The organism is Nocardia arizonensis (genome assembly GCF_001310275.1).
GTDB classification, from domain to species: domain Bacteria; phylum Actinomycetota; class Actinomycetes; order Mycobacteriales; family Mycobacteriaceae; genus Nocardia; species Nocardia arizonensis.
This window is the reverse complement of the sequence record NZ_LGYZ01000048.1, coordinates 113,546-169,233: the sequence shown is the minus strand read 5'-3', so window position 1 is coordinate 169,233 and position 55,688 is coordinate 113,546. Positions and strand designations below refer to the sequence as shown.

Here is a 55,688-nt window from a genome sequence, read left to right as displayed (position 1 = left end):
GGCGGCACCACCACTCGCCAGTGCAGACTGCCCGGCAGTACCGTCGGCTCCACGCTCGCGGTGATCGAGATGGCGCGCATGCGGTCGGTGCGGTCGTGCAGCAGCAACTCGGCCTCGGCGACGGTGATATCGGCGCGCATGTGACCCGCGCGCCCTTCCTTGACCGCGAACAGATCCACGAAATCGGCCTCGACGTGCAGTTCGAGGGCGACCGCGGTGGGTTCGCGGCCCATGTTCTCCAAGGTGATCCGCTCGTGCATGCCGTCGGCGACGAGCCGTTCGCGCAGCACCAGCAGGGTCGAGTCGGCGCGGCCGGACTGCGGGGGCCTGCGCAGCACGAAGCGTGCGGCGAAGGCCTCCGGCGACAGCACCGACAGCGACTCAGCGGGTTTGCCGTCCACGAGCAATTCCCACCGCGACAGCACGCGCGCGTCGCGGAAGAACAGTCCGTGTGGACGCCCCGGCTCGACATCGCCGAGCCGGTCCGACAGGCAGAAGGTGCCGCCGTCGACGAGGGTCACCGAACCTCCGCAGCCGCCGAGCGCGGTCGGCTCACCGGAATTGAGCGGCGCGGGGTCGGGTGGGCTCCCGGCGTCGACACTCATACGGGCTCGCTCGCCACGGTTCGAATCGGCACCGTCTCGTCCATGCGTGCGGTGCGAGTGCGGTTGTGGCCGCGCAGCAGTCGGGAATAGACCTGCTCGTAGCCGCGGCCGAGGGTGTCGGCGCCGAAATTGGCCTCCACGTGCGCGCGGCACGCGGCCGGGTCCATGGCGCGGACCTGCTCGATCGCGGCGGGCAGTTCGGCCGGGTCCTCGCAGATGCGCCCGGTCACACCGTCGACGACCACTTCCGACACCGCGCCGCCGCGTAGCGCGACAACCGGTGTGCCGCAGACCATCGCTTCGATCATCACCATGCCGAACGGTTCCTCCCAGCGGATCGGGAACAGCAGACACCGTGCACCGGCCAGCAGTTTGCGCTTGGCCGTCGCGTCGGCGAGCCCGAACACGTAGTCGTCCGAGGTGAGCAGCGGTCGCACCTTCTCCTCGAAGTACGCCTTCTCCGGTGCCTCGCTGCACTTGCCCGCCAGTACGAGAGGAATCTTAGCGGCGTGCGCGGCTTCCAGGGCCAGATGCGGCGCTTTGTCCTCGTTGAACCGGCCGAGGAACAGCGCGTAGTCGTCCTTGTCCACCTGATACGGGAAGCTGTCCACCCGCAGCGCGTTGTGCACGCGCCCATGCCAATTCAAGTCCGGGGCCAGTTCGCGCTGGCGGTCGCTGATGGCGACGAGCGAGACCTCGGCCCCCAATTCGCGGTAATAGGTGTAGCAGTCGTCCTGGACCGGGCCGTGCACGGTCAGCACCGTCGGCAGTCCGAGCCCGGAGTACGCCGGGGCGTTGAGCGGTCCGGCGAAGGTGTGATCGTGCACCAGGTCGATACCGGAAGTGGCGGCGAGGTGTTCGACCGCCTTGCGCACCTTCAGCGCGTGCACGACCTCGGGGAAGGGTTCGCCGAGTCGTTCCGGCAGCGCGCGATCCCACACGGGAACGAAGTTGGCCGAGGTGCCCGGTTCGCCCGCCCCGATGAGACTGACATCGTGGCCGCGAACGACGAGGGCGTCGACCAGATCCGCCACCACGGCCTCTACCCCGCCGTACGCCTTCGGCGGTACGTCGAAATACGGGGGGACGACCATCGCGATGCGGAAGCGTTCGCCGACATGATCGATCGACAGCAAATCCGAAGAGGCGATATGCGCCGAGAACGGCGTGGATAGACCAGCGCTCATGACCTTCCTTCCAACCGTCAACACATCCACCCAGCACTCGGTGCGCTGGGCGCCGAACGTGGTGGCCGCCTCGGCGGAGGTGAAGACCGAGCCTGCACCGCCGTCCATAGGGCTTGGTTGGCCTGATCGCTCCAATGTGATCAGGGGGGCCGTGAAAAACGTACCTCCAAACGAATGTCCGAAACCAGACACAGCGTCGCGAAATTTGCTGCGACTCGAACGCGGCACCCGGTTATGGGCGCGTTGTCATCGAAATGTGATCGTATTTCGGCGTGTTGTCGTCACGAATTTTTCCGCGCCGAGACCCGACTCGGCCCGTGTGCGGGCGAACTGCGCGCACAGGACGCGCAACGGTGGCGCGACGGCCGAGCGGCCTTCACTGCCGATAGCTGTCGGTTGACACGCGCTCGGGCGTGTCGGAAATCCGGTGCGGAAACCGGCTTCTCGGACAGGCGTGTCCCGCCGGTGGTCTTTCGGTCGACGGACCGGTCGGTGCGCGCAAGTGGTGACGTCTCGGGACTGGTAGGTGACAGCGGTGCGGTCGCCGACTGTCCCCCGCGGGGGTGTGCGCCGCGACATCACCGGATGACGCCCCGGCGCACGTCCCCCGATGAACGCGAGAAATTTGCTGTTAGCGGTCTGTCCCCGGGGTCGCGGCGACAGCGCGTGGTCGCCGATCGCTGCCGGTGCTGCCACACGGTCGTCCACGCGCAGACCGTGCGCGATCGCGAGAAACAAGAAATCCCATGACGGAACGAGCGAGAGAAACACTCCGGCGGATTTCGATCGGACCCGCACGGCATATCGACGACAGGACCGCCGCGACGGTGCCGAGGAAATTCGGGAACCCCGCCGACCCGACCCGCTTCCGGTCGACCGAGTTCTGAATCAAGTCTCCGGCATCCGGCTTCCACCGATCTTCGGCGACAATATGATTCGACTTCTCCGCGACTTCCGCGGGCCGCTTGTCGCGGAATATCCCCGTACGGTCCGGGACATACACCCGACAGAGTATGTATATCGAGGCCGTGGACGTGTAATCATGTGGCCGAACCGCGCCCGGAATTCCGGGCGCGGTCGGCGTTCTCCCGGCGTGCCGAAAGATATTGACGCGCCGATATTTCCGCAGCTCGAGATCGGTCGCACCGGACATGGCGCCCGACCGACCCCGGTGGTCCGCGACGACGCGGGCACCCCGAGCCCTCCACGACAGAACATCCAGGAGCACAATGAGATCCCTCGACGAAGCGAGTGCGGTCGACCACACCGGCGGCGCGCGCGTGCTGGTCCGAGCACCCGGACGCATCGCCCACCGCCGCACCGCCGCACGCGCACTCGCCCCCGTGGTGACCGCCGCACGTGATTCCACCGACCCGCAACGCCGCGCCCAATTGTGGTTCACCGCGGTCGAATTGCACGAGCTCGCCGGACACGCCGATCCCGCCGCGGCGGCGGTGGACCGCGCCGCCATGTTCGAGGCACTGTGCGAGCTGGCCGGTGTCTGCGCCCACGACGCCACCGGACGCGCTGTCCGCGACCGAGCCATCGACCTCGCGGGCGAGGACCCCGATCTGCTCCTGCGCGCCCTCACCTGCCTACGCGCGCCGCTGATCTGGTCCGATCTCGGCGGCGGTCCCCGCTCGACCCGCGTGCGCGATCACCTCGAGGCCGCCCTCGCCCGCACCTATCCGGCCGTCCCGCGCGCCCGGCTGCTCATCGCGACCGTTTTCGAATCCGGCGGCGGCGCCGCGGTCGCCCTGCGCTACCGTCGCGCATGCGAAGCGCTCGACCTCGCATATTCCGTCGGCGAACCGGAACTGATCTGCGCCGCACTCAACGCCGTCGCCGTGACCCTCACCGGACCGGCCATGCTCACCGGCTGGCGGGCCGTCGCCGAAGAACTCACCCGCGTGGCCGAGTCGCTCGGCGCCGAGCACTACCGTGCCCTCGCCCACTACCTGCATTTCCGCGCCGCCTGCCGTGACACCGACCTGCCCGCCGCCGCCCACCACGCCGACCGCGCGCTCGCGCTCGCCCGGGGCGGCACGCTGCGCACCCAACTCGACACCCTTGTCGCCTTCGGAGCGGTGGTCGAACTGCTGCGCGGCGACACCGACGCCGCCGAACGCGACTACCGCGAATTCGCCGACCGCATGGTCGAATCCGGTGTCGCGCCGGATCGGTCGATCGCGATCATCGGCGACTGCGCACTCGCCTGGGCGCGCGGCGAATTCGCCGGACTGCGCGGCCGACTGGCCGCCGTCTACGCCACCGAACCCGACCGCGTCGCCCAACCGTATGTCGTGGCACTACTGCGTAGCGGCGATCGCACCGAGGCGCGGCGGCTGTTCCAGCGCCACGCCGACGTCTCCCGGCACTATTTCTGGTCGATCATGACCGGCTTCCGCGCCCACGCCGCCATCGCCCTGCGCGATATCGAAGCCGCGGCCGAACTGTTCGACGCGCTGCTGCCGTATTCGGGCACCATCCTCGGATTCGACACCGGCCTCGCCGTTTTCGGCCCGGCCGACGACCTGCTCGCCGACCTCGCGACCGTACTCGGTGACGAGGAGTCCGCCGGGATCCTGCGCGGCCGCGCCGAAACCGTCCGCAACCGAATCCACTCCACCCTCGACAACGCCGTCGCCCCGAACTGAGGACGCGAGCGGCCCGTACCGGGCGATGACGGGCGCGGGGGAGTCGGTTCCCGCCACGGACGATCCAGCCGGACCTGGCAAGCGCCGTCGCCCGGCGGCACCGGATGCGCCGGCGCGCTTTCGGCCGATACCCATCCGAGGTGCGGTTCCCGTCGAACACTCGATGACATCCACTCATCGAGAGAGGCGGGTCGTGCGAGCCAGTGCGCTGAGAGGTTTCATACCGATGCCCGCGATCCCCCGTACGCGCATATCGGCGCCGCCGTCCGTCCCGATCGGGGTCCGACTGCGGCGATGCGGCGCCGCGGCGATCTCGACGCTCGCCACGGTACTACTGATCGGTGTCGGCGCGGTCTCGCCCGCCCGCGCCCAGCCCGCCACCGGTCTCTACACGATCCGCCCGTTCGCCCACCTCGACCGGGTCCTCACCGTGGACCCGACGTCGAAGGCGGCGATATGCGAACCCGATGCCGACGATCCGGCGCAGTCGATACGCTTGCGACCGGTCCGCGGCAGATACACATTTCTCGATCAGAGGATCATCGAATACCTCGACTATGCCGCCGATGGCCGAGCCGTCTGGACCGACCGGATCACCATGTGGGACGTGATTCCGGCCAGTGGATTCGGCAGCGATGTCTTCATGATTCGCCGGTCCGACACCGGTGGCGCACCCGATGAGGTCCTGACCTGTTCCGAGGGCGACGACTGCGGAGTGATCCAGCTGGGACCGACCGGCGACGGCGCGCCCGAGAGCCGGTTGTGGAAGTTCGAACTCGCGTCGGGAGCGCACTCCGGTGTCGCCATTCGGGTCGGTCTCGGTGAAACCGGGCCCCACCGCGTTTGATCCGCATATTCGGGAATGCCTTCGCGTGTCGGTGTCGGCGGATTCACGGCCTCGGTCCCGATGGCGGGTGGTCATGTCCGCGGACTTCCGGTGCGGCGGGCGACGGTTGGAGGACGAAGACCGTTCGCGCGCCGCCGCGGTCGTGGAACTTCTCGTACGCGGGCCAGATCCGCACCAGTTCGGGCCAGTACCGCTCGAGTTCCGGCGTGGACGCGCCGCGCGCGGTGACATCGAACCGGTCCCGTCCGACCTGGACCTGCGCGTGCGGTTGCGCCCGCAGGTTGAGCGTCCAGGGATTGGTCCGCTCGAAACCGGGATCGACATTGCATACGACCAGGCAATCCCCATCACGCACATAGAACAGCGGCACCGTCCGCCTCTTCCCGGTGCGGCGCCCGACCGTCGTCAACAGCAGAATCGGAGACCGGCCCGCGAAGTTCACGCGCCCGCCGGTGCACCGGTACAGACGTTTCTGCGCCGGTGAGACGATCGCGCCGATAATGAGCACCCCGAGGCGGGTAGCGCCGAATTCGCTCACCATCGCGGTCAGAACACGCCAGATCCGTCCACTCGACACAGCCCCATCCTCCGGGTCCCGAGGATGCCCGCACCAGGGAAGAACGACCCGCGGCCAGGGCCCGTAGGGCACCTCGCGTCACCATGACCGGGCGGGTCAGAGGGAGGCGATCCAGCGTTGCAGGCGGCGGCCCTCGGTGGCCATCAGCTCGGGCTCGCGGAATGTGTTGGTCAGCACCGAGATCCCCTGGTAGGCCGCGACCAGCGCGACGGCAAGCTCGCGCGCGTCGTGCCGGTGTCCCATCTCCAGGAACTGCCGTTCGGCCCAGTCGACGAGGCCGCGCATGTGCTCGGCCAGCTTCTGGTCGAGGCCGTCGCCGCGCTTGTCCAGTTCCGAGGCCAGCGTGCCGGTGGGGCACCCGTACCGCGCGGCGAGATCACGCTGATCGACCCAGCCGCGGACGAGGGCGTCGAGCCTCTGGCGTGGGGTGGGCAGCTCGTCGAGCTGGGCGAGCCATGCGCGCAGTGCGTCGCCGTGGGTACCTATGGCGGCCTCGACCAGCTCGTCCTTGGTTTTGAAGTAGTAGTAGACGTTTCCGACGGGCACGTCGGCCGCGCGCGCGATGTCGGCGAGCGTCGTCTTCTCGACCCCTTGCTCATGCAGGACGGTAGCCGCGGCGGTGGCGAGCCGCTCGCGCTTGCCCGGTTCTCGCGCAGTTGAGTGAGCCACCTGACTAAGTCTAGACAAGGCGGCGTGACCCGGCTAACGTCCATGAATAAGTCAGTCAACTAACTAAATTCGAGGAGTGACAGTGATCGCGGTAACGGGCGCGACCGGAAACGTCGGTGGCGAGCTGGTCCGTATCCTCACGGCTGCCGGCGAGGAGGTGGTCGCGGTGTCGCGCCGACCCGGGCCACTGCCGAACGGCGTGACACACCGAGCGGCCGATCTCGGTGACCCCGACGGCCTGCGGGACCATTTCGAAGGAGTCGACGCGCTGTTCCTGATCGTCGCCGGCGACGACCCGGATGCGATCCTCGGCATCGCCGAGGAGATGGGAGTCCGGCGGGTCGTGCTGATGTCGTCCCAGGGCGTCGGCACCCGACCGGCGGCATACAGGCACGCGGCGATGTTCGAGGCCGCGGTGCGCGACAGCGGGCTGGAGTGGACGATCCTGCGCTCCGGCGGTCTCGACTCCAACGCGTTCGCGTGGATCGATTCCATCCGCGCCGACCGCACCGCCGCCGCACCGTTCGGCGGCGTCGGGCTACCGAACGTCGACCCGGCCGACGTCGCGGCGGTCGCCGCGGTGGCACTGCGCGAAGACGGACATCTCGGCCGGACATACGAACTCACCGGCCCGGAGCCGGTGACCCCGCGTGAGCGGGCCGCGGCCATCGGCGCCGCGCTCGGCGTCCCGGTGCGCTACGTCGAACAGACCCGTGACGAGGCGCGGGCCCAGATGTCGGCATACATGCCCGAACCGGTCGTCGACGGCACTCTCGCCATCCTCGGCGACCCGTTGCCGACCGAACGACGCATCAGCCCCGACGTGGCCCATGTCCTCGGCCGTGCCCCGCGCACCTTCGCCGACTGGGCCGCCCGCACTGTCGCCGCCTTCCGATGAATCCCACCGTTCCTGGCCGAGCCGTGGATCGCGACCCTCACCACGATCCGCTCCGACGGCACGTCGCACCGGTGCGGTTCACCTGGGACGACGCGACGAGCACGGCCCGCGTCCCGACACTCGACCGCGTCCTCACCCTCAACCTCTGAAAGGACATCCGTGCCCGACACCCACGTACTCGACTCGACCATGCACCACCGCGAAATCGGCACCGGCGCGCCGATCGTGTTCCTGCACGGCAACCCGACCTCGTCGTACCTGTGGCGCAACATCCTGCCCGTCGTCGGCCCCGGCCGGTCGCTCGCCCCGGACCTGATCGGCATGGGGGACTCGGGCAAGCCGCCGATCGACTACACCTTCGCCGACCACGCGCGGTACCTGGATGCCTGGTTCGACGCGATGAGCTTGGACCGCGTGGTGCTCGTCGGCCACGACTGGGGCGGCGCGCTCGCGTTCGACTGGGCGGCCCGTCACCCGGACCGGGTACGCGGGGTCGCGTTCACCGAGGCCATAGTCAAACCGATGAGCTGGGAGGAGTTTCCCGAGGCCGGTCGAGACCTGTGGCGCGCCATACGGACCGACGGCGCCGGTGAGTCCCTCTTCCTGGACGAATCGTTCGTCCGGGACGGGCTACGTGCGATCTCGGACCGACTCGAGCCCGCCGACCTCGCGGTCTACCGGCGCCCGTACCCGACGCGCGACAGCCGGATTCCGCTGCTGCGCTGGGCACGTTCCATGCCGCTGGATGGGACACCGAGCGACGTCGTCGCGCGCGCCGAGGCGTACGACGAGTGGCTGGCCTCCAGCCCGGACGTGCCGAAGCTCATGGTGACCTTCACACCGGCGTACGGAACGATGACCGAGCCCGCGGTCATCGACTGGTGCGCGAGAACCATCTCCGCCCTCGACATCCAGCGGTACGACGAGGTCGCGGGCCACCACACGCCCGAGGACCAGCCGGACCTGCTCGCCTCCGCCATCTCCGACTGGCTCGACCGCAACGGTCTCCGCTGAGGCGCCGTGTCCGCATCGGTTTCAGAGACCCAGTTTGGTGACCGCGTTGTCCTCCAGAGGGTTCGCGGTACGGATATAGCCGTGAACGGTACGCGGATTGGACCAGCGACCCTGGCGCATGATCTCGCGATCGGCGGCCCCGCCGAGCGCGGCCTGGGTCGCGAAACCCGCGCGCAGGGAGTGACCGGAGAACAGGGCGGGGTCCAGACCAGCGCGGGCCGCGTAGCGTTTGACCAACTCGGCCACCGCGCGGCCCGACATGGGGGCGGAACCGATGGTGCCGTGCCGATCGATGGTGGGCAACAGTGGTCCGTCGGTGAGGACCGTGCCGGTGAAACCGTGACAGCGGTGTATGTCGGGATCGGGATTCGGCGACTGACACGACCACACGCGCACACCCGCGGTGCCGTGGGCGGTGTGCACTTCCAGCAGGCGAATCCAGTCGGCGAACATGCAGATCGGACAGGTGCGGGGACGGCGGCCGCGGGGGAGGGCGACGCGTTGTTCGGCCGCGCCGGTGGGGTCGGTCTTGGTGGTCGGCAGGTGGATCAGCAGGACCGGTTCGCCCGTGGCGTGGTCGACGGTGACCCGGACGTCATCGACGCGTAGCCCCGCGAGTTCGCTGCGTCGCAGCGCACCCGCGAAACCCACCAGCAGGGCCAGAGCGTCGCGTCGGCGCGCCGGCTCGGTGGGCCAGCCCGGATCGGGCAGCCCCGCCAACAGTTGGTCGAGGGTGTGCAGCAGGATCGGGTGCTTGCGGGTCGGCGGGGTGCGGCGAGTGCGGCGAATGCCGCGCAGGGTCAGGCGAACGACATCGGAACGGGTCGGCGACGCGAGTCCGTTGGCGGCGTGCACCGCGGCGATGGCCGCCGACTTGCGTTCCAGCGTCGCCGCGCTGAACGCCCATGCACCGTTGTCGCGGCGCGCATCGGCGGCCGCCGCCAGATACACCGCGACATCCAGCGCGTCCGCGGGCAGCGCACAACGTCCTTCGGACGCGCACCACCCCGCCCAAGCGATCCAGTCGGTCCGGTACGCGCGCAACGTGTTCGCCGACTGGGAGGCCTCGAGATACCGCCGCAGCGACCCCGCCTGCTCGTCATCGAAACGCTCGCGCACCAACCGCAACGCCGCCGCGTCCACCAGCACACTGCGCACCCCGCGCCGCAATTCGTTGCGCACCGACTCCGGCACCGCCACTACCGCTTCCCGCTCGCTCACCGCCGCACCTTCCCACCCACTCGACCGGTCGCATTCACCCTAGGCCCTCACGCACGACGAAGAAGCCCGTGAGCGACGAGGGCCATCAGGGTGTCGGCGCGTCGCGCCGGGTCGGCTGGCGATTCGGCGGCCAGGGATATGCCATTGGCGAGTTGTAGGACGTCCTCGACGGTCACGCTCGAATCGACCGAACCTTCGTCCTGGGCGCGGACGAGGAGTTGCTGTGCGGCACTGCGGATCATGGCGTGCGGTGAGAATGCCGGATCGGATTCGTATCCCGTCAGTGCGGGTCCGAGTCCTCGCGAGGTTGCCGCGTGCGCCACCACTTCGCGCAGCCAGGCCATCAAGGCGGCCCCCGCGCTCGGCGCTGTCAGCAGTTCCTGCGCCCGTGCGCACAATGCCCGCACGCGATCACGCAGCACCGCTTCCAGCAGTTCCGCGCGGCGGGGGAAATGCCGATGCAGGGTGGCCGATCCGACTCCGGCGCGGCGGGCGATCTCCTCCAGTGACGCCTCGGCGCCCGCCTCGGCGATCACCGCACTCGCCGCGGCCACGAGCTTGTCGCGGTTACGTCGCGCATCGGCCCGCCGCCGATCCGGCGAGCCGGAGTTCTCTCCCATCGGTCCGACACCTTCTTGCTAATTGGGGTGGGCACCCCATATCGTAGCCGACGATAAATGGGGTTACCCCTCCAATTATTGAGTGGGGACGTGAGGAGACGAAGAATGCACATTGGCGTAGCGGTCGGTGACGTACGCGGTCCCGCCACCTTGGACACGGTCATCGACCAGGTGCGAACGGCAGCCGACGCCGGAATGGCCACGGCGTGGTCGGCTCAGGCCCTGGGCTGGGACGCGCTGACCGCGATGGCGGTGGCCGGTGCGGCTGTCGCCGACATCGCGGTGGCTACGGCCGTGGTTCCCGTTCCCCAGCGGCACCCGATGGTGCTGGCCGCACAGGCGCTGACGGTGCAGGCCGCGGTGGCGGGACGGTTGACGCTGGGTGTGGGCACGGGTATCGGTGCGATGGTCTCGGGAATGTTCGGATTGCCCTCCGATCGGCCCGTGCAGCGCATGCGCGAGTATCTGACGGTGCTGTGTCCGCTGCTGCGCGGGGACAGCGTCGACCACCACGGGCCGACACTCACCGCCGTGGGGTCGGTCATGGTTCCCGCGGGTGTATCGGCGCCACCGGTGCTCGTCGCGGCGATGGGTCCTCGGATGGTGCGGTTGGCGGGAGAACTCGCCGACGGCGCCGTCACCTGGATGACGGGACCGAAAACCCTTGGCGAGCATATTGTTCCGGCTCTCACCGCGGCGGCCGCCGACGCCGGACGGCACGCGCCGCGAGTCGTCGCCGGCCTGCCCGTCTGCGTCACCGACGCCCCCGACGACGCCCGCGCCCGGATCGCCGACCAGTACGCGCTCGCCGCCCAGGTGCCCGAATACCGCGCCACCCTCGACCGGGAGGGCGCGGCCGGACCGCAGGACGTCGCGATCGTCGGCAACGAAATCGAAGTGGCGCGGTCACTGTCCCGATTCCGCGACGCCGGCGTCACCGAATTCATGGCCGCGCCTTACGGCACCGTCGACGAACAGGGCCGCACCCTCGACCTGCTCGCCGAGCTGGCACGCTGAACCCGAGAGGTCGGCGATGCCGAACCGAGAGGCCGGGCGGCGTTGTCGAGGAATGCGCGCTGCCCGTCAGTGCGCCGATGGGTTCGTGAACGTACACGCCGGTCGCCCCGGATTGGCGCCGCTTACGGGAACTCGCCGATGTCGGTAACCGCGCCGGCGTCCGATGACTTCGTCTGCCGCTGGTCCGGGGTCGAAAGGCCCTGTATATGCCGGCCGGCGAAGCGGAAGGTGGATCTCATAGCCGAGGGATCGAGCGCGGAGCGGCAGGGTCGGAAAACCGGAGGAACAAGGGAGCTCGACGATGGCGATGCGACCGAAACCGCATTCCGGTCCCGATGAGCCGGCCCATGTTCCGGTGGAAAGCACGGCCGAGCGCGGACACGGTCGTGGAGGCGTCGACACCGGCACCGACGAAAGCCGCACCGAGTTCGGCACGCCCCCGACACGCGCGAGGGCTCGGACCGCGCCCGCTACGACACAGGCCGTCACGGCGTCCAGCGGATCGCCGACATCCTCGGCGTCGAACGCGGCCCCGCCACGGACTCGAGGTGAGGTCCACATGACAACGACCGCACACACGACTCGACCGGTCGGCCCGGGTGCTCCCGCGCGGTTCGCGCGATCGGTAACGCGTGTTCTGATCGATTTCCGGTGGTACATACTGGCGTTCGCCGCGGTGGTCGCGTTCGGGCTGGGCTGCGTCGGATTCGTCGAGCACTTGGCCGATCCGACTCCGACGGATGTCGTGTTCCACAGTCTCAAGCTGTTCTTCTTCACCGCCCCGGACGCGACCCGGCTGCCGCCGACGCTGGACGTGGCCCGTTTCCTGGCACCGGTGGTGGCCAGTTTCGCCGGGCTGAGCGCGCTGGCGGCGCTGTTCCGGGATCGGGTGCTGCAGATGCGCATTCCGCTGATGCACGGCCATGTCGTGGTGTGCGGTGTCGGCTATGTCGGCGCCGAGTTCCTGCGCCATCTCCAGAAGGCCCACGTCGCGGCGGTGGTCATCGAGTCGGATCGGACCAATCCGCACATCGAGCTGTGCCGCCGGTTACGCATCCCGGTGATCGTGGGCGACGCGCAGCTGAACCGCAACCTGCGCGCGGCAGGTGTGCGCCGGGCCGATCGGCTGTTGGCGGTTTCCCCCAACGACGCGGTGAACACCGAGATCGTCGCTGTCGCGAGGCGTGCCGCATCGGGGCGGCCCGGCGGCGAGCTGAGATGCCTGGCCCGCATCGGTGACCCGCAGCTGTGCGGGATGTTGCGGGTTCAGGAGGCCAACCTGGCGGACGCCTCCGCACCGCTGGACTTCTTCAACCTCGACGAGGTGGGTGCGCGGCTGTTGCTCGATGACTTCCCCATCGACGAGGTCGGGCCGCACCGCCCGCATTTGCTGATCAGTGTTCTGGATGCCACCGGCGGGTGGCTGCTGGTCCATGCGGCACGCGACTGGCATGACCGGTGCCGAAAGCGCGGTCTGAACCCCGCGATCACCCCGTTGTGGGTCACGCTGCTCGACGCCCACGCCGAGCAGCGCCTCGGTTCGCTGGTCGGGCAGTATCCGGCCCTGGCGCAGGTGTGCCGGTTCATCTGCGCCGCGCCGTCGGTGTCGGATGTGCGGGATCTGGCGGCGCGCTACGCGCAAGACGGTGCGCCGCCGCTGACCCGCTGTTACGTGACGGCCTACTGCGACGAGGACGCGCTGGAAGCCGCCCTGATGCTGCGCCACGAAATCGATCCGACGGTGCCGGTCGTGGTGGTGCTGTCGCGCAGGCAAGGGGTGAGCCGGTTGATCGAAGAAGTGAACACCGGCAACGCGCCGATGAGACTGGACGTGTTCCCGACGCTGCAGCGCACCTGCACCACCGAACTGTTGCAGAGCGGATCGTTTCACGCGATCGCGGTGGCGATCCATCGCCGGTGGCGCGACGCGCAGCTGGCCGCCGGGAAGCCCGCCCCCTCCTGGGACGAGTTGGACGAATCACGCAAGCAGTCCAGCTGCGCGCAAGCCCGCGACATCGCGGTCAAGCTGGCCGACATCGGCTGCGCGATCGCGCCGTTGCGGGACTGGGCGGCCGCCGATTTCACCTTCAGCGATGCCGAGCTCGAAAGGCTGGCCGTGGCCGAGCACGACCGGTGGATCGATGAGCGCCTGGCGGAGGGCTGGCGGCCCGGCCCCAAAGACCCGCAGCGGAAAACGACCCCCTATTTGGTGCCCTTCGCCGACCTGCCACCCGACATCGCCGAATACGACCGCATCTTCGTACGCGATATCCCGGTCTTCCTGGCCGCGGCCGGGCTACAGGTCATTCGATTACCCAAAACCTGATCACACAGTCGATTGCTCGCGCCATCGCGGGAATTTCGCCCGACCCGTGGCATCTGCTGTTCGTGGATGTAGCCGAGACCGGTGATCGGGTGGGTCGTTACCGCGCGCCATCGGGCGGGATCGGCAGGCCGGGGCACACCGCCTTGTAGCCGATATCGGGTGATACCCAGTCGCGCCACTGTTGGTGGCTCATGTTATGCGGGAGTTTCGCGCATAGAATGTCCCGCCACAGTTGGGGCCCGGGCCACAGCCTTACGGTGTGGTCTCTGCTGCCGGAGATGATGTGCCGCCCGTCCGGACTGAAGGCCACGCTGTTCACCGCAAGGGTGTGGCCGGTGAGGGGTGCGCCGATGGGCTGACCGGTGTCGGCGTCCCACAGTCGTAGCGTCTTGTCGTCGCCGCCGGAAATGATGCGCCGCCCGTCCGGGCTGAAGGCCACGCTGTACACCGCAAGGGTGTGGCCGGTGAGAGGTTGGCCGACGGGTTGGCCGGTGTCCGCGTCCCATATCCGCAACGTCTTGTCCTCGCTGCCGGAGACGATGCGCCGCCCATCCGGGCTGAACGCCACGCTGTACACCTCGTCCACATCGTCGGTGAGGGGTTGTCCGACGAGCTGGCCGGTGTCTGCGTCCCATATCCGCAACGTCTTGTCCTCGCTGCCGGAGACGATGCGCCGCCCATCCGGACTGAACGCCACACTCGTCACTTCGGCTGTGTGGCCGGTGAGGGGCTGACCGATGGGACGGCCGGTGTCGGCGTCCCATAGTCGCACCATGTCGTCTTGGCCACCGGAGACGATGCGCCGCCCGTCCGGGCTGAACGCCACACTCGCCACCGGTTCGGAGTGTCCGGCGAGCGGTGCACCGATGGGTTCGCCGGTGTCGGCGTCCCACACCCGCACGGTGTGATCGCGACTGCCGGAGACGATGCGTCCCCCGTCCGGGCTGAACGCCACACTCGTTACCGTTCTTGTGTGGCCGATGAGGGGCTGGCCGACGGGGTGGCCGGTGTCGGCGTCCCACAGTCGCACCATGTCGTCTCGGCCGCCGGAGACGATGCGCCGCCCATCCGGGCTGAGCGCCACACCCTCCACCCCATTTGGGTGGAGGAGGGACTGGCCGACGGCTTGGCCGGTGTCCGCGTCCCATATCCGCACTGTCTTGTCCTCGCTGCCGGAGACGATGCGCCGCCCATCCGGGCTGAACGCCACACTCGCTACCGGTTTGGAATGTCCGGCGAGCGGTGCACCGATCGGTTGGCCGGTGTCGGCGTCCCACACCCGTACCGTGCGGTCCCAGCTGCCGGAGACGATGCGTCCCCCGTCCGGGCTGAACGCCACACTCGCCACCAGGTCCTCATGGCCTTTGAGGGGTTGGCCGACGGGTTGGCCGGTGTCTGCGTCCCATATCCGCACTGTCTTGTCGTCGCTGCCGGAGACGATGCGCCGCCCATCCGGGCTGAACGCCACACCCATCACCCAACCCTCGTGGCCTTTGAGGGGCTGGCCGACGGGACGGCCGGTGTCGGCGTCCCACAGTCGCACCATGTCGTCTTGGCCACCGGAGACGATGCGCCGCCCGTCCAGGCTGAACGCCACACCCATCACCGAATCCTTGTGGCCTTTGAGGGGTTGGCCGATGGGTTGGCCGGTGTCCGCGTCCCACACCCGCACGGTGTGATCCCAGCTGCCGGAGACAATGCGCCGCCCATCCGGGCTGAACGCCACGCTGTACACCTCGTCCACATCGTCGGTGAGGGGTTGTCCGATGAGCTGGCCGGTGGCCGCGTCCCACACCCGCACGGTGTGGTCCGAGCTGCCGGAAATGATGCGTTTTCCGTCCGGGCTGAACGCCACGCTCGTCACCGGTTCCGAATGTCCGAAGAGCGGGGCACCGACGGGCCGGCCGGTGGCCGTGTCCCACACCCGCACCGTCTTGTCGCGGCCGCCGGAGACGATGCGCTTTCCGTCCGGACTGAACGCCACACTGGTTACCTCGGTAGCCGCCTCGATGATCTCGAGTGTCAGGTGCCGGGCAGCGACGGCATCGAGCATCGGGCCATCATTCGGTTTCGCCCCGATCATCGGTGCGGCGAGGATTTGCTGCAAGGCGCGGATATCGCCACCGCTCTGACGACCCGCCAGCATTTCCCCGGCCTCGGATACCAGAAGCTGGACTATCTTCTGATCACGTTCCCGCACAGCGTTCTGTTTCTGCGCCACTGCCTCTCGTTGTTTCTCGAACGCGAGGACGGCTGAGGCCAGCGCGAGGACGGTCAGCACCGCCAACCCGACGATGGCGGCGTTGCGCAGCCGACGGAAGCGACGTAGCTCGCGCACGTCGTCGCTGGCCAGTTCGTATTTGGTCTTGCCGTGGATCGGGGCGGCCAGATCGGTGACCTTGTCCCGGAACAATGGGGTTCGCGGATCCCAGGGTGCGTCATCGGTGACGTCGATGTAGCGCGGTTCGGCGGGCAGTGCTCCCGGTACGGTCAGTACCGGCAGCGCGACGGTGGAGCGGTCGGGATCGAACCTCCCCCCGGTCTCGTCCCACACCAACCGCCCACCGGTCACCACCAGCATCAACTGATCCGGACCGCGCTGCTCGAGCCAGTGACCGACCTCTTTGTCCACCCAATGCGACGCAGCGGAATCGGGGGACAGCACCACGATCAGATACCGGGAGCGGTCCAACGCGCCGGCCACATTGCCCCACAGATCCGGGCTGGCAGACAGGTCGGTGGCGTCCCGGAACACTCGCAGCGCGTTCAGCCTGCCCAATGGCCTGCCGATTTGGTGCATGCCTTTCTGAATTCCGCTCGCAACGGCCCCGTCGTGGTGGGTGTAGGAAATGAACGCGTCGTAGGCGAAAGATCCATCCTGTTTCGGTTTCTTCTGTTGTGAATCCGGAACCTTCGCGTCGGCCTCGCTCATGTGCTCACCTCACTGGTCGTGGACGGCTAGCTCATTTCGTCATCGGCTACTTCCACGGGCGGCTCCCCCTCGGACATCCAGGACCGGGACCGGTCACATAACCTACCCATTCCCTGCGTCGATCTTCTGCATTTGCCTGCTGCCTGCGCCCTCTGCCGCGCTCAGCTGCCCCGTCGACCAGGACCGTCGTCTCATGTCGATAATGCTGTGGCGGGCATGCTATTCGCCACTGATTGGGATTCGACCGGCTGAAACGGTATCGGCGCTGCGATGCCGACGGTCGGGGCGGGTTGCCACGCCGAGCCGGTCTTCAACATGCCGCCGACACCCTGGATATCGGCGGCATCCCAGCTTTTCTGAACAGTGGCGCATGATAGGTGGAGGGGGCAATTCATTCGTGCGGGAGGCCCGTATGCGACAACTGTTCATCTCCTACGCGCGCGAGAACAGACCGGATGTCGAAGCGCTGGTCCGGGACCTCGACGTGTTGGGTTATCAGGCATGGGTCGATTCCTCGCTGCGCGGCGGGCAGACCTGGTGGGGCGAAATCCTACAGCGCATCGCACACTCCGACGTTTTCGTGGCGGTCGTGTCCGAGGAGACATTGAGTTCGGTGGCATGCAAGCGCGAACTGGAGTGGGCGATGGCGCTGGACAAACCTGTGTTGCCGCTGTCGGTAGGGCGCCTGCCCGACGCGCTTCCGCGCACGCTGGCGCTGTGGCAGATCATCGACTACTCCACTTCGGAGAAAACGGCGGCGCTCGCGCTGGCCGGCGCCCTGGGAAGCCTTCGGGCCGCACCGCCGCTGCCCGATCCGCTACCCGAGCCGCCACCGGCCCCGCTGTCGTACTTGTCCGAACTGGTCGAACAGGTCGATCAGCCCGACGAATTGTCCCATGAGCAGCAGCGCCAGGTGCTCGTCCAATTGGAGCCGGCGCTGCTTGCGGCCGATGCCGAGGAGCGCCAGGGCGGGCACTATGTGCTGGAGAAGTTCAGGAAGCGAAGGGACCTGTATGTCGATGTGGATCGCAGGCTTGCCGACCTGCTGGCATCGGCCGATTCGCCACCGCCGACGAAGCCCGTGGTCGCGCCCTTGCGCGGACAGGACTCGACGCCCTCGCGAACCGAACAACGGTCGAAACGCGCTGATACAGAACGCAATCCGACGCAGCACAGGGAGGTCCCGCCGCCGGGTTGGTATCCCGATCCATCGGGTGGACACGAATGGCGCTGGTTCGAGCGCGACTGGTCGGACCATGTGGCAGACGGCGGCGTCGAATCCATCGACCCCTAGCCTCGGCTAGTCGTGAAATAGCCCCTGACCTGCCATATCACCGACGAGATCATCATCGACGCCAGTGCGCGATGCCCGCGGGAGCGGCCGGTCATCTGGGCGAGGATCGAGGTGTCGTCCTGCCACGCCCACACGCCGAAACCCGCGACCACGGCCGGAACCACCGCGAGCGCTACCAGCGGCGTCGGGAGTGGATATCCGGAAGGCCCCATCGCGAGTCCTGGTGTAAGGGAGTTCGGCCCAGGGGTGCCACCCGGGCAGTGGCTGGTCGGCAGCATTCTTGGTCAACCGGTCCATGAACTCTGCGGTGACGTTGCCGGACTCGAGGTTATCGAGTAAAAACTCGAGTGACCGCCTGCCCCTCGCCCGAACCGAAGACGACGATGAGTCCAAGCAGACCGAGCACTATTCCGGCGATTCCGAAGATCAACGCCATCCGAGACGCCCTGGCCGCCCCCTCCGTATCGCCGACTCTATTTTTCTCCCCGACCTGGTAGGAAAAAAACAAGGCGATGGCGCCGATGATGCATGACATCAGAAACGAAATTATCGACAGGGGCCAGTAAGCGCTGGCGGAACCGGCGGGCGGTCCGTATTGCGGCTGCTGAGGTCCCGGCGGTTGATAGTTCGGCCGCGGCGGTGGGTACTGCGACTGCGGGGGTAGCGGCGGATACTGCGGCGGTGGATACTTCGGTGCGCGATCCTCCGGATCCTCGTTTCCAGGATTGCTGGGTACGGACATATGTACTCCTCCCGTTCCAGTGCGCCATTTCCCTTGCGGTCGGCGTCTCACATCGGCGCCTTTCCGATGCGGCCCGCGCCAACGTTAACGGAAGAACAGGCCGATACGGCGTAGCTCGCGGGCGTTTCGCTGACGGCGGGCACGGGCCCGGGTGAGTCGGAGATGGACAATCGGCCGCGCTGCGGTAACCCACTTCAAAGGAGTGTGTCGACATGAACAACATGTCGACGGGCGTGCTCGACCGGAACATCCGAAGTACGTGTTCCCGATAACTTGGAGGAATTCCAGAAGCCCGGCAGGGGAGGCGGCCGGATCGGAATCTTGGAAAAGTCTCAGTGATTTTCCGGGCCGCCATTCACGGTACGGGGACCGTTGCCGGATCCTTGATACCTATCGGTCCGACCGGCCGGCACAGGGTGCGTTCGGCGGTGGTCGTCAACCGCTCGACGGCCTGCTCGACGGTCAGGCCGCGTCCGGTGAGCAGGAGATCGAGACTCTCGAAGCTGGTCAGGGTCCACAGCACGTCGGTGGCCCACTCCACCGAGACGTCGTCACGGAGCAGCCCGCCGGCGTGTAGGCGCCGGGCCAGATGGGCGACGCCGCCGCGCCGATCGTCCTCCATGGCTCGTACCGCTTCCGCCGCCGAGGAGGGATCGAGCCGGTCCATCGCGTGCAGGACTCGGTAGATCTCGAGATCGCGGGCTTTCATCCGGCTCGCCGCGGCGATGGCATCCCGTAGGTGCTCGCGGGCATCGTCGGCGGTCACCGCCGCGGACAGTTCCGACATGCCGGTCCGTGCGGACAAGTCGGCGACGAACGCGTCGAAAAGACCTGCCCGCGAACCGAAATCGGCATAGATCGTCGAGCGTGACACTTCGGCCGACCGCGCGACTTTGTCCAGGCTCACCGGCTGGGTCGGCGCCTGGCGCAACTGGTCGGCCACCGCGTCGAGGATGCGGCGCCGCGTCTGTTCTGCCGCCTCGGCGCGGGCGCCCTGGTGGTACTTGCGCTTGCTCATACCCGCCATCCTTCCATATTCGCTTGACAACTTGTCCAGCGAAAGCGCAGTCTTTCACCAGACAAGTCGTACTGTGAAATGGAGTCGAGATGACGGATCGTGTCCAGCGGCCGAACGGTTGGGCGCTGGTGGCGCCGTGGCCGGCCGGTGTGCTGCTCGCGTTGCTCAACGCCGAGATCAGCGCGGTGACGACGCCCGTCTTCGCGGTGCTCGCCACCGCCTACCTCGTGGGGGCGGCCACCGTGATCCGTCGGGCGGCCAGGGCCGAGCTGTGGCCCGCCGTGGTGCTGGTAGCGGTCCCGGCCGGACTGTTCGTCGGTGCGGGCTATACAGGTGAGCCGACAGCGCGCGAGCCCACCGGGCTGCTGATCAACACCGCGGTGCTGTTCGTGGTCGCGGTCGCGCTGGCGGTGGCCATGATCGGTTTGACCTGGAAACTGCGGTCGGCGCCGGGCGCGTCTGCCGCTGTGCCCGCGGTCGTGCTCTTGACTCTTGGCACCGGTGGGTTTCTGCTGAATCTGCTCGCGCGCACGGCGATCGTGCTCACCGGCGCGTCGTCCCAACAACTTGCGGTCGAGGACCTGCACTGGTCGGCGGCGCAGTACCTGCGGGGCCTGTCCGGGCCCGTGGACTTCGTCGGCTACACGATGGTGTGGCTGGATCTGGTCCAGCTCGCCTATGTCGTGTCGGCCTTCGCCGGGGTCGCGGGCGCGGCAGTGCTGGCCACCACCGCCTCGGCGGTGCCACGACGAGCCGGGACACTCCTGGCGGGCACGGCCTGCGGGCTGGGGGCGACGTGCGTGATCGCGGTGGTCGCCGCCGTCGCGCTACCACGCGGCACCGATGTCGTTCCGGCCACCGTCGCCTTCGTCCTGACGATCCCTTTCATGGCCACCTTGTTGCCCGCCGCCCTCGGTGCCGCACTCCTCGCGGCACCGAAAACCTCCGACGCACTACAGGAGTCGAAATGAATATCGCAACGCTAGCGGTCGCCGGTCTGCTGACCCTCGCGGTCACGGGCTCGGCAGTGGCCACCCTGACCCGCCAACCCGCGATCGTCGCCACCGTCGCCGCGGTCGGGTTCCCGACCCGTCACCTCACGACACTGGGGGTGATCAAACTAGCCGGTGCGGTCGGCCTGAGTATCGGCCTGCTGTGGCCGCCGCTCTCCATCACCGCGGCCGCGGGGCTGGTCGCCTACTTCGCCGCCGCGGTCGCGATGCACATCCGTTCCCGGCACGGCCAGATTGCCGCCCCCACAGGGTTTCTCGCACTGTCAGTGACGGCTTTGGCGCTGCTGATCCGGGTCGGCCCGTGACTGCCGCGCTCACCACCGACCCGGCGCGCATCCAGGCACGTACCACCCCCGTCCGGCCGACACGCGCGCAGCTACTCGCGGTGCTGGCGGTCAAACTGCTCGGCCACGGCGATCCGAAGGACTTCGCCGCCCTGTTCTCCACCGACGCGGTCAACAGGCCCGGCGACTACGCGCCTGCGGTCTGCAAGGCCACCGGACCAGATGCGGTCTGGGCGACATCGCAGTGGTTGCGTCGCGCTTTCGGCGACCTGGACTGGACCATCCGCGCGGTCGCGGGCAACGGGCCAACGGTGGTCGTCGCGGCCGGCATGAGCGGCCGTCATCGCGGTCCACTGACATTGCACGACCGCCACGGCGTGCCAACCCGTGTCATTCCCGCGAGCGGGCTGCGGTTCACCGTCGCCCGCACCTACCGATTCCGCATCGCCGGACACCGCATAGTCGAACGAAGTGTCGACTTCGGCGAACTCGGCACCCTCGGAAAGGACTCCCGACCGTGACCGGCGACATGTTCCCCCGCAGCGGCGCCTACCACCCCGACTGGATCCGCGGCAGCGTCAGCGGCGGCGCGAACTCCCTGTGGCTGACCGAATGGCTCACCGGCGCAATGGAACTGGAACCCGGCATGCGGGTACTCGACCTCGGCTGCGGCCGGGGCGCGTCCTCGGTGTTCCTGCACCGCGAATACGGAGTGCAGGTCTGGGCCACGGACCTGTGGTTCGACCCCGGCGAACGCGCCGCACGCTTTCGCGACGCGGGCGTCGCCGACGCGGTGTTCCCGATCCGGGCCGACGCCCGCGCACTGCCGTTCGCGGCCGGGTTCTTCGACGCCATCATCAGCATCGATTCCTTCGTCTACTACGGCACCGACGACCTCTACGCCAACTACCTGGCATCGTTCGTCCGCCCCGGCGGCCCCGTCGCCATCGCGGGCGCCGGCCTGATCCGCGAAATCGACCGACCCGTACCCGAACACCTACGACACTGGTGGGAACCCGGCATGGCTTGCCTGCATTCGGCCCACTGGTGGCGAAACCACTGGCAGCGCAGCGGAATCCTCGATGTCACCCGCGCCGACACCATGCCCGACGGATGGCGCCGCTGGCTCGACTGGCAACACACCGTCGCGCCGGACAACGTCACCGAAATCGAAGCACTGCAACAGGATCGTGGTCGATATCTCGGCTACGTGCGAGTCATCGCCCATCGAAACACCAGCCCGCTGGACCCACCGATCGACACAGTCCAGGTGACCTACGAACCGCGGCCACTGCTGCGTGTCGATCCATACGACCCCGACACGGACTGATCCCGTCGCGACCGCAGTTAGTGGTGCTGCGGAAGGTGTAGTGCCGAAACCGAGTTCGGCGCGGATGGTGAGGGCCGACCCTGACGTCATCGATGCCTCGCAACCGAAGTCGCCGCCGCCGAAAACGGTGGCGGCGATGCGGGAATTGACCGGCCGCTTCGGAAACGCTGACCGGCGGCTACTCGAACTTCATTGTTTCTGCGTGGTTATCACCTCGGCCCCCGTATCGCCATACGGTGCTGCGCGGGCGCCGGTGGGGAACGAAACTGCCGCGCCGACACCGGCTATCGCGCCATCGGGCCGCGATAGCCGGTCGTCATTGTCGAAGTGCCGTACTCGTCCGGGGATCGCCGGGCGTGCTCGCGTTCAGGCCCGGCCGGCTCGGCGAGCTCGCTTCGTGGCTCGGTGAGAGCGCAGCAGGAAACCGGGGGTGGGTGGAATCCAGCCCAGCTGGAGTGCCATGCCCTGGTCGTCGCGGACCGCCCAGTGCTCGATGACGAGCCCGTCGGCGATCCGCTGGAAGTGGGCCTGTCGAGTGACGAAGGTCTTGCCGGTTGGCGCGAACGCGCGGTCGACGGTGCCGTCCGGGGTCCAGACGACGAAGTCGCCCGTCTGGCGACCCGAGAGCGTCCCGTAGGTGACGACGAGGTCGTCCTCGACGATGTCGCGCTCGGTGGTCCACGCGAGATCGCTGAACGCCGCACGGAGCCATTCGCCGGTCCCGTGGAAGGCCGTGGGGCCGACGCCTCGGGTGACGGGCGGTTCGGCGATCGCCTCGCGGTTGACGGCATCGGGGTGGATGAGCGCAGCGAGGTCGGCGACTGTTCCACCGAGGACAGCGCGGATCGCGCGTTCGGCGAAGTCCGCGAGGTCGATGCGCGAAAGAGTAGTGGACATGCCACACCTTTCAATACAGCGAACTGGAATCAATTAGTACAGTAGACTGTATCGAAATACCGCGCAACCCCTCACCGACCCGGAGATCATGTGGCCTACGACAACAGCGCTCGCACCGCATCCGCCCGAGCCACACGAGCCCGCGTACTCGTCGCGGGGCGCAAGTCATTCCTGGAGCGCGGGTTCACCGGCACCACCGTCCGGCACGTCGCCCAGGAGGCGGAGGTGTCGCAGGAGACGATCTACAAGACCTTCGGCGGCAAAGCCGGACTCCTGAAGGCGGTGTACGACACGACCCTGGTCGGCGACGACGAGCAGGTGTCGCTCGCGCAGCGGCCGGAGGCGCTCGCGGTGATCAACGCCACCGACCCCGCCGAGGCCGTCGCCTCGTACGCCAAGCTGGCCCAGACGATCTCCACACGCGTCGATCCGCTCCTGCGCGTGCTCTTGGCCTCGCGGGACACCGACGCCGCGCTGTCGTCCTTCGCCCGCACGATCGACCAGGAACGCCGGACGGGAAGCGCCATGTGGGTCCGGCACTGGCACGCCGCAGGCTGGCTGCGCGAGGACCTCGAGGTGGACAAGGCCGCCGATATCCTCTGCGCGCTGAACTCCAACGAGCCCCGATGGTTCTTGCTGGACCGAGGCTGGACCGCCGAGGAGGTCACCGCATGGTTGACCGACGCCCTGTGTCACGCCCTGCTCGGATGCCGGTGAGGATCGTGTCACCGAATACGTGAGCGCCGTGGGCCGCGCGGTCGGTGCGGTCTATGACGCCTACGCCCACGACGCCGCCAACCTCTCGGTGGAGGTCCAGCACGACATGGCGGTCACCGCCACCGATCCGATGGCGACACCGGTCGGGTACGGGCAGCGCATCGCGCACCTGCACGCGGTCGTCGCGGTAAACCAGGCCCGGCACCGGCGTGAGCAGATCCTCGACGCCGAGGACGCCGCCAACGGTCACAGCGCCGCGGCCGCCGACGAGTTCGCCGCGAAGATCGAGGCCGAGATCGCCCGCGTGGAAGCCGTTCTCGGCGAGGATGTCGGCTACAACCGTGACGCGCAGGTCGCCCGCCTGGCCCAGGCCCTGCTGTGGAAGGACGCGTCCCCGACCGCCGCCGAGGTGGTCGAGGATCTCACCGGCGCGCTGGCCCGAGAATGGGGTGTGCTCGTCGATGTCGAGGGCTTGTCGGTCGGGATCGACGCCGGGTTCGACGCCGACCTCGCCCAGGCCCGCGCCGAGGCCGACGCGATCCACCGCCGTGTAGCCGGTGTGGTCGATGTCGTGTCCTGCTCGGTGTTGCCCGGTGAGGTCAAGGCCGTCGTCGGTGAGACCGCGTGGTCCACCCCCGATGAGCACGATCTCACCTTCGCCGAAGATCGTGGCCGTCTCGGCCGCGCGCTCGCCGACGCCGGTGTCGAGTCGGCACCGAGTGGATCGACGGCACTCTCTACTACGTGGAGAACTGCCACGGCTACAACGTATATCGTCCGCTGTAACCCCGAACTCTGCTCGTAGAGAGGTGCGTATGACCGAGAAGATCAGAATCCTCGCCGAAGCCACTGCCATGGATCCGTCCAACAGGTTCGGCGTACCAGGAGACTATCGAGACACCGGCCGTACCCTCCAGAGCTATATCGACCTGTGGGGCGGGTTCGAGGGGACGATCCCCTCGCCTTTCGGCGGTCCACAGCAGGTTTCTCTCGCCGCGTTCGCCGACCACCCGCGCGACATAGGAAGAACGAGGCGCCTGACGTGCCTCGTTCTACCAACAGACCCGGGTTGAACGTCGGTTGATTCCGGCCCTATGCCTGATCCACCAAAGCTGTGAATTCCGAGGCATTGGGTCCGGTGGCAGAGAAGGAGACCGTGGCTGGTTCTGCCGGTGTTCCTACGGATCGTGTGGAGCCGGGGACAAGGGAAACCGCGAAGTCACGCAACTCGTCGTAGGTCAGCGGACCACGTTCCTGGCGCTGCCAGTGCAGAGACAGCGGAGTGGTCGACTGTGCGGTGAGCAGTGCTGCTAGAAGGTCTTCGACACCGAACCAGTTCCTTCCTCGGTCAGCAGCGATCTGCGCGGCCTGTTTGAGGGCTGCGGCGACCGAAGGAGCTGCACCTGTGATGGTCGTAGTGGTTTCGTTACGTTCTGACATAGAGCGGCGTCCCTTTCAGCGGTCCAATATCTGGAGACCATTGCCGATGCCCCCGATGCAGGTCCACGTGCCATTCTGCTCGAGGATGGCGATCCCGCCCTCATCCTCGCACCATTGTGCTGTGATTGCGGCGGCTTGCCCTGTGCCTGCCATTGACACCGCGGCCGCCGCGACTGCCATGGCTGCGGTACGTGCTGCCCATTTCTTCATGGATCCCCCCATGGACGTTGTGCTGGTTTCGGCCTTCTGCGCGGTGGCTGCTTCTTCCTTCAGTTGGGGGTGTTGCGCCGGTTCTGGATTCGCCGCAACGAAGCACCCGATGAGTCGGGTACTCGCACTGTTCAGTGGATGTCGCTCATTCATGTTGCCCCCCCAAAGTATTTCGATGCCGTCCCGATGACCTGTGTCGGTTTCACGTCGACGCCGGATCGGGCTGCGGTGGTGCGCGAAGGCGGGATGGTCCCCCTACGTGTAGATGGTCTCCACCGTTCCGTCCTTGTGGTGGATGTAGCAGGTGTAGTGCATGCCGGGGTGTCCGATGATGTATTCGCTGTACTCGCAGTTCACCGCCGGCGCCGCCTGGGCGGCGGGTGCGGCGATCGCTGCCGCGGATGCGACCGCGGCCAGTATCGAGGCGGCCGGGATGACGAATCCCCTCATATGCAATCCCCCAGAGCGTCCGCGCGACAGGCTCCGCGCTGTGAGCGAGCGATCCGGAAAGCGAACCGTTCACCACCCTTCGACGGCGTCGGGAGCGGATCGGTTCCACCGGAACTGCTGTGATCTATCCGACAGTCGACTGTGATGATCCGAGGGAACCGGTCGCGTCACGGTCGCGGCCAACCATGCAGAGACAACCGCGCGGACGGCGGAACCATCGATACAGCTTCAGACCGAAATGCGTTGCTGCCGGCTCTGATCGGTACACAGGGTCCGATGTTGTTTCTCGATCGCGGTGGGAGGGGACTTCAGGATGCAGGTGGATCCGGGGCAGTTGCGGGCGTTGGCCGAGGCGATGAGCGGTATCGGTGCCGAGATCGACACGATCCGGACACAGGTCGACACTTCCGCGCTCACCGCGGCGCTGCCAGGATCGGTTCTCGCCCGAGCCTGTTGCGACGCGGGCTCCGTCGCGGGAGATGCGTTGTCGCGGATGGCCGCGGGGTGCGCGGCGGTCGCCGCTCTCGTCGAGGCGAGCGCATCGACAACGCAAGCTGCCGACAACTCCTTCGCCGACCGGATCGCCACTGCCGCAGGTGGGCTCTTGTGAGGTCGGAATCGACACCGACGCTGTCACAGGTCCGATCATGGCAACCCTGGTCTGCCTCCTCGGCGTCCGACAGCTTCACGACATGGCGGCGGAGGTGACCGCGGCGGGTGGTGCCGGCTTGAGTTTCGCAACTGCGGTGTGCCGCCGGCCGTTCGGCTTACCGGACACCACTGCGCCGGCAGCGAAAGTGGCCCACCCGTGAGTCCGCGATCCGCGGTGGGCCACTTTCGGTGGCAGATGCCTAATCAGTTGGCGGACTTGCCGAACCAGCGGGAGAGGTGGACGTTCAGGTCCTGCTGGTCGTCACCGGTCCAGGCCACGTGGCCGTCGGGGCGTAGCAGGACGCACGGAACACTGAGTTCCGCGCTGGGATCTGCGAGGTAGTCGACCCGGTCCGACCAGCCACCGACGGTCAGGCGTTCGGTGCGGTCCAGCAGCAGGCCGCGGCCCCGACGTAGTCGGTCGTAGAGGTGGCCTTGTTTCACGTCGATGTCGGGCAGTCGGCGGCCGAGCAGGTCGGGCCCCGGGCCGAAGTCGTAGCGGATGTCGATCGCGGTGATCTTCTCGATCAGATATCTGTTCACCTCCTCGAAGTCCATCAGTGCGGTGAGCAGCCTGCGCACGGCCTGCGGGCCTGGTTCGGTGGACAGCAGCTCCATCTGAGCCCGGGTGTTGTCCAACACGTCTTCGGCGACCGGATGGCGTTCGGCATGATAGGTGTCCAGCAGGGTTTCCGGCGCCCAGCCGCGGATCTGTGCGGCCAGTTTCCAGCCGAGGTTGAACGCGTCTTGAACGCCCAGGTTGAGGCCCTGACCGCCGGTGGGCGGGTGGATGTGTGCCGCGTCGCCGGCCAGCAGCACCCGCCCGACCCGATAACGTTCGGCCAACCGGGTGGCATCTCCGAAGCGCGATAACCAGCGCGGGGAGTGCACGCCGAAATCGGTGCCGGCGACGACGCGCAGCTGTTGTCTGAAATCATCGAGGGTCGGCGGTTCCGCGCGATCGCCGACTCCCGCGGCGGGGACCACGACGCTGTAGACCCCTCCGCCGAATGGCCTGAGCCAGAATCGCCGAGGAGGCTGGTGGATCGCGGCCACCGTGGCGGTGATCTCTTCCTGCGGCACACCCACTTCCATCTCGCCCATCAGCGTGTCGGTCCGCGATGGCTCGCCGGGGAAGCCGATGCCGAGTAGTTTGCGCACCGTGCTGCGTGCACCGTCACAGCCGATGAGATAGCGGGCACGCAGCTGTTCACCGTCGGCCAGCTCGACGGTCACACCGTCGTCGTCCTGTTCGAAATCGGCCACCGCGCAACCGTGCCGGACCCGCGCACCGAGTTCGACCGCATGTTCCTCGAGCAGGCGTTCGATAACGGGCTGCTTGATGCCCAGCAGATAGGCGTACGCGGAATCCAGGCCCTCGGGCGCGGGTTTGGTGATGGCGGCGAAGAATCCGCCTGCCGGACGCGGTCTTCCGTGTTCGAGAAGACGATCCAGCAGTCCGCGCATTGCCATCAACTCGATACTGCGGATATGCAGACCGACTATGCGAATGAACGACTTGGGCTCGGTTTCCTTCTCGAGAACGAGTACACGTACGTCGTGTAGCCGCAATTCGGCGGCCAGCATCGCGCCGGTCGGCCCGCATCCGGCGATGATCACGTCGAACATGGGCGGGCGATCGGCGTCGGAGGCCGACGACCGGAGTGCGGAGCGGTCGCCCACGGTGATCTCGCGCTCGACCGTGTCTTCCGACGGTGGCTCGGCGGTGAATTGTGGAGAGGGCATAGGTATTGCCTTTCGGGAGTGCCTTGTTGGCGAGGCGCTCCCGGCGACACCTACGTCAATCGCCGGCCGTGACCGGAAGGGGGAGCACCCACATCGATACAGCGTTCATGGGTCTCACCTCCTCGGGCGGTGTCACGGTCAACTGCAAGCTACAAGCCCTGACATCACCCTGTCCAATCCTTTTCCGCGCCACATGAACCCACCCCCGGACCGGGGTTGCCGCTCGAGCCCCTTGGCCGACTGTCGATGGGTTCGTGTCGTCGGCGGTCACCGCCGACCATCGCCTACGCGACGTCGAGGCACCAGCGGCCGAGGCACCGGTCGCCCACTGGCGCGGCGCAAACCGAGCACACCATCCGCTCGATCCACCCGGCTGCGGTGGCTCGTGGCTCCACCATCGCGACAACAGGTGCTCCCGCACCCGCTGGCCGCTGCGCTCGACCTGGGGGATGTGCTCGACCAGCTACGCCACGGACTCCTCGGCGTCGGTCACATCGCACACCGGAACCCAGCGATTCCCTGCTGGTTCGGCCGGTGAAGTCGTAGAACGCGATTTCGGTCCGCTCCACACCCCCACTCGACGCGATGTAATCGACTGCGGCGTCAGGGTTCTCTCAACCGGCCGACAACGCCGTTTCGTTGTGATTATGTTTGGTTTGCTGCCACCAAACGAAACGTATCCCGTTCGACACCGAAGTCGCGGAGCTCCCTTCTGGCCGCCGATAATGTTCACTTATCGGAGGTCAGAACGCGCACGCAAGCAGGCGGAACCGGTTCGAACCCAGCGGCTTTCGTTTCGTGTCGATACGTCGCTGCTAACGTAAGTAACGCTACGATTTTCGAGTGTCGAGCGTATGTAACTACCCGGGATGTGTCCGCCCCGTCGTTCGCGGCGGCGGACCCGGACGGCCCTCGGAGTACTGTGATCACCCCGAGCACACCCGATGGCGCGCGTGGCGGGAACGGCAACGTCAACAACAGGAGTCGGGGGATGGCAGCGAAACCGTCACTGTGACACCACCCGGACCGGTGACCGTCGCCCGACTTCGGGCCGATGAACTGCTCACCCAATTCCGTACGCTGGCCGAACAATTGGGCGCCAATCTCAATGCCGCGGTAGCCGAACTGTCGACCCTGGCCGATCCCGCCATCGCCGAAACGCAGGTCCAAGCCGTGCAAGCCGACGCCGCCCGGCGAATCGCGGAGGCGGAGGTCGCGACCGTGGCCGCCGAGCAGGCCCGCCGGGAGGTCGAAGCCGCGCGCAGAGTCGCCGAATCGGTCGCGGAGGATGCTGTCGCCGCCGCGGAGCAGGCGGAGAGCTCGGTCGCCGAAGCGCGCGCCGCGCGAGACGACGCCCTGCGAGAAGTCGAACGCGTCACCACCCAGGCGGCCGACGATGTCTTCGCGGCCCGCAGCACCGCCGAAGCCGAGATACGCGCGGCACGGCGAGAAGCCGCGGAGGACATAGAACGCGCGCGGCAGCAGGCCACCGAAGATGTCGAGGCCGCCCGGCGCACGTCCGCCGCCGAAATCGAACAGATACGTCGAGAAACCACCCAACAACTCAATGCCGCCGCCGCCGAACGCGACCTCGCGGTCCAACGCGCCGCCGCCGCCGAACGCGCCATCGACCGCGCCGAACAGGCAGTCGCGGACCGCGATCGAGCGCTCACCGAGTCCCGCGAGGAACTCCGCCGTCTCCGAGACGAACTCGACCGCGCCCGCACCGAGACCGCCGACCTCCGCCGCGACGCCGCCGCCGCGGCCGCGGCCTTGCGCGCCGAGTCCGCCGCAGCCCTCGAACAGGCCCGCGGGGAGGCCGCCGACCGCCTCGCCACCCTCGACGACGCCCGCCGCCAAACCCTCGCCCGCGCCGAACGTGCCGAACGCCAACTCGATGACCTACTCGCCCGCCAACGTCCCGTCGCCGAACCCGCGAGCGATCTCTAGCGAGCGGGCGATCACCGTATCCGTCGCGCGGCTGGAACAGGCGGCCTCCACGCCCGGCCGACACCCCACATGGCGGGTGCGTGAACTCCTGTCCGCGCGGGTGATATCGGATACCGATATCGGATATCGTGGCCGGTATCCGGTCCCCGCCAGACAAGGAGCCTTTCGTCATGGCATCGTCCAGTCATCCCGATGCCCGGTTGCGGCGGCGACTCGGCGTCGGGGACGCGGTGGTGATCGGGCTCGGATCGATGATCGGAGCCGGCATCTTCGCCGCCCTCGCGCCCGCTGCCGCCGCGGCGGGGTCAGGACTGCTCATCGGGTTGGCGGTCGCGGCGGTGGTCGCCTACTGCAATGCCACCTCCTCGGCACGACTGGCCGCCCGCTATCCGGCCTCCGGCGGCACCTATGTCTACGGGCGCGAACGCCTGGGCGAGTTCTGGGGGTACCTCGCCGGGTGGGGGTTCGTGGTCGGCAAGACCGCCTCGTGCGCGGCCATGGCCCTGACCGTCGGCGCCTACGCGTGGCCGGGGCAGGCGCACGCGGTCGCGGTCGCGGCCGTGGTCGCGCTGACCGCGGTGAACTATCGCGGCGTGCAGAAATCGGCACTGCTGACCCGGATCATCGTCGCGGTCGTGCTCGCCGTGCTGGCCGCTGTCGTGGTCGCCGCGCTCACCTCCACCGCCGCCGATTCCGGGCACCTGGCGATCGGGGCCGACGCCTCGGTGCGCGGGGTGTTGCAGGCGGCCGGGCTGCTGTTCTTCGCCTTCGCCGGGTACGCGCGCATCGCCACTCTCGGCGAGGAAGTACGCGATCCGGCCCGCACAATCCCGCGGGCGATACCGATCGCGCTCGGCATCACGCTCGTGGTCTACGCCACCGTCGCCGTCTCGGCCCTGGTGATGCTCGGCCCACACGGATTGGGTTCCGCCACAGCCCCGTTGGCTGACACCGTGCGTGCGGCCGGGGTACCGGCGCTGGTGCCGGTGGTGCGCGTCGGTGCGGCGGTCGCGGCCCTGGGGTCGCTGCTGGCGCTGGTCCTCGGCGTCTCGCGCACCACCCTGGCGATGGCCCGTGACCGGCACCTGCCCCACGGGCTGGCGGCGGTTCATCCGCGTTTCCAGGTACCTCACCGTGCCGAGCTGGCCGTCGGCGCGGTCGTGGCGGTGCTCGCCGCTGTCGTCGACGTGCGTGGCGCGATCGGGTTCTCATCCTTCGGCGTGCTGGCCTACTACGCCATCGCCAACGCCTCGGCCTGGACCCTCACACCCGACGAAGGCCGACCACACCGCCTGATTCCCGTCCTCGGCGCCGCCGGATGCGTGATCCTGGCCTTCGCCCTGCCTCTCAGCTCGGTCGCGTCCGGCACGGTGGTCCTGGCCGCCGGTGCGCTGGTCTACCTCCTGCGCCGGCGACTCGCCCGACCCCACAGTGAGCACCCCGCCTGAGCCCTGCCACGGTGGGCCGCTCAGGCGGGGTGCTCGCCGAGTACCTCCCGCGCCAACTCCGCCAACGCTTCGCGGTCCGCTACCAACGCCGCCAGCCCGTCCGGGGTCGCCCGATACACTCGCCGCACCCGGCCGTCGACCACCTGTTGCTCCGAGGTCAGCAGCCCATCGGCTTCGAGCCGATGCAACGTCGGATACAGGGTGCCCGGACTGATGTCGTAGCCGTGCTGCGCCAGCTCGGTGGTCAGCCACGCACCGTGCACGCCCTCCTGGGCCGCGTGATGCAGGATGTGCAGCCGCACCGCCCCCCGCTGGAACTCCCGCATCCCGCACCGCCCCTCGCGTGTATGACGAAACCGATATCGGCAACCGATTCTACCCGTGCGGAACGCCACGGTAGCCGCCTGCGACAGCGACCTGAGAAACCTCCCGCCGCGTGCGATCACACGGTGTGCGCAGGGCGGTATCGCGCTCCTCCGCTCGGACTTGTCGAGTTTGTCCGATCCGCCGGGCCGTCGTGCCAAGCGGTCACCGGCCACCGGGCGACGATTCGGCGAGGCCGAGCGAGCCGGTCGAGGCGGGCTGGAGAAGGCGACCGTCGTGGACCTCGACGATCCGGTCGGCCACCTTCGCGTGGGCATGGTCGTGGGTGACCAGGACCGTCGCGGTGGCATTGCGGTGGGTGAGTTCGGAGATCAGCGCGACCACGGCCGCACCTCGTTCATGATCGAGCGCACTGGTGGGTTCGTCGACCAGCAGGACCGTCGGGTCGTTCATGAGTGCGCGCGCGATATTGACGCGCTGGCGTTGCCCGCCGGACAACTGATGAGGTCGACGGCTCGCGTAGTCGGCCATACCGACGGCCTCCAGCAGGTCCATGGCGCGGGGATGCGCCGCGGACGGGGACTGTCCGCCGATCCGGGCGATGACTTGAAGTTGTTCGACGGCGGTGAGCGAGGCGATGAGATTGGGCTGCTGGAAGACGATGCCGATCTTGCGGCGGCGCAGGTCGGTCAGGGCGCGGCGGGTCATGCCGGTCGTCGCGGTTGCGTCGATGGTGACGGTGCCGGAGTCGGGAGTGATGAGGGTGGCGGCGACGGCCAGGAGACTGGATTTGCCGGAGCCGGAGGGACCGACGACGGCCGTCATGCTGCCCGCGGGCACGTGCAGGGTGACGCGGTCGAGAGCGGTGAGGCGGCGGTCGCCGTCGGGGTAGGTGAGGGTGATGTCGGACAGGTCGAGGGTCATCGGGCGCTCCCCAGGGCGGTCAGCGGGTCGACAGAGGTGATGCGGCGGATCGAAAGGGCCGCCCCGAGCGCGCCGAGCAGGATCATGATGGCGGCCGGGGCCAGGACGCTCGCGGGGGTCAGCAGGAACGGGATCGAACTCCCCGAGATCAGGGCGCCGACGCCGGCGGCGACACCGGTACCGACGAGAGTGCCCGCGCTCAGCAGGACGACCGCTTGGCCGAGCGCATCGCCGAGCAGGTACGCGGTCGAGGCGCCGAGGGCTTTCAGCACAGCGATATCGCCGGTGCGCTGGATGGTCCACACGGTGAAGAACGCGCCGATGACCAGGGCGGAGATGGCGAACAGGAACCCGCGCATCAATTGCAGCGAGCCGTTCTCGGAACTGTAGGAGCCGATGGCCGACAGTGAGTCGTTCTTGGTGACGGTCTCGGTGCCCGCGGCGCGATCGGTCGCCTCGATGTCCACGCCTTCGGTCGTGGTCAGCGCGATGACGGTGGCGGTCGGTTCGTCGCTGACCTCGCTCGGGGGCGCGATCGCGCGCCACGTCGGCAGGCTGGTCCAGATGACGGGGGTGTGGCTGAAGAATGCCTCTCCTCGCACAGCCGCGACGGTGAGCCGGCGTCCCGCCACGGTGACGGTGTCGCCGACCGCCACACCGAGGTCGTGGGCCGCGGTGCCGGACAGGACCGCCGACTGGTCATCGATCCGGTCGCCGTCGGGGGCGAGCGTGGAGCCGGACCGCACGCCGAAGACGGACGCGCCGATGCTCTCGGCGCCCGCGGTGGCCTTCGTGGTGGTGATGCCCAGCGGTTCGGCCCGGGTGACGCCGGGCGAGTCGGCCCATCGTCGCCACTGCTTCTCGGTGACGGTGGAATTCGAGTACGACAGCGCCGCGTCGGTGGCGCCGAATGCGATCCGGTCCGCGGGCAGACCGGTTATCCCGGCGACATTCTGCCTGCTCAGCCCGGCGGTGAGCCCCGAAAGCAGCCCGACCAGCAGCGTAATCAGCACTATGACGGCGCCCATGAGGGCGAAGCGCCCCTTGGCGAATCTCAGGTCTCTCCAGGCGACGAACACGAGCCTGCCTCTCACAGATGGAATCGGTACGTCTCCACCGTCGTCGCGAACCACCGCGATGGCATCTGACGCAGGACGGCACTCGACGCATCGAAAGGCGGCGCGGCATCTGTAACTTTCGATGGAGGTTCCGCGGGGCGCTACTGCCTAGGCTGGAAGGACCGTGAACACCGCCGCCTCGACCCCCACCACCCGGATTCTGGCCGCGTGCCTGCATCTGCTGGTCTTCGGCCTGCTCGGCCTCGCCGCCGGGCGCGCCGTCGTCGACCGTCCGCCGCATGCGGGCGGTGTCGTCGCCGCGGCTGTCGCGTTCGCCCTGGTGTATGCGGCGGGGTCGGTACTACCGGGCGTGAGCAGCCACCGTCGGGCGGCGGTGCCGTGGTTGGCCGCGGTCAGCGTGTGCTGGCTGGTTCTGCTCTGTCTGTCCGACGTCGGTGTGTGGCTGGCGTTCCCGCTGTATTTTCTTCAACTCCACCTGCTGCCGCGCCGGACCGGACTGGTCGCGGTCACGATGACAGCGGTGATCGCCATCGTGGGATTCGCCGCCCACCGGGGCGCCTTCGCCGTGGCCATGGCCATCGGACCCGCGCTCGGCGCGGCGGTGGCGGTGACCGTGGTGTGGGGATATCGGGCGCTGTATCGGGAAAGCGAACAGCGACGTCGCCTGATCGAAGAACTCACCGCCACCCGCGCCGATCTGGCCGCGGCGCAGCACACCGCCGGTGTCCTCGCCGAACGCGAACGCCTCGCCCGCGAGATCCACGACACCCTCGCCCAGGGCCTGTCCAGTATTCAACTGCTGCTGCGCGCCGCCGAACGGAATCTGCCCGACTCGCCCGACACCGCGGCCCGCCACGTCGAACAGGCCCGCCACGCCGCCGTCGACAACCTCGCCGAAGCCCGCCGCTTCGTCGCCGCGCTCACCCCGCCGGCGCTCGAGGACACCAGCCTGCCCGACGCACTCCGACGCCTCTGCGCCACCACCGCGAAACGTCACGCGCTCACCGCGCGTTTCCACCTCACCGGCGACCCCGCACCGCTGCCGACCGCACACGAGGTCGCGTTGCTGCGCGTGGCGCAATCCGGACTCGCCAACACCGTCCGCCACGCCGACGCCACCACCGCCGACGTCACCCTCGGCTACCTCGATGACCACGTCACCCTCGACATCGTCGACAACGGATGCGGATTCGCCCCAGACCACCTGCCCGCCCCCGATCCCGAGAACGGCGGATTCGGCCTGGACGCGATGCGAACCCGCGTCACCGCACTCGGCGGCACCCTGACCGTCGAATCCGCCCCCGGGCGCGGCACCGCTCTGACCGCCCGGCTCGCCCGCACCAAGGGGCGGCCGTGACCGCCGACCCCATCCGTCTGCTCGTGGCCGACGATCACCACGTGGTGCGGGCCGGTCTGCGCGCGGTGCTGGAAACCGAAGCCGGACTCGAAGTGGTCGCCGAGGCGGCCACCGCCGAGGACGCAGTCACCCGCGCCGCCGCGGGCGACATCGACGTGGTCCTGATGGATCTGCAATTCGGCAAGGGCATGAACGGCGCCGAGGCCACCGCCCGGATCACCGCGCAATCCGACGCGCCCCGCGTCCTGATCGTCACCACCTACGATTCCGACGCCGACACCCTTCCCGCCATCGAAGCGGGCGCCACCGGATACCTCCTCAAGGACACCTCACCCGAGGAACTGGCCGCCGCCGTGCGCACCGCCGCCGCGGGACGGACCACCCTCGCCCCCACGGTCGCCGACCGACTCGTGAACCGGCTGCGCACCCCCGGCGCCGCCCTCACCCGCCGCGAAACCGAAGTCCTGTCCCTCGTGGCCGAGGGACTGTCCAACCAGGCCATCGGCCGGCGGCTCCACCTCACCGAAGGCACCGTCAAATCCCATCTCGCCCGCGTCTACACCAAACTCGGCGTGGACTCGCGTACCGCGGCGATCGCGACTGCCACCGATCTCGGCTTCATCCGCCGCTAACTTTCTCAGTTATCGAATGCCACTTCAGGCCGGCGAGCAGGAGGGCCGGTATTTAATAAGTAGCGGTGATAGGTTCCGGATCCGAGCAGCGAGGCGAGATCGCGGCGGATACGGCGAGCGACCGCGTGGATCCGGGGGAGGTGTATCCGCGAGAAAGAATCACGCTTGAGCGGACCGGCGGAAATGTGCTACCCAGCTGGTGATTCACGGCGACGTGAGCGTAGCCGCGACCGGTGTTCCTCGGGCCGATCGTGTCCAGGAACGCCGGGATCACGTCCGCCGGCCGGACCTCAGCTCCGATATCCGGATGCGAGAAAACCGCACTACGGCTACCTTCTCCTGGTGAACAACACTCCAGGAACTGGTTCGGCGCGAACCATGCCGCAATCGCGGCACCGGCGCGCACTCACGGCCGAATCCACGGTCGCCGCGCACCAAATCGCTGCGGCTGATCCCGCGCTCGGGGATCTCGATCCTAAGGGTTCTTTCCACTGTCCATCGGGCACGAGCGAATGGCGAAAGCGAGTGGTGAGAATGGCATCGATCGTATATTTTTCGAAAGTCTCCGAAGGTGCTGACGAAGTCGTGTACAGGTTCGGCAGAGAGGCTAGCGATATGGCGCGCACATTGACGATGAACAAGGTTTCGTGTAGATCCCTGCCGGATGACGGCAACGCCGACTACCATTTCTTCAAAGCCTCTCGCAAAATCAATGCCGTTTACGGTGAATCGAACGCCTGGCCAGAGCAGGGGATGAGTGTGAGCTGACAACCGCGCGTAGGCGCAGGACGTTGCTGAAACGTTCGGTCGGACTGCAACCGAGGAGCCGGAAGGATTTCGGACAGCGGATCTTCTGCTCTATCTCCCGAGTTTGTTCATTTGGGTTAGTGCGTGATGTCAGCACCGCAGCAACGGAGCTCCTCGGCGGCACGCTGCCGCCCCGACGACGAGCGATGCTTGACGACGCAGAGCACAAGGCGAACGCGGCATGGAAGCCCTACGCATCCTCAAACGCCGACTCTCCGACGTTGTCTACCGAGCCATGCTCGCCGACCTCGCCTCGGAACCCACCGAAACACCCGCTACCACTTGACAGAGGAGCAATTTACAGGCCCATTTGAGAGGGATTGCGTTGGGTGTGCCAACGCTGTATTCTTCGGCGTATGCAGACTGAGGGGGTACGCACGGCGCGCGGCACAATCTGGCGTTGGAACAGGAAACGCGCGACTGGGATCGTGGAATCAACGGCTGGTGACCACATCTGGTTCGGCCTGGATTCTTTGCGCGGAAGAAGTTTCGACAACATCAATATCGGCGATATTGTTTATGTCGACTACGAGTTCGCCCAGCAAGATTCACACGATCGACGCGCTGTGCTTATAACCTGGGTCGAAGCCTAGACAGAATTTCAACGCGGGGGCAACAAATTAATAAGCTATTTTTGACGTTGATCTCGACGGCGGTCATGCTATCGGCCTATTCTGGATCAGCCCAAGCAGCACCTAATCCGGCGGACTTGGAATATACAAACGAGCTCACCCTATCGGGAATACGAAAATGGCGTCGCCCGATTTCACGGGGCAGATGGATTATGGCACCAGCACTTTCGCTTGGGCGCTGAAGCTTACTCCAGCGACTCAGCGCGTCGTCTACGGTTCAATAAGTTGCCGTACCACGATAGGTGGCATTTCAGGGTATTCGGACAGTCATTCGGATATTCCGCCCGACTATCTGTTGCACTCAAGTGTTCGGATTGACAGGGGCGCTGGTACAAGCTGCGAAGCAGATGTGACTTCAAGGTCTTGACTGATGCCGGAATGCAGCCTGGCAACGTCGAGACCGCTGTGGATTTCATCGCGCGATAAGAGCAACTCAGCTAATATGGCGATCCACCGTCTAGGCGACCACGATGTGACATTCATCAGCAAGGACGGAAATACGCTGCGCTTCGGCACGCTGAAAGCTGCGGTACTGCGTTGCCACCACCGGCTGCCGGTACAAACAGGCTGACCTCGACAAACCACACGAATAGTGAACCCGCCGTACAAGCGCGCTCGATAGCGATATCGGCCGCATCCACCCCAACTGGCTCGGCCGGCCGCGCCCCCGCCACCGGCGGCGCCCCCGACACCCTGTCCGGCACGAACCCCAACCACGGCAACGTGCACAACCAACCGATCCGCCGGACCACGCCCCCGACCCTGATCGACGAACGCCACATCCGCCGGACTCAGCGTAAGAACCGGAACAACTCCTCCCGACTGATCTCCGGAAACTCCCGCAGACGCGCCAGCTCCTCATCCGCGAACATCCGTGTCGCCACGAAGAACCCTCCACCACACCGACGAACTCCATCGTCAGCACGGCAAACCGGCAACCAGCCCCACCCGCAGCACAATCACCCCCGATCAGGGGTTACGCCATATCCGTTGATTTTCGGCGATTACTACCGGGACCCCAGTAGGGCGGGGCGACGCCCCAGCCCCAGTGCGGGACCGGGGCCTGGGTGGGTGGATCGGCGTCGGGTCGGGAGTTCGCGAGCGCGAGGCGGGTGCCCCATTCGATGTAGCCGACGAACGCGGCGCGGAACTCCGGGTCGGCGGGCAGACCGACCTCGTCGGCGGAGTCGAGCAGCAGCGACACCCAACGCCGGCGCTGTTGTTCGGTAATGGCCTTGCCGAGGTGATGGACCAGCATGTTGTGGTAGCCGCCGCGTTCGTCGGTATAGCGCGACGGGCCGCCGAACACTTCGGCCAGCCACATCGCCACGTAGCGGGGATGGTCGGGGTCCATGCCCGCGAACAACGGTCCGACCAGGTCGTCGGCCGCCACATGGGTGTAGAAGGTCTCGGTGAGACGTTCCAACGCCGCTGTGCCGCCCAGCCATTCATACATGGTGGGCACCGAGGCGCCGGTCCCGCACACGGCGGTGCGTTCGTAGTGCCGCATCTCCTCGATCTGCCGTACATAGGGTTCGATCTCGGTGAAGAATGCCGCGAAATGCTCGCCGCCGCGGAAGCCTCGCAGATGATCGTCGACCGAGGTCCAGCAGATCCGCAGGACGTAGCATTCGGGCTCGTCGGTGCATCGCGTCAACTCGTAGTCGACGCACTGCGGCGCGGCGGCGAGCGCGCGGGCGGCACGACCGTAGGCGGCTTCGAAGTCGGTGGCGTCGTGCCGCGCGATTCGATATCGGATGTATTCGACTATCACGTGTAACACTGTAATCATCGTGCGGCGGCGTGGGTTTCGCCCACGGAGAACGCATCGCGCCGCCGCGCGAGCGCTGACGGCACGGCACGAACTCGTGTGCCCGCAATGGGTTCGAAGGGCCGCGCCTCGGGGTTCCGGCAGTAATCCGGATAGCCTCAGCATCGGCCGAATCTCGGGCGGGAGGAGTTGTTCCGGGTTCTTCATTGAGTCCGGCGGATCGGTTGGGTTGGCGATCGCGTTGTGCACGTTGCCGTGGTTGGGGTTTCGAACGCGCCCTCATCCGCCAACGCGAAGGCATCGCCGCTGCCAAGACCGCGGCGCCAACACCGATGCAAACCCGCATCACCCACCGAACAAGCCACACAACTTCGAGACCGTGCCGCCGTGGCGAACCGAAATTCTCTACTCGCCAAGAATTCGTGTCAGCCGCGACCGTCTACGCCTATCTGTGTGCCTGGATCGTCTGTATTGAGGGCATTGATAGGCGCAGGATAAGCTGGCCGTTCGATGCTTTCATTGGTTGTCGGGGAGGGGTAATCATGTCGTTCGAGGTCAATCCGGACAGTTTGCGGGCAGCCGCTGGCACGTTGGCCGCGCTTCCCGACAGGATCGATGGCGCTCCGTTCCTAGCTGCTGCTCCGATGGCGGACAAGCTGAAAGGTTCGATTGTCGGCGCGGCGTTGCGGAGATCGGATCCGTTGAGTCGACGCGCGAAGGACGTGCTCGAGGCCCGCTTCAACCAGTTCGCCAGCGTGCTGGCTATCTCGGCGGAGACCTTCCGCGATTCAGACCTCGATGCCGCTACCCGCATCGCCGCTGTCGGGGATATCAACTCCGCTGGGGGGAGGTGACCCGGATGGCCACTCCGAACGAGGTCTTGAGTTGGGATATATCGGAATTACAGGCTATCGCCGGGCATGCGACCGAGATCGCTGATGCGATCATCGCGGCGTCGGACGGCATGTATTCGACGATCCATGATGATCTGGTGTGGAACGGTCACGCCGGGCAGGCGGCCGAGGACAAGGCCGATCGGGAACGGACCCAGATGCGTGCGATCGCAACCGCCTATGATGACCTCGGCGCGGGGGGCAGCGGGCGCAGCGCGTGATATGGCACATCCGTTGGCCGAAATCCGGACCATCTTCCAGCACCATGTCATTGCCCCGGTCAGTGTCGCCGACGACTGGACAGTCAGCGGTGTGAAGGATTGGAACTCCGAATCGGGAGTGCAGCTTTCGAGGCTCGCGGGCATGGTCGCGGCTCTCACCGATGCAGATGCCCGATGGGGTGCGAAGATCGCGCAAGCCAATCAGGATCTCGATGTCTCGGCTCCGGAAGCGGCGTTGACCGCAGCGACCGCGGCGATCGCTGACTCCAGGAAACAAGACCCACGGGCGGATCCGGATCGCCTGCGGACCTCGGCGGCAGCGTTTGCGCAAGTGTTCGCGCGAGCGCCGTTGAGCACGACCGACTGGAAGACTGCCGAAGCGCTGAATCCGAACAGCTACGACCCCAAATACCAAGGTGTGCAACCGAATATCAAGGTCGCCAAGATCGAACCGGTACCGGGGCAGGGGATCGTTCGTGCCGCCGCGTTTATTCCCGCCGCTCAGGTGTTCAATGTTCCCGAGTACGACATGGGTGACAATCGGTCCGAGGACCCGAACTTCGATCCCGAACACGCACGTGTGGTCACTTACGTCGACTACGAGAATGGCCTCATCATCACCCGCCAGAACCCATCGGTGACCACCAGCGGCGAGGTAAAGGTCGGTGAACCCGAGGTAGCTGCTCAACAGTTGCCCAACGGTTCGGTCCTGATCCAATACGACGCCGCCAACCCGTTCGCGCCACCGGGTTCGGACCTGACCGGGCACGCGGTCAATGGCGAACTTGTGATCTCACCATCCAGCGGCAATCCCGGCACACCGAGAGTGGTCGCGGGTGGAGAAATCACGAACTATCCGTCGATGGAGATCTACCAAGACAATTCCGCAGGCAACAGCCGACCGGTGTTGATCGATGCTGCCAACTCCGGCAGCCAATGGGGCCCGTTAACCAACCTGCCCTTTTTCCACGAGGTCGGAGGAGGCAAGGAAATGTTCGAGCCGTTCAAGGCCGACTTCAGCGACACGGACTGGGAACGGAACAAACCGACCCCCTTGGGCAGCACCAGCAAGCCACCGACCACCGTGGTGGTCCGCTGATGGGGAACCCCCTCGATTCCGACCACGCCGGTGTGCTGTCGGACTCGACCTTCTGGCAGACGGCCACGGTGTCGATGCCGTTGACCGTGACGTCGCAGGTCGTTGTCTTCTCGCTGATCGCCGGCGTGATCGACGGAATCTTCCCATCATTGGACCTGTCGCGACATTGGATCTACGCGACCATCGTTGCAGTGACGGCGATGACCGGCGCCCTGCTCGCTCGCCATGGCACTGCGAGAACATTGGGGGCAGCGACCGGTGTCTCGGCCGCGGGTGCACTTGTCACATTCGTCTGGTTGGCAACGATATGAGCGGGTTGCCGTCGAGATACGTACGACAGGAATGGTTCGGGCCGGAGTCGTTCGTCGCTGTCGTTGTAGGCATGGCCTGCATCTCATTGCCCTACACCGGCACCGCGCCCCGCGACGCCACCTGGCTCATCGCCGGGCCACCGATCGTTGGCGCGCTACTCGTCGCGCTCAGCGCGGCACAACTTCCGATAAGAGACAGTCTGCGACGCACGGGTGTCGGGATGATCATCGCCTTTGCCGGATTTCTGCTGACCATCCCAGGACTTGTCGTCGGACTCGCGCTCGGTGCCACCTTCACATAGCACTGTCCTCGCGGCACGCGATGCACCCCGGGACGGGGTCCTCGTCAACGCCGCCGCCCCCGGGCCGTGCGCCACCGATTTCACCGCCGCAACGGGCACGCGTCGTGGTGAAACCGCCGTACTGTCCGGTTCCACAGGGCGCGACCGAATTCGGCGACACGATCGAGGATTCGACTGGCACCGGGCACGCGCAGCGGGTTCACTGTGAAGATGACACCCACCGATCAGCGCCGCAGTTCGGTCCCCTCGGTTTCGAGGGTGCTGTGCGCGCCCGCGGAATTGATCGTGGTCACCCACGGCGGGTCCGGTTCGGTCGCGCCGGGTGTGCTGCGCGACAGTCTCGCCGCCGAAGCCCGGCTCACCGGACTGCTGCCGCCGGGCGCGCGGCTGACCCGGATCTTCGGTCCCGCCGACCGGGTGCGCAGCCGACTCGTCGCGACCGAACGCGAGTCCGCGGCGGGGGAGTACCTGAACTATTTCACCGTCCACGGCGCGGGAGTCGATCCCGAGGCGGTGGCGCGGCGGCTGCGCGAGGACGAGGTGGTGGACGGCGCGTATGTCAAACCGGCCACCGAATTACCGATCGCGCCCGGCCACCGCGCGAACCGCGACCTCGCGCCCGTGCCGTCGGTGACCCCGGATTTCGGTGCGCGCCAAGGCTATCTGGATGCCGCGCCGCGGGGAGTGAACGCGCGGTGGGCATGGACGCGCCCCGGCGGACGCGGCGCCGGTGTGCGGGTCATCGATATCGAGGGCGCGTGGCGGTTCACCCACGAGAATCTCACCGGCAACCAGGGCGGGGTGATCGGTGGCGAATCGACCGGTGACGCGGGCTGGCGCAATCACGGCACGGCGGTCGCGGGGGTGATCAGCGGTGACCTCGACGGTCTCGGCATCACCGGTATCGCGCCCGAGGCCACGATCCGAGCGGTGTCCATCTTCGGCGGCGGCTCGGCCGCGGCCGTTCGCGCCGCCGCCGACGCGCTCGCGCCCGGCGATGTGATCCTGCTCGAACTGCACCGCCCCGGACCCCGCCGCGATTTCCGCAACCGCCCGGATCAGATGGGCTATATCCCCGTGGAATGGTGGCCCGACGATCTGGCCGCCATCCGCTACGCGGGTGCGCGCGGCATCGCGGTGGTGGCGGCCGCGGGCAACGGCGGTGAGGATCTCGATGCCGACCTCTACGACGTCCGACCCGCCGACTTCCCCTCCACCTGGCGTAATCCGTTCCGCGGCGGCGCCGAGGACTCCGGGGCGATCCTGGTCGGCGCAGGCGCACCGCCGCGGGGTACCCACGGCAACGACCACGGTCCGGCCCGCTCCCGGCTTGCCTTCTCCAACTACGGTTCACGCCTGGACGTCCAGGCGTGGGGACTCGAGGTCACCGCCACCGGCTACGGCGACCTCCAAGGCGGCGGCGACGAGGACTACTGGTACACCGACGTCTTCAGCGGCACCTCGAGCGCGTCGCCGATCGTCGTCGGCGCCATCGCGTGCAGTCAGGGCATCGCGGCACACGGCGCCGGTCGACGCGGCCCCGCCGAGATCCGCGAGTTGCTGCGAACCACCGGTTCGGCGCAGCAGTCCGCACCGGATCGACCGGTGGTCCAGCGCATCGGCGCACTGCCCGATATCCGCGACCTCGCCGGGGAGGCCACGCGCTGACCCGCCCTCGGTCCACACGGGCGCGGGGATGGCTAGGGTGGGATGCCGTGGATATCGCGCTGGCGACCCGCTCGGAGCCCGCGTCCGAATCGGACGGCGGCAGGTCGCCGGGCGGCCGGATGTTCGACCGTCCGAGCGGGCGGGCGCGGCTGTTCACCGTCGCCGCCGTCCTGATGGTCGCGCAACTCGCGGTGCGGTGGTGGGTGGCCGGGAGCGGCTACTTCTACTGGGACGATCTCATTCTCGTCAGCCGCGCGGCCCGCTTTCCGCTGCTGTCGGAACAGTTGCTGCTGTCCGACCACGACGGCCATTTGATGCCGTTCGCATTCGCCCTCACCTGGGCCACGAACGCGATCGCCCCCCTGAATTGGGCGGGACCGGTCGTCGTGCTGCTCTGCTTGCAGGCCGCGGCATCGCTGGCGGTATTGCGCATGCTGATCGTCCTGATCGGGCGGCGCTGGAAAATCCTCGTCCCGTTCGTGTTCTACCTGTTCACACCGCTCACGGTCACAGCGTTCGCCTGGTGGGCCGCCGCGCTCAACGCGCTGCCGCTGCAATTCGCCCTGGCCTGGGTCGTCGGCGACGCGGTGCTGCTGGTGCGTACCGGACGCGTGCGCTACGCGGTCTCGGGCGTGGCGGTGCTCGTGGTGGCTTCGGGATTCTTCGAGAAGGCCGTCGTGATTCCCGGGGTCGCCTTCGCGGTGGCGGTACTGCTGTTCTATGTCCAGCGTCGAACGCGGCCGCTGCGGACGGTCGCCCGGCGCGGGGCGGCGTTGTGGGTCGGGTCGATGGTCGCGCTCGTGGGCTGGGCGGCGGTCTATCTGACGGTGGTCGACCTGATGGGCGAGCAGCGCAGTCCCGGCGAGGTGCGTTCGCTGCTGCCCGGGGCGACCGCACGGGGTCTGGTGCCCGCGCTGGTTGGCGGTCCCTGGGCATGGGAGCGGTGGCTGCCGTCCATGCCGTGGGCCGACGCGCCGGGATGGGCGGTCGCGCTCGCGTGGGCGGCGGTGGCGGCGCTGCTGGTGTGGACGGTGTGGGTGAGACAGCGAGTGCTGCCGGTCTGGCTGTCGGCTGCCGCCTACGTCTTGCTGGCGGAACTGCCGGTGGCGGTCGCGCGCAGCGGCCCGAACACCGCGGGTGAACTGATGCAGTCGCTGCGCTATTTCGCCGACGCCGCGGTGGTCGCGACCGCGGCCGCCGCGCTCGTCCTGTGCGCGCGCCCGCGCCCACGGGCGAAGTCGCCGAACGCATCCGTCGTGGCGAGCCTGACCGCACTGTTCGCCGTGAGCGGTCTCGTCTCCACCTACACCTTCGTGCAGTCCTGGCGGATCACGCCGACCGAACCCTATCTCACGACGTTGCGTTCGGAACTCGCGCGCTGGGACGGCGTACCGCTGCTCGACCAAGAGGTTCCGTGGAACGTACTCAACCCGCTGGCCTACCCGGAGAATCTCGCCGACCGGGTACTCGCTCCCATCGCCCCGCCCGGCCTGTTCGCCGAATCCACCCCGCGCCTGCGCATGATCACCGACAGCGGCCGAATGGTCGACGCCGTCGTGTGGTGGAACCGCAGCATCATCCCCGGCCCCGAACCGGATTGCGGCCACCGTGTGAACGGCCCCCAACCGTCACTGCTGCCACTGGACGGCCCGATGCTGGAACACGAATGGACCGCCCAACTCAACTACCTGGCCGACCGTGACGGGCGTATGACCGTCGGGCTCGAGTACGGCCGTCGGGTGAGTGTGCCGGTGCGCAAAGGATTGAACACCGTCTATGTCCGGGTCGTCGGCAGCGGGACCGGTATCCGGATCGGCCCGACCACACCGGGACTCGACCTCTGCATCGGGGTCGGGCCGATCGGTGTCGCCTCCTACGACTTCTGAGACGCCCAGGGGACGGTTCACACTGGATACCCGCCGTCAGCGGACCCCAGCACGTGAGAACTAGCCGCCGTCTTCCGGTCGCGCGGCCGAGGACATGCCGGAATGGCTCGTCGCGCGAAGGAAACTCGTCAGTGCGCGGGTTGCCAGGCCGGGGGGTAGTAGTGCGGCAGGCTTCATGGCGGATTCGCCGTGGGAGACCTGGCGGGCGGTGAGCCAGGAGACCGCCGCGACGCTGCGGCGGCGGGTCTTGGCATACCAGCGCAGCGCTTGGGGAACGGTGCGCGGGGAGGCGAGGGCGTGGCGGAGCACCATTGTGTCAAGGAGTGCCTGATTGGTGCCTTGGGCGAGGGTGGGCGGCATGGTGTGGGCGGCGTCGCCGAGGAGGGTGAATCGGCCTCGGCCCCATTCACGCAGTATCCGATGGCGGAAGTGGGGGAACGGCGACAGGGCCAGGTGGTCGTCGGTCAATTCGGCCAGTATGCGGTCGGTGTCCTCGGACCAGCCTGTGAAGTGGGATCGGATGACGTCGATGGGGGAGTCCGGTCGTCGGAGATCCGGCGACCAGGGCAGGTCGAACCACCACTGGAGGCTGCCGTTGCCCGCGGGCCACAAACCGCAGTTTCCGCCTTCATCGATGATGATCACGGCGACATCGCTGTCGGCGAGGTCGGGGATCTCGACCAGCCCCTGCCAGCTGCACCAGCCCGTCGGCGTCGGCCCCGGGGTGCGCAACGTCGCGCGGACGGTCGAGTATTGGCCGTCCGCGCCGATCAACAGATCGCCCTCGGCCGAGGTGCCGTCCGCGAAGTCGACTCGCACGCCGTCCGTGGTATTGGTCACGGCGACGGCGCGGGAGTCGCACCGGATGCGGCCGAGCGGGAAGCCGTCCATCACTCGTTCCAGCAGTATCCGCCGCGGAACCATGCGGGTGGGCGCTCCGAGGTCGGTGCTCAGCGCGGCCACGTCGATAACGGCGAGGCGGCGCCCGGACGCGGTGGACACCTCGACCCGGGAAAGCAACTGACCCGCTCCCGACATGTCGACGCCGAGTTGCCCGAGCACCTTCGCGCCGTTGGACCAGATGGTGACCGCGCCGCCACCGGCTCGTACGGCAGAGGCCTGTTCGAACACGGTCACGTCGTGACCATCGCGCAGCAGCGCCCGTGCGACGGATATGCCGCCGACGCCCGCGCCGACGACCAGCACCCGCCGTGCCGATGTCGTTGGAACGACACCGTTTCGGGATCTATCGCCTGTGCTCAACTTCCACCACCTCTACCGATGCCGGGCAGTTCGATCACCTCACATGAAACCACCACACGACGGCGTGCGGCCGTCTCCGTACGTGGATCGGGTGTCGCGGGTGTGCGGCCGCTGCGTCGTGGGCCACGGCTCGCTCCATGTGACGCCGCTTCGGGACGACGACTCCGTCGCGGCGGCGTCCACGGTCGGCCGTGAACGCAGGCGCAACAGTCGATGACAGGAGACCGATGGCCGCGCGAACTTCTTTCGGACGACCACGGGCATCCGGGCCGACCGCAGGGTTGGATCTCTCGTCGGATCGCCGGTCATCACCTGCGAGCACGTGATACATGAGATATCAAGTGCCGCAGCGATTCCGACCGTGGAGGGTGGAGCGGTCGAAGTATCACTTCCGGGAGGACGACGGTAAGGTTTCGGCTCGCGCTCGCCCGGTGCGGCGCGAATCCGTGGGTGGTCTGGTCGAGGGAGATGCGGTGGCGGTCGGTACGGTGCGCGAGGAACAGGCGATCAGCCGGTTGACCAGCAGTCTGCTCGACGATTACGGCACGACGCACTCCCCGGAGCGCATACGGACGGCCGTGGAACGGGCCCGGCAGAGTTTCGCCGGACGTCCCGTGCGTGAGTTCGTGCCCATCCTCATCGAGCGAACGGCCCGTCGGGAACTGGACACATCCGACGAACCCGAAACCGCGACAACCGATTCCGAGGAGTCGACCACACCCGCACCCGTCACCACGGGCGACGCCGGACGCGCACTGCCGATGCCGAGTCGGCGCGACGCGCTGATTCTCGGCGGTGCGGCGGCCGTGGTGGCGGCCGTCGCGGTTGGGGTGGGTGTGCGCCGTGGGGGCGACCCCGAACCGGCGACGGCCTCGGACGCGCCGCCGCCGAGCGTTCTGCGTGGTGTGGTGGGGTCGGAGAAGATGGCCTTCTTCCGGGATTCCCGGGTGGCGGACGCGCTGGCGGCCCACGGCATCGGGGTGCAGGTCGAAGCGGCGGGATCCCGGCAGATCGCGACCTCCATCGACCTCGACGGATTCGATTTCGCCTTTCCGTCGAGCACGCCCGTGGCCGAGCGCATCCTGCGCGCGCGCAATATAACCGCCAAGTACACGCCGTTCTCCTCGCCGATGGCGATCGCCACCTTCCAGCCGATCGTCGACCTGCTGACCGCGGCCGGCGTCATCGCACCGGGACCGGTGCCGAAATTCGGGATCGCCCGCTACCTGGACCTGGTCCGCGCGAATACCGAATGGGCGCAGCTGCCCGGCAACACCGCCTATCCGGTGCGCAAGAACATCCTGGTCTCCACCACCGACCCGCGGACCTCGAATTCGGCGGCCATGTATCTGTCGATCGCGAGTTTCGTGGCCAACGACAATGCCATCGTCCAGGGCGGTCCGGCCGAACAGGCCGTACTGCCCACCGTGTCGAAATTGTTCGTCGGCCAGGGATATACCGAGAACACCAGCGAGGGGCCGTTCCAGGAGTATCTGACCTACGGTATGGGCGCCACCCCGATGGCGCTCATCTACGAGGCGCAATTCATCGAGGCGAGCGCGCGCGGACGGATCACGCCGGGCATGGTGCTGGCGTATCCGTCGCCGACGGTGCTGTCCAAGCACACGCTCGTCCCGCTGCGGGCAGGCGGCGACCGGCTCGGGCGCTTGCTCACCGACGACCGGACACTGCGCCGCTTGGCCGCCGAACACGGCTTCCGCACCGGCGATGCCGCCGAATTCGCTGCCGCCACAACGGGTATGCCGGTCGCGGCGGACCTGATCGACGTGGTCGAGACCCCCACCTATGACACCCTCGAACATCTCCTCGACGGAGTCGCCAAGTCCTACAATTGATCCGGGCATCATGGTCGGGCGGGTGGCGAATCCACGGCCCGCGGCCGCCGCGGCAGCACCTCGGAGGCCGTCGCCGCCGTCCGCCCCGAGCCGGAGCCGAACAGCTCCGGTGTGCGCCGATGAATTCCGCGGCCGCGTTCCGTCGACACCGGTGAACCGTTTCGTCGTCCGATGGGAGAGACCATGACCAGCACTCCGGCCGCCCCGGTAGCCGAGAACACCCTCGATGTTCCCGGAGCGCGCCTGTACTACGAGATTCGCGGTGCGGGGCCGCTCGTCGTTCTGGTCGGCGCGCCGATGACGAGCGCGCCCTTCGCCCCGCTGGCCCACCTGCTGGCCGCCGACCACACGGTGCTCACCACCGATCCGCGCGGTCAGCCGCGCAGTCCGCTCGACGATCCCGATGCCGACTCCACCCCGCGGTTGCGCGGCTCGGATCTCGCGGCGCTGATCGCGCATGTCGGCACCGGACCGGCGGTCGTCTTCGGTTCCAGCGGCGGCGCGGTGAGCGCGCTGGCATTGGCGCAGGACGCGTCCGACCTCGTCACCGCGGTGGTAGCCCACGAAGCCCCGCTGATAAATCTGCTCGACGACCGTGAAAGCCTGCGGGCGGGCACCCGCGACCTCATCGACACCTACTGTGCGGGCGATGTCATCGCCGGATGGCGAAAGTTCTTCGCGCAGGCAGGCATCGAGATACCCGAGCCCGCGCTGACGCAGATGTTCGGCGGTGAACGCCATCCGGCCGAGGTCGCAGGCGAGCGGTACTGGTACGCCCACGAGATGTTCGCAACCGTCGACTGGACGCCCGACTTCGCGGCGCTCACCGAGGCGCCGACCCGGATCGTCGTCGGCATCGGCGCGACCTCGGCCGGACAACTCTGCGATCGCACCAGCCGCGCGCTCGCCGCCGCGCTCGGCGTCGAGCCCGTCATCTTCCCCGGCGGTCACGGCGGATTCATCGAGGACCCGGCGGGATTCGCGCCGCGCCTGCGCGAGGTGATTCGCGCCGTTTCCCGACACTCGAATGGACCCGAAACCCGACAGGACGACGTTTAATCCCAATACCGTTCAGTTAAGGGTGTTTCGTGTCCGGTGCTGGGTGTGCCTCGCGGTGGTTGGGTGAAGCCGGTGTCGGATCGTCGGTTGTCGGATTTGGTGTCGGTGGGGTTGTTGACCAGGGTTTTCCCTGCCGATGTCGTGGACGCGGTGATCGCCGAGGCAGGGCGGACGCAGCAGCGGAGTCGGGCGTTGCCGGCGCGGGTGATGGCGTATTTCGCGACAGGGTATTCGCCCCCGACGTTCCAGTTCCCGTCGGTGGACGACGTGTTGAAGCTACCCGGGGCCGACTCACCACGATCTGCGGGTCGACGCGGCGGGTCGGTGATATGAGACAGCGGAACTGCTGGTAGAGAGGTGTTGTCCGCCAAGACAATTTGCTCGCCCGAGGAGTTCCGCTGTCGGTTCAGTGTGTCATTGATCGTTCGTCGCCGGTTGATGAGGGGGTGTTCGCGCCGGGGCATCTGGGGGAATTGACCCGGATCGTGTCGTTCGACTGGTCGACGCGGCGTTGGAAGCGACCGGGGCGGTGCAGTCGTGGGTGCGGTTGCTGCCGTCGCGGGTGGTGGTGTATCTGCTGCTGGCCGGGGCGTTGTTCGCTGATATCGGGTATCGGGGAGTGTGGGCGGGGCCCGTCTGTCCGGTCTCGGTCTCGATCGCGGACAGCGCCGATTCCGAGTACGGCACCGGGAACCGGTTGATGGCGGTGTCGAGGGTGGGCTCGATCAGCACGCGGCCGTACTCGTCGTAGCCGACCACACGGAATTCCGACACCCCGCGCCCGGTTATGGTGCGGGTATGCGTCTCGAGGGTCGCTGACACATCAAGCCCGGCGCTTGTGCGAAAAGTTCCGGCATACGCGAGTGCCTGCCTTATCCGGAGACGGTTCGATCTTGATAGCCCGGAAATCCTTCGAACCGCTCGACCGCCGCGCTACAGGTCGAGCATCGCGCGTACGGCGATGCCGAGTTGGTCGAGCATCTCGGCGGGGGCGGTGTCGAGGTAGTCGCGGAAGCGGTCCGGATCGGCCTGCATCAACGAGCGGGCCAGGATGTAGCCGCGCTCGGGCAGCGGGGTGGCCAGCATGGCACGCACACCGGTGGGGCGGACATCGGTGATGTCCATCGTCATCGGCAGGCCCGCGGTATTCAGTTCGTCGGCGGTGATCACCAAGACCGTCTTGGTCCGGGCGATGCCCTGGTAGGTCCAGATATCGCCGCGCCGCAGATCGCTCACGCAGCGTCCCCGCGGCGGCGCGCGGCTTCCTCGTCGGCGCGGTCACGGGCTTCACGTTCGGCCTCGGCCTCGGCATACGCGTCAGCGGTCTCGCCTGGATGCGTGCGCTGCCACGCCGCCAAAGCCCGGGCGTCCTCGGCCAGCAGTCGAGACCTGCACGCTTTCGCGATCCAATCCGACACGTTCGAGCCCGCCGCGTCGCGCACCATCGCGAACAGCGCGTCGTCCATGGTGATCGTCGTCCTTGTGGTCATACTCTGAAGCATACTCTCTTGGCCATCCTCGTCGAGGCAGTACTCGCCAGTACCTGCATCAGGACCGAACGCTCGCGCCGGATTTCGCGAATCTGGACCCCATGGGCCGAACCGGTGTCGGAAAAACTGTCGAAAACTGTATTAGCCCATTACGAGAGTTCTCGTAGGCTGGCCAGTGACGGGATTCAAGATGTAGGCGCCGCGGCTCTGTTCGATCGACCGCGCGCGAATTTCACCGCTGTGTCGGCCCCATCGGGTCTTGCTGGACCATTTCAAAGCTACGAGCATGTGTATCTGCGGCAAGTTCGCGCCGGTCAGGTCTGCCCCGGTCACGTCGGCCTCGGTCAGGTCGGCCCTGGTCAGGTTCGCCCCGGTCAGATTCACGTCGGTCAGGTTCGCGCGTGTCAGGTCCGCATCGGACAGGTCCACGATGCGTAGTGTCGCGCTGGTCAGGTTCGCGGCGGTGAGGTTTGCACTGGACAGATTCACTCTGAACAGGTCCGCGTCGGACAGGTTCGCTTCGGCGAGATACACGTAGGACAGGTCCGTGCCGATCAGGATCGCGTCGGTCAGATTCGCGGCGGTGAGGTTTGCGCCATGCATGGTCGCGCGAGATAGGTTCGCGCGTAACAAGTTCGCGCGGATCAGTCTCACGAATCTCAGGTCCGCGCGGATCAGGTCCGCACCGGACAGATCCGCCTCGGACAAGGTCGCCTCGGACAAGGTCGCGTCGCGCAGGTGGGTTTTGGTCAGGTTCGCGCCGTCAAGGTTCGCGCCGCGCAGGTTCGCGCCCTCCAGGTTCGCGAAGGTCAGGTTCGCGGCGGTCAGTTCTGCGTTGGACAGATTCGCGTGCGACAGGTTAGCGCTGGTCAGAGTTATGTGGGCCAGGTTCGCGCCTGCCAAGTTCGCGTGAGCCAGATTCGCGGTGTGCAGGATCGCGCCGGTGAGAATTGCGCCAGCCAGGTTCGCGTGGGGCACGATGGCGCGGACGAGGTCCGTGCCAGGCCCGTCCAAAGGAGTCTGGTCCGTGTCGATCGGTCTCGTGCTGATCGGATCTGTCGGCTGTTCTGGAAGCCGGTAGCGGGTAAGCGATGCCCAGTATCGACGCAGGAAGGTATAGCCGTCTCGCCCGCGTGGTGTGCCAGAGGCGGGCGGAGTCAGTCGGGTGAGCGAGATCCAGTATCGAGTCGCGACGTTCGTGCGGTTCATCCCGACTTCTGTTCTGTCAATTCAGTCACTTCTCGCACCGACTTCGCGGCGCCGATCTGACCGAACAGCGCTGGAGCCGCCGCTCCCACTGCCACAGCAGCCATCAAGGTGGTGACCTGGCCGTGGAACAAGCCCGCCGCCACAGCTCCCAGGAGGAGTCGAGTACCCGCGGCGGCGGAATCGGCCAGCGGATCGAAGAACCGATTCCAGTGAGGTAACACGTTCTCTCGCGTGGCCCGTGCCTCCATACGTGCCTGCCGGTACTCGGTGAGGTTGGAAAGAAACGCGACCGCCTCGACGACCAACCCGCCAGCTGCACCGGCCAGCACAGCGATACGCCAGTCCACCGGCGATCTACCCCCGATCTCCACGAAACGTTGGGGGATCGTGAGCCCCCGAAATCACCCAATTATGATCCAGCGGCGGCAACAGCACTCGGTAAGGCGCACATGCTCGTTCGGATTGTACCCACCAAGTCCTGAAGCGAGAGGTCGTCGCGCTGTAGGGGTTTCGGCGGGTCTGGCCCGGGACATGGAGCGGCCCCCGGGTTCGCGCGCACCGGGGGCCGTTCGATATCGCGGGGGTCGATCCCGGCTATGTGGTCATGCGAGGTCTTCGATTCGGATCTGGCCATCGGCGGAGTGGACGGTGCGTCCGGAGCGGCCGCGTCGGGTAGTCCATCCGTTGAGTCGCTGATAGCCGCCTCCGGTCCGGTGCGGCGCATCGTGTGCCGTGCTGGGGCGGGGGAGGACGGTTGCGCGGCCCGGTCGCCGCGGGTCGTGCAGTTGCGGGCGTTGCGGCGCGGGGCGCGCTGGTTGGCGACCGCAGCGGTGCGGCCCACACCGCTCCTGCCAGTTGGCGGCCGGTCGGCCGAGTTGTCCATCGACCAGTATCACCAGGGCCACCGACAGCGAGGGCGAAATGTAGTGTCGGTGGCCGTGTCTCAACCGAATCCCGTTCCGGAGATCGAGCAGGCCACCACCTTCACCGCCGTCATCGCCGCCGAACCGGTGCTGATCCTGCTGCCGCGTATGCGGGCGGTGAACATCGCCGAATCCGGGACGCTGGTGACCGCTGACGCCGGACCACGGCGATCCGCGATCACGGGGCGGTGCTGATGCTGGATCTCGACTTCGCGGCCGAGCGGCTATACCTTCCTCTCCGAATGGACCACCCGCACAGGCACATCCGGGTGCATCATCACATCGCCGACGCCCGGATCCGAATTGTCGAAAATATCCGGTTCGACTTCCCTGACGGCGCGCGGCCATAGCGGCCCGAAACTGTCCTGACCGCATGACAGTGTGGGATCACCGCGCAACAGCGGTGCCCGTGCGCAAAGGAAAGGACCACACACATGGCTCGCGACATCCAGGTGACCTTCGACTGCGGTGACCCGGCGGCCCTGGCGAACTTCTGGGCCGAAGTCCTCGGCTACCGAATCCAGGAGCCGCCGCCCGGATTCGACACCTGGGACGCGGCGCTCGAGGCGATGAACATCCCACCCGAACGCCGCAACGACGCCTCCGCGGTGGTCGATCCCGACGGGGCAGGCCCGCGCCTGTTCTTCCAGCGCGTCCCCGAAGGCAAGACCGCCAAGAACCGCGTCCACCTGGATGTGCGCGCGGCAGCGGGTTCGACCGGTGAGGCGCGCATGGCAGCCCACGAACGGGAATGCGAGCGCCTCGTCGCACTCGGCGCGACCCGCATCGCCCGCTTCGAACCCGAACCACCGCTGGGCAGCGGTCACATCCTGATGGCCGATCCCGAAGGCAATGAGTTCTGCCTGGACTGAGGCGCTGTCCCGCGCCGGCTGAAAAAATCTGCTGTGTCGGGTGTAGACATTCTGGCGGGATCGGTATAAAGTCACTGTCGTTCGAATTGATGAGTCCAGTGGCCGGGCAGGTGAACTGCCCGGAACATGAAGTTCCGTCGTTCCCTCCGGCGGAGACGAGAATCCGGTGCAGTCGGCCGGACCGCCGGAGGGGGCGAGCAAGCGCGACCGAGAGGTCGCGCGGACGAGGTCCCGGCAATTCAGGAGGTGGTGCTCACTGAGTAGTCATTTATCAGTTCCGCGTCCCGTGAGATATCGGGCGCGGTGTTCGACATCGGCCCGCTCGGCCGGTGACCAGAAGTGATATCAATCCCCCCTCTTCCGTAGATTCCAGGCCCCGGCGCGGGTGCGCCGGGGCCTGCCGGCGTTGAACCCGAGAGGTGCTGTGCAGCAACCGAACACCGATCCCGTCGAGCCCGCCGGCGCCGCGGACAAACTCGACGACGAGGACTACCCCGCCTACAGCATGGGCCGCGCCGCGGAAATCCTCGGCGTCACCCAAGCGTTCCTGCGCGGCCTCGACGCCGCGGAACTGCTGACCCCGCAGCGCTCGGCGGGCGGGCACCGCCGCTACTCCCGCTACCAGTTGCGTGTCGCCGCGCGTGTGCGCAAACTCGTCGACGCCGGCAACCCCCTCGAGGCCGCCTGCCGCATCGTCATCCTCGAAGATCAGCTCACCGAGGCCCAGCGCCTCAACACCGCCCTGCGACACACCCTCGACCAGCGCACCGCTCCCACCGAGACCGAGGAGTGAACGCGGGCCGGAGGCCGGAAGGGATCTTCGTGGGAGACAAGGACGATACGCATTCGACCCGTTGCGGTGGCTGTAACGACCGATGAGCACTTCGCGACAGTGAACGTGAGTGTGCGTAACCCGCCCGCGGGAAACCACAGTCGTCCGGAATCAACCAGATCCATTGCACGTCCGCCTATTTCAGACATGGCCACGTGCGCAAGAGGGGGAGATCATGCAGATGTCGGGCAAGGGGCGCCTATGGCGCGCCGGTACGGGACTGGTGCTGGGCGTGGTGGCGCCTGCACTGATAGTCACCGCGTGCACGGCTGACGAACAGAATTCCGACACGACACGCTCCGGTACCGCGGCGGCCACATCGAGCAGCGTCTCGAAGACGACGCCCCGGACCGGCACCGCGGCACCCGGGCAGGCCGGAGGAGATTCGGGCGGCGGGAGTGGATCGGGCGCCGAGCAGACGGGCGGTGGACAGCCCGGCGCCCCGGGCGGCACGGATACCTGCGGTGCGACCTTCTGCGGTACCACGGAGAATCCGGCTCCGGCGCCGGGCGGCACCG

At 67.5% G+C, this 55,688-nt stretch carries 61 protein-coding genes and 2 pseudogenes (2 of these 63 running past the window's edge); 38 read left to right on the top strand and 25 right to left on the bottom strand.

The window, feature by feature from the left end:
• Positions 1-605, bottom strand: partial view of an amylo-alpha-1,6-glucosidase gene (locus APZ21_RS07990; protein ID WP_054812577.1) — the 5' portion only. The gene continues 1,540 nt to the left of window position 1, outside the view; 605 of the gene's 2,145 nt are visible here — the first part of the coding sequence; its start codon is at positions 603-605; the stop codon falls past the left edge of the window.
• The gene (locus tag APZ21_RS07985; RefSeq protein ID WP_082392928.1) at positions 602-1,792 is read right to left on the bottom strand and encodes a glycosyltransferase family 4 protein; all 1,191 of its coding nucleotides are present in this window, start codon (positions 1,790-1,792) and stop codon (positions 602-604) included. Before APZ21_RS07985 ends, APZ21_RS07990 begins: the two co-directional genes overlap by 4 nt.
• Before the next feature lie 1,229 nt (positions 1,793-3,021).
• On the opposite strand from APZ21_RS07985, the gene APZ21_RS07980 reads away from it, so the two are divergent.
• On the top strand, positions 3,022-4,449 hold the full coding sequence (locus APZ21_RS07980) for a hypothetical protein (protein WP_054812576.1): 1,428 nt from the start codon (positions 3,022-3,024) through the stop codon (positions 4,447-4,449).
• 226 nt (positions 4,450-4,675) lie between these two features.
• Positions 4,676-5,296 carry a hypothetical protein gene (locus APZ21_RS07975; protein WP_054812575.1) on the top strand — a complete coding sequence of 207 codons (621 nt, stop codon included), beginning with the start codon at positions 4,676-4,678 and terminating at the stop codon, positions 5,294-5,296.
• A gap of 43 nt (positions 5,297-5,339) precedes the next feature.
• Here the strand turns inward: APZ21_RS07975 and APZ21_RS07970 are convergent, their stop codons facing one another.
• A complete protein-coding gene (locus tag APZ21_RS07970; RefSeq protein ID WP_156370839.1) occupies positions 5,340-5,873 on the bottom strand; it encodes a nitroreductase/quinone reductase family protein in 534 nt (177 codons plus the stop codon).
• A gap of 96 nt (positions 5,874-5,969) precedes the next feature.
• Positions 5,970-6,542 carry a TetR/AcrR family transcriptional regulator gene (locus APZ21_RS07965; RefSeq protein ID WP_054812573.1) on the bottom strand — a complete coding sequence of 191 codons (573 nt, stop codon included), beginning with the start codon at positions 6,540-6,542 and terminating at the stop codon, positions 5,970-5,972.
• Positions 6,543-6,618: 76 nt separating this feature from the next.
• Here APZ21_RS07965 and APZ21_RS07960 point away from each other — a divergent pair, with 76 nt between their 5' ends.
• Genes APZ21_RS07960 through APZ21_RS07955 form a run of 3 tightly spaced genes read left to right on the top strand, consistent with a single transcriptional unit; the run spans position 6,619 to position 8,454 of the window.
• Positions 6,619-7,440: an NAD(P)H-binding protein gene (locus tag APZ21_RS07960; protein ID WP_239476539.1), complete on the top strand. Its 822-nt coding sequence runs from the start codon at positions 6,619-6,621 to the stop codon at positions 7,438-7,440.
• Between the two features lie 23 nt (positions 7,441-7,463).
• On the top strand, positions 7,464-7,589 hold the full coding sequence (locus APZ21_RS35970) for a hypothetical protein (protein WP_275426187.1): 126 nt from the start codon (positions 7,464-7,466) through the stop codon (positions 7,587-7,589).
• Positions 7,590-7,599: 10 nt separating this feature from the next.
• Entirely contained in the window at positions 7,600-8,454 is an 855-nt protein-coding gene (locus tag APZ21_RS07955; RefSeq protein WP_054812571.1) for a haloalkane dehalogenase, read from the top strand.
• 21 nt (positions 8,455-8,475) lie between these two features.
• Here APZ21_RS07955 and APZ21_RS07950 read toward each other — a convergent pair whose 3' ends face one another.
• Positions 8,476-9,675, bottom strand: coding sequence for a site-specific integrase (locus APZ21_RS07950; protein WP_054812570.1), 1,200 nt, complete (start codon positions 9,673-9,675; stop codon positions 8,476-8,478).
• 47 nt (positions 9,676-9,722) lie between these two features.
• A complete protein-coding gene (locus APZ21_RS07945; RefSeq protein WP_054812569.1) occupies positions 9,723-10,295 on the bottom strand; it encodes a TetR/AcrR family transcriptional regulator in 573 nt (190 codons plus the stop codon).
• 105 nt (positions 10,296-10,400) lie between these two features.
• On the opposite strand from APZ21_RS07945, the gene APZ21_RS07940 reads away from it, so the two are divergent.
• Both APZ21_RS07940 and APZ21_RS07935 read left to right on the top strand, forming a co-directional pair.
• A complete protein-coding gene (locus tag APZ21_RS07940) occupies positions 10,401-11,312 on the top strand; it encodes a TIGR03564 family F420-dependent LLM class oxidoreductase (protein ID WP_054812568.1) in 912 nt (303 codons plus the stop codon).
• Positions 11,313-11,871: 559 nt separating this feature from the next.
• Positions 11,872-13,638: an NAD-binding protein gene (locus APZ21_RS07935; RefSeq protein WP_054812567.1), complete on the top strand. Its 1,767-nt coding sequence runs from the start codon at positions 11,872-11,874 to the stop codon at positions 13,636-13,638.
• Between the two features lie 97 nt (positions 13,639-13,735).
• Here the strand turns inward: APZ21_RS07935 and APZ21_RS07930 are convergent, their stop codons facing one another.
• Positions 13,736-16,570, bottom strand: a complete 2,835-nt coding sequence (locus APZ21_RS07930) for a toll/interleukin-1 receptor domain-containing protein (RefSeq protein WP_054812566.1) — start codon at positions 16,568-16,570, stop codon at positions 13,736-13,738.
• Positions 16,571-16,982: 412 nt separating this feature from the next.
• Between APZ21_RS07930 and APZ21_RS07925 the strand changes: the two genes are divergently transcribed.
• Positions 16,983-17,864 (top strand): TIR domain-containing protein, encoded by an 882-nt coding sequence (locus APZ21_RS07925; protein WP_054812565.1) that lies wholly within the window; start codon positions 16,983-16,985, stop codon positions 17,862-17,864.
• On the opposite strand, the gene APZ21_RS07920 is transcribed toward APZ21_RS07925, so the two are convergent.
• The 3 genes from APZ21_RS07920 to APZ21_RS07910 all read right to left on the bottom strand — a co-directional run bounded on the left by APZ21_RS07920 (position 17,861) and on the right by APZ21_RS07910 (position 19,624).
• On the bottom strand, positions 17,861-18,076 hold the full coding sequence (locus APZ21_RS07920; protein ID WP_054812564.1) for a hypothetical protein: 216 nt from the start codon (positions 18,074-18,076) through the stop codon (positions 17,861-17,863). The two genes, APZ21_RS07925 and APZ21_RS07920, sit on opposite strands and share 4 nt — an antisense overlap.
• A 116-nt stretch (positions 18,077-18,192) precedes the next feature.
• Complete coding sequence (locus APZ21_RS32825) at positions 18,193-18,606, bottom strand: CD225/dispanin family protein (RefSeq protein WP_082392917.1); 414 nt, start codon at positions 18,604-18,606, stop codon at positions 18,193-18,195.
• A gap of 355 nt (positions 18,607-18,961) precedes the next feature.
• On the bottom strand, positions 18,962-19,624 hold the full coding sequence (locus APZ21_RS07910) for a TetR/AcrR family transcriptional regulator (RefSeq protein WP_054812607.1): 663 nt from the start codon (positions 19,622-19,624) through the stop codon (positions 18,962-18,964).
• An 89-nt stretch (positions 19,625-19,713) separates the two neighbouring features.
• On the opposite strand from APZ21_RS07910, the gene APZ21_RS07905 reads away from it, so the two are divergent.
• The 4 genes from APZ21_RS07905 to APZ21_RS07890 are packed head-to-tail and all read left to right on the top strand — an operon-like array spanning position 19,714 to position 22,251.
• Complete coding sequence (locus APZ21_RS07905) at positions 19,714-20,595, top strand: hypothetical protein (RefSeq protein ID WP_054812562.1); 882 nt, start codon at positions 19,714-19,716, stop codon at positions 20,593-20,595.
• Positions 20,592-20,942: a DoxX family protein gene (locus APZ21_RS07900; protein WP_054812561.1), complete on the top strand. Its 351-nt coding sequence runs from the start codon at positions 20,592-20,594 to the stop codon at positions 20,940-20,942. Before APZ21_RS07905 ends, APZ21_RS07900 begins: the two co-directional genes overlap by 4 nt.
• Positions 20,939-21,442, top strand: a complete 504-nt coding sequence (locus APZ21_RS07895; RefSeq protein ID WP_054812560.1) for an ester cyclase — start codon at positions 20,939-20,941, stop codon at positions 21,440-21,442. The genes APZ21_RS07900 and APZ21_RS07895 overlap by 4 nt, the downstream gene beginning before the upstream one ends.
• Entirely contained in the window at positions 21,439-22,251 is an 813-nt protein-coding gene (locus APZ21_RS07890; protein ID WP_239476538.1) for an SAM-dependent methyltransferase, read from the top strand. The genes APZ21_RS07895 and APZ21_RS07890 overlap by 4 nt, the downstream gene beginning before the upstream one ends.
• Positions 22,252-22,617: 366 nt before the next feature.
• Here the strand turns inward: APZ21_RS07890 and APZ21_RS07885 are convergent, their stop codons facing one another.
• A complete protein-coding gene (locus APZ21_RS07885; RefSeq protein WP_054812559.1) occupies positions 22,618-23,148 on the bottom strand; it encodes an ester cyclase in 531 nt (176 codons plus the stop codon).
• A gap of 90 nt (positions 23,149-23,238) precedes the next feature.
• Between APZ21_RS07885 and APZ21_RS07880 the strand changes: the two genes are divergently transcribed.
• From APZ21_RS07880 to APZ21_RS07870, 3 genes are read left to right on the top strand one after another with little or no spacing between them, the layout of a single operon-like run.
• On the top strand, positions 23,239-23,865 hold the full coding sequence (locus APZ21_RS07880; protein ID WP_054812558.1) for a TetR/AcrR family transcriptional regulator: 627 nt from the start codon (positions 23,239-23,241) through the stop codon (positions 23,863-23,865).
• A gap of 19 nt (positions 23,866-23,884) precedes the next feature.
• A complete protein-coding gene (locus APZ21_RS07875; protein ID WP_054812557.1) occupies positions 23,885-24,670 on the top strand; it encodes a hypothetical protein in 786 nt (261 codons plus the stop codon).
• Positions 24,671-24,680: 10 nt separating this feature from the next.
• The gene (locus APZ21_RS07870) at positions 24,681-24,938 is read left to right on the top strand and encodes a hypothetical protein (protein WP_156370835.1); all 258 of its coding nucleotides are present in this window, start codon (positions 24,681-24,683) and stop codon (positions 24,936-24,938) included.
• Positions 24,939-24,957: 19 nt separating this feature from the next.
• Here APZ21_RS07870 and APZ21_RS33840 read toward each other — a convergent pair whose 3' ends face one another.
• From APZ21_RS33840 to APZ21_RS07865, 3 genes are all read right to left on the bottom strand, one after another.
• Positions 24,958-25,305, bottom strand: coding sequence for a hypothetical protein (locus APZ21_RS33840; protein ID WP_156370833.1), 348 nt, complete (start codon positions 25,303-25,305; stop codon positions 24,958-24,960).
• Positions 25,306-25,320: 15 nt separating this feature from the next.
• A complete protein-coding gene (locus APZ21_RS33835; RefSeq protein WP_156370831.1) occupies positions 25,321-25,668 on the bottom strand; it encodes a hypothetical protein in 348 nt (115 codons plus the stop codon).
• 102 nt (positions 25,669-25,770) lie between these two features.
• Entirely contained in the window at positions 25,771-25,965 is a 195-nt protein-coding gene (locus tag APZ21_RS07865; RefSeq protein WP_054812555.1) for a hypothetical protein, read from the bottom strand.
• Between the two features lie 313 nt (positions 25,966-26,278).
• Between APZ21_RS07865 and APZ21_RS07860 the strand changes: the two genes are divergently transcribed.
• Entirely contained in the window at positions 26,279-26,575 is a 297-nt protein-coding gene (locus tag APZ21_RS07860) for a hypothetical protein (protein ID WP_156370829.1), read from the top strand.
• Between the two features lie 245 nt (positions 26,576-26,820).
• Here the strand turns inward: APZ21_RS07860 and rox are convergent, their stop codons facing one another.
• On the bottom strand, positions 26,821-28,245 hold the full coding sequence (rox, locus tag APZ21_RS07855) for a rifampin monooxygenase (protein ID WP_204249064.1): 1,425 nt from the start codon (positions 28,243-28,245) through the stop codon (positions 26,821-26,823).
• A 1,128-nt stretch (positions 28,246-29,373) separates the two neighbouring features.
• On the opposite strand from rox, the gene APZ21_RS07850 reads away from it, so the two are divergent.
• A complete protein-coding gene (locus APZ21_RS07850; protein ID WP_054812552.1) occupies positions 29,374-30,312 on the top strand; it encodes a coiled-coil domain-containing protein in 939 nt (312 codons plus the stop codon).
• Positions 30,313-30,482: 170 nt separating this feature from the next.
• Entirely contained in the window at positions 30,483-31,760 is a 1,278-nt protein-coding gene (locus APZ21_RS07845) for an APC family permease (protein WP_054812551.1), read from the top strand.
• Positions 31,761-31,780: 20 nt separating this feature from the next.
• Here APZ21_RS07845 and APZ21_RS07840 read toward each other — a convergent pair whose 3' ends face one another.
• The 3 genes from APZ21_RS07840 to APZ21_RS07830 all read right to left on the bottom strand — a co-directional run bounded on the left by APZ21_RS07840 (position 31,781) and on the right by APZ21_RS07830 (position 34,102).
• Positions 31,781-32,086, bottom strand: a complete 306-nt coding sequence (locus APZ21_RS07840; RefSeq protein ID WP_054812550.1) for an Rv3488 family transcriptional regulator — start codon at positions 32,084-32,086, stop codon at positions 31,781-31,783.
• Between the two features lie 202 nt (positions 32,087-32,288).
• The gene (locus APZ21_RS07835) at positions 32,289-33,008 is read right to left on the bottom strand and encodes an ABC transporter ATP-binding protein (protein WP_054812549.1); all 720 of its coding nucleotides are present in this window, start codon (positions 33,006-33,008) and stop codon (positions 32,289-32,291) included.
• Positions 33,005-34,102 carry an ABC transporter permease gene (locus APZ21_RS07830; RefSeq protein ID WP_239476537.1) on the bottom strand — a complete coding sequence of 366 codons (1,098 nt, stop codon included), beginning with the start codon at positions 34,100-34,102 and terminating at the stop codon, positions 33,005-33,007. Before APZ21_RS07830 ends, APZ21_RS07835 begins: the two co-directional genes overlap by 4 nt.
• A gap of 148 nt (positions 34,103-34,250) precedes the next feature.
• On the opposite strand from APZ21_RS07830, the gene APZ21_RS07825 reads away from it, so the two are divergent.
• The 5 genes from APZ21_RS07825 to APZ21_RS34690 all read left to right on the top strand — a co-directional run bounded on the left by APZ21_RS07825 (position 34,251) and on the right by APZ21_RS34690 (position 38,086).
• Positions 34,251-35,444, top strand: coding sequence for a sensor histidine kinase (locus APZ21_RS07825; RefSeq protein ID WP_054812547.1), 1,194 nt, complete (start codon positions 34,251-34,253; stop codon positions 35,442-35,444).
• Positions 35,441-36,076, top strand: coding sequence for a response regulator (locus APZ21_RS07820; protein WP_054812546.1), 636 nt, complete (start codon positions 35,441-35,443; stop codon positions 36,074-36,076). Before APZ21_RS07825 ends, APZ21_RS07820 begins: the two co-directional genes overlap by 4 nt.
• A 342-nt stretch (positions 36,077-36,418) precedes the next feature.
• Positions 36,419-36,844: a hypothetical protein gene (locus APZ21_RS33830; RefSeq protein ID WP_156370827.1), complete on the top strand. Its 426-nt coding sequence runs from the start codon at positions 36,419-36,421 to the stop codon at positions 36,842-36,844.
• A 395-nt stretch (positions 36,845-37,239) separates the two neighbouring features.
• Complete coding sequence (locus tag APZ21_RS33820) at positions 37,240-37,476, top strand: hypothetical protein (protein ID WP_156370825.1); 237 nt, start codon at positions 37,240-37,242, stop codon at positions 37,474-37,476.
• Between the two features lie 409 nt (positions 37,477-37,885).
• A complete protein-coding gene (locus APZ21_RS34690; RefSeq protein ID WP_162240312.1) occupies positions 37,886-38,086 on the top strand; it encodes a hypothetical protein in 201 nt (66 codons plus the stop codon).
• A 64-nt stretch (positions 38,087-38,150) separates the two neighbouring features.
• On the opposite strand, the pseudogene APZ21_RS36160 reads toward APZ21_RS34690, so the two are convergent.
• Positions 38,151-38,399, bottom strand: a pseudogene (locus APZ21_RS36160) (DUF4158 domain-containing protein); the annotation flags it as partial.
• Positions 38,400-38,491: 92 nt separating this feature from the next.
• On the bottom strand, positions 38,492-39,289 hold the full coding sequence (locus APZ21_RS07815) for a group II truncated hemoglobin (protein ID WP_054812545.1): 798 nt from the start codon (positions 39,287-39,289) through the stop codon (positions 38,492-38,494).
• A 539-nt stretch (positions 39,290-39,828) separates the two neighbouring features.
• On the opposite strand from APZ21_RS07815, the gene APZ21_RS07810 reads away from it, so the two are divergent.
• The 7 genes from APZ21_RS07810 to APZ21_RS07785 all read left to right on the top strand — a co-directional run bounded on the left by APZ21_RS07810 (position 39,829) and on the right by APZ21_RS07785 (position 45,666).
• Positions 39,829-40,140 (top strand): hypothetical protein, encoded by a 312-nt coding sequence (locus APZ21_RS07810; protein WP_054812544.1) that lies wholly within the window; start codon positions 39,829-39,831, stop codon positions 40,138-40,140.
• Between the two features lie 5 nt (positions 40,141-40,145).
• Positions 40,146-40,400, top strand: a complete 255-nt coding sequence (locus APZ21_RS35515; RefSeq protein ID WP_239476536.1) for a hypothetical protein — start codon at positions 40,146-40,148, stop codon at positions 40,398-40,400.
• A gap of 1 nt (position 40,401) precedes the next feature.
• Entirely contained in the window at positions 40,402-41,499 is a 1,098-nt protein-coding gene (locus APZ21_RS07805; protein ID WP_239476535.1) for a hypothetical protein, read from the top strand.
• On the top strand, positions 41,499-41,810 hold the full coding sequence (locus tag APZ21_RS07800) for a hypothetical protein (RefSeq protein WP_054812543.1): 312 nt from the start codon (positions 41,499-41,501) through the stop codon (positions 41,808-41,810). The genes APZ21_RS07805 and APZ21_RS07800 overlap by 1 nt, the downstream gene beginning before the upstream one ends.
• 71 nt (positions 41,811-41,881) lie before the next feature.
• Complete coding sequence (locus APZ21_RS07795) at positions 41,882-42,112, top strand: hypothetical protein (protein ID WP_239476534.1); 231 nt, start codon at positions 41,882-41,884, stop codon at positions 42,110-42,112.
• Positions 42,113-42,322: 210 nt separating this feature from the next.
• Positions 42,323-43,780, top strand: a complete 1,458-nt coding sequence (locus tag APZ21_RS07790) for a S8 family serine peptidase (RefSeq protein WP_082392927.1) — start codon at positions 42,323-42,325, stop codon at positions 43,778-43,780.
• 119 nt (positions 43,781-43,899) lie between these two features.
• Positions 43,900-45,666, top strand: coding sequence for a hypothetical protein (locus tag APZ21_RS07785; RefSeq protein ID WP_054812605.1), 1,767 nt, complete (start codon positions 43,900-43,902; stop codon positions 45,664-45,666).
• Positions 45,667-45,726: 60 nt separating this feature from the next.
• Here APZ21_RS07785 and APZ21_RS07780 read toward each other — a convergent pair whose 3' ends face one another.
• Positions 45,727-46,929, bottom strand: a complete 1,203-nt coding sequence (locus tag APZ21_RS07780; protein ID WP_239476533.1) for an FAD-dependent oxidoreductase — start codon at positions 46,927-46,929, stop codon at positions 45,727-45,729.
• A 473-nt stretch (positions 46,930-47,402) separates the two neighbouring features.
• Here APZ21_RS07780 and APZ21_RS07775 point away from each other — a divergent pair, with 473 nt between their 5' ends.
• From APZ21_RS07775 to APZ21_RS35025, 4 genes and pseudogenes are all read left to right on the top strand, one after another.
• Entirely contained in the window at positions 47,403-48,785 is a 1,383-nt protein-coding gene (locus APZ21_RS07775; RefSeq protein WP_156370823.1) for a three-helix bundle dimerization domain-containing protein, read from the top strand.
• A gap of 183 nt (positions 48,786-48,968) precedes the next feature.
• Complete coding sequence (locus tag APZ21_RS07770; RefSeq protein WP_054812539.1) at positions 48,969-49,844, top strand: alpha/beta fold hydrolase; 876 nt, start codon at positions 48,969-48,971, stop codon at positions 49,842-49,844.
• Positions 49,845-49,889: 45 nt separating this feature from the next.
• Positions 49,890-50,063, top strand: a pseudogene (locus APZ21_RS32815) (transposase domain-containing protein); the annotation flags it as partial.
• Positions 50,064-50,316: 253 nt separating this feature from the next.
• Complete coding sequence (locus tag APZ21_RS35025; RefSeq protein WP_307586949.1) at positions 50,317-50,595, top strand: transposase domain-containing protein; 279 nt, start codon at positions 50,317-50,319, stop codon at positions 50,593-50,595.
• A gap of 182 nt (positions 50,596-50,777) precedes the next feature.
• On the opposite strand, the gene APZ21_RS07755 is transcribed toward APZ21_RS35025, so the two are convergent.
• The 4 genes from APZ21_RS07755 to APZ21_RS07740 all read right to left on the bottom strand — a co-directional run bounded on the left by APZ21_RS07755 (position 50,778) and on the right by APZ21_RS07740 (position 52,890).
• Positions 50,778-51,080: a hypothetical protein gene (locus APZ21_RS07755; protein ID WP_054812536.1), complete on the bottom strand. Its 303-nt coding sequence runs from the start codon at positions 51,078-51,080 to the stop codon at positions 50,778-50,780.
• Entirely contained in the window at positions 51,077-51,334 is a 258-nt protein-coding gene (locus tag APZ21_RS07750) for a hypothetical protein (protein ID WP_156370821.1), read from the bottom strand. Before APZ21_RS07750 ends, APZ21_RS07755 begins: the two co-directional genes overlap by 4 nt.
• A gap of 141 nt (positions 51,335-51,475) precedes the next feature.
• Positions 51,476-52,543 carry a pentapeptide repeat-containing protein gene (locus APZ21_RS07745; protein ID WP_082392916.1) on the bottom strand — a complete coding sequence of 356 codons (1,068 nt, stop codon included), beginning with the start codon at positions 52,541-52,543 and terminating at the stop codon, positions 51,476-51,478.
• Positions 52,540-52,890, bottom strand: a complete 351-nt coding sequence (locus APZ21_RS07740; protein ID WP_054812533.1) for a hypothetical protein — start codon at positions 52,888-52,890, stop codon at positions 52,540-52,542. Before APZ21_RS07740 ends, APZ21_RS07745 begins: the two co-directional genes overlap by 4 nt.
• A gap of 591 nt (positions 52,891-53,481) precedes the next feature.
• Between APZ21_RS07740 and APZ21_RS33815 the strand changes: the two genes are divergently transcribed.
• The 4 genes from APZ21_RS33815 to APZ21_RS07720 all read left to right on the top strand — a co-directional run.
• Positions 53,482-53,661, top strand: a complete 180-nt coding sequence (locus APZ21_RS33815; RefSeq protein ID WP_156370819.1) for a hypothetical protein — start codon at positions 53,482-53,484, stop codon at positions 53,659-53,661.
• A 239-nt stretch (positions 53,662-53,900) separates the two neighbouring features.
• The gene (locus APZ21_RS07730; RefSeq protein ID WP_054812531.1) at positions 53,901-54,338 is read left to right on the top strand and encodes a VOC family protein; all 438 of its coding nucleotides are present in this window, start codon (positions 53,901-53,903) and stop codon (positions 54,336-54,338) included.
• Positions 54,339-54,762: 424 nt separating this feature from the next.
• Positions 54,763-55,131: a helix-turn-helix domain-containing protein gene (locus APZ21_RS07725; RefSeq protein ID WP_307586904.1), complete on the top strand. Its 369-nt coding sequence runs from the start codon at positions 54,763-54,765 to the stop codon at positions 55,129-55,131.
• Positions 55,132-55,351: 220 nt separating this feature from the next.
• Positions 55,352-55,688, top strand: partial view of a DUF3558 family protein gene (locus tag APZ21_RS07720; protein WP_162240316.1) — the start only. Its footprint extends 461 nt past the window's final position; only the first 337 of its 798 coding nucleotides appear in the window; the start codon lies at positions 55,352-55,354; its stop codon lies beyond the right edge, outside the window.

Excerpts from the sequence above, each read along its gene's own strand:
- APZ21_RS07985 (WP_082392928.1), bottom strand. The coding sequence starts at position 1,792 with ATGAGCGCTGGTCTATCCACGCCGTTCTCGGCGCATATCGCCTCTTCG.
- APZ21_RS07980 (WP_054812576.1), top strand. The coding sequence starts at position 3,022 with ATGAGATCCCTCGACGAAGCGAGTGCGGTCGACCACACCGGCGGCGCG.
- APZ21_RS07975 (WP_054812575.1), top strand. The coding sequence starts at position 4,676 with ATGCCCGCGATCCCCCGTACGCGCATATCGGCGCCGCCGTCCGTCCCG.
- APZ21_RS07945 (WP_054812569.1), bottom strand. The coding sequence starts at position 10,295 with ATGGGAGAGAACTCCGGCTCGCCGGATCGGCGGCGGGCCGATGCGCGA.
- APZ21_RS07940 (WP_054812568.1), top strand. The coding sequence starts at position 10,401 with ATGCACATTGGCGTAGCGGTCGGTGACGTACGCGGTCCCGCCACCTTG.
- APZ21_RS07935 (WP_054812567.1), top strand. The coding sequence starts at position 11,872 with ATGACAACGACCGCACACACGACTCGACCGGTCGGCCCGGGTGCTCCC.
- APZ21_RS07930 (WP_054812566.1), bottom strand. The coding sequence starts at position 16,570 with ATGAGCGAGGCCGACGCGAAGGTTCCGGATTCACAACAGAAGAAACCG.
- APZ21_RS07925 (WP_054812565.1), top strand. The coding sequence starts at position 16,983 with ATGCGACAACTGTTCATCTCCTACGCGCGCGAGAACAGACCGGATGTC.
- APZ21_RS07920 (WP_054812564.1), bottom strand. The coding sequence starts at position 18,076 with ATGGGGCCTTCCGGATATCCACTCCCGACGCCGCTGGTAGCGCTCGCG.
- APZ21_RS32825 (WP_082392917.1), bottom strand. The coding sequence starts at position 18,606 with ATGTCCGTACCCAGCAATCCTGGAAACGAGGATCCGGAGGATCGCGCA.
- APZ21_RS07910 (WP_054812607.1), bottom strand. The coding sequence starts at position 19,624 with ATGAGCAAGCGCAAGTACCACCAGGGCGCCCGCGCCGAGGCGGCAGAA.
- APZ21_RS07905 (WP_054812562.1), top strand. The coding sequence starts at position 19,714 with ATGACGGATCGTGTCCAGCGGCCGAACGGTTGGGCGCTGGTGGCGCCG.
- APZ21_RS07900 (WP_054812561.1), top strand. The coding sequence starts at position 20,592 with ATGAATATCGCAACGCTAGCGGTCGCCGGTCTGCTGACCCTCGCGGTC.
- APZ21_RS07885 (WP_054812559.1), bottom strand. The coding sequence starts at position 23,148 with ATGTCCACTACTCTTTCGCGCATCGACCTCGCGGACTTCGCCGAACGC.
- APZ21_RS07870 (WP_156370835.1), top strand. The coding sequence starts at position 24,681 with ATGACCGAGAAGATCAGAATCCTCGCCGAAGCCACTGCCATGGATCCG.
- APZ21_RS33840 (WP_156370833.1), bottom strand. The coding sequence starts at position 25,305 with ATGTCAGAACGTAACGAAACCACTACGACCATCACAGGTGCAGCTCCT.
- APZ21_RS33835 (WP_156370831.1), bottom strand. The coding sequence starts at position 25,668 with ATGAATGAGCGACATCCACTGAACAGTGCGAGTACCCGACTCATCGGG.
- APZ21_RS07865 (WP_054812555.1), bottom strand. The coding sequence starts at position 25,965 with ATGAGGGGATTCGTCATCCCGGCCGCCTCGATACTGGCCGCGGTCGCA.
- APZ21_RS07860 (WP_156370829.1), top strand. The coding sequence starts at position 26,279 with ATGCAGGTGGATCCGGGGCAGTTGCGGGCGTTGGCCGAGGCGATGAGC.
- rox (WP_204249064.1), bottom strand. The coding sequence starts at position 28,245 with ATGTTCGACGTGATCATCGCCGGATGCGGGCCGACCGGCGCGATGCTG.
- APZ21_RS07845 (WP_054812551.1), top strand. The coding sequence starts at position 30,483 with ATGGCATCGTCCAGTCATCCCGATGCCCGGTTGCGGCGGCGACTCGGC.
- APZ21_RS07840 (WP_054812550.1), bottom strand. The coding sequence starts at position 32,086 with ATGCGGGAGTTCCAGCGGGGGGCGGTGCGGCTGCACATCCTGCATCAC.
- APZ21_RS07835 (WP_054812549.1), bottom strand. The coding sequence starts at position 33,008 with ATGACCCTCGACCTGTCCGACATCACCCTCACCTACCCCGACGGCGAC.
- APZ21_RS33820 (WP_156370825.1), top strand. The coding sequence starts at position 37,240 with ATGCAGACTGAGGGGGTACGCACGGCGCGCGGCACAATCTGGCGTTGG.
- APZ21_RS34690 (WP_162240312.1), top strand. The coding sequence starts at position 37,886 with ATGCCGGAATGCAGCCTGGCAACGTCGAGACCGCTGTGGATTTCATCG.
- APZ21_RS07810 (WP_054812544.1), top strand. The coding sequence starts at position 39,829 with ATGTCGTTCGAGGTCAATCCGGACAGTTTGCGGGCAGCCGCTGGCACG.
- APZ21_RS35515 (WP_239476536.1), top strand. The coding sequence starts at position 40,146 with ATGGCCACTCCGAACGAGGTCTTGAGTTGGGATATATCGGAATTACAG.
- APZ21_RS07805 (WP_239476535.1), top strand. The coding sequence starts at position 40,402 with ATGGCACATCCGTTGGCCGAAATCCGGACCATCTTCCAGCACCATGTC.
- APZ21_RS07800 (WP_054812543.1), top strand. The coding sequence starts at position 41,499 with ATGGGGAACCCCCTCGATTCCGACCACGCCGGTGTGCTGTCGGACTCG.
- APZ21_RS07795 (WP_239476534.1), top strand. The coding sequence starts at position 41,882 with ATGGCCTGCATCTCATTGCCCTACACCGGCACCGCGCCCCGCGACGCC.
- APZ21_RS07790 (WP_082392927.1), top strand. The coding sequence starts at position 42,323 with ATGACACCCACCGATCAGCGCCGCAGTTCGGTCCCCTCGGTTTCGAGG.
- APZ21_RS07785 (WP_054812605.1), top strand. The coding sequence starts at position 43,900 with ATGTTCGACCGTCCGAGCGGGCGGGCGCGGCTGTTCACCGTCGCCGCC.
- APZ21_RS07770 (WP_054812539.1), top strand. The coding sequence starts at position 48,969 with ATGACCAGCACTCCGGCCGCCCCGGTAGCCGAGAACACCCTCGATGTT.
- APZ21_RS07750 (WP_156370821.1), bottom strand. The coding sequence starts at position 51,334 with ATGACCACAAGGACGACGATCACCATGGACGACGCGCTGTTCGCGATG.
- APZ21_RS07745 (WP_082392916.1), bottom strand. The coding sequence starts at position 52,543 with ATGAACCGCACGAACGTCGCGACTCGATACTGGATCTCGCTCACCCGA.
- APZ21_RS07730 (WP_054812531.1), top strand. The coding sequence starts at position 53,901 with ATGGCTCGCGACATCCAGGTGACCTTCGACTGCGGTGACCCGGCGGCC.